Raw genomic sequence first — 56,654 nt, forward strand, 5'->3', positions numbered from 1 at the left:
GCGGAGGAGCCCCCGACCGCGCACCCCCGCGCGGCGGTGAGACCGTCGAGATCGGTGGCGTGCCGGACCGCGTAGGGCGCGTGGTCGCCGATGGGCAGACGTCGGAGGTCCCGCTCCTCCGGGCCCGGCCACCGCCCGGGTCCCCGCTCGAGCAGCACGACGTTCCGCCCGGGTTCCCGCGACAACCTCTCCGCGAGGACGCAACCGGCGCTCCCCGCACCGACGATGACGACGTCGGCAATCATCACATCTGCGCTCATGACACCTCGCTCATGACATGAGGGATCAGATGCGCATTGCGGGGCAATGTCATCGGGAGATGACCGGGCGCAACGCCTCCGCGTCTCGGTGGGTGATGACGCCCTGCCACAGACCCGCGCCATAGGCGAGGTCGTCGAGGCGGCGCATCATCAGGTAGCGGAACGGTCCCAGGGCCGGCGGGGTCGTCGGGTCGGCGAGGAGGTCCCGGAACCAGGACACCACCCCCTCGACGATCGCCACCTGGATCGCGAGCGTGCGGAACCGTCTCGACACGAGGGCCATCAGCAGGGCCACCGGCCAGTAGTGCCGGCAGATCGCATCAGCCGCCTGGAGCAGTCCGAAGCCCGCGGCCCGGCCGGTGAGTTGCGCCGAGACGAGCGGCGCCGACGGCAGGTCGCCCAGCCGCTTGCGAAGCCGGGTCGCGAGATGGGTCAGGATCAGCATCGCCAGCGCGGCGCCGAAGCGGGTGCGGGTCAACAGGGCGGCGACGGCCGCGGCCATCGGCACCGACATCACCAGCGGGGCGGCACGGTTTCCGTGGCGTGCGGCGAGGTGGGCCGCTCCGGTCCCGTAGAAGCATCGCCGGGACAGCACCGACCGCATGTCGGTGCGATGGTCGTGTGCCACCCGCGCGACCGGGTCGTACCGTATACGCCACCCTGCAGCGTGCATACGCCAGCATGCATCCACATCCTCGGCGACCCTGAGCGACTCGTCGAATCCGCAGAATGCACTGCGCCGCACGACAATTGCCGCACTGGGAACATAGGGGACCCGGGTGGACGGCAGGACCGCGGACTCCTCGGGACCCATGTCCAGCGAGGACCAGCCGTTCTCGTAGCGCTCGGCCAGCGAGGACGACCGGTCGGCGGACCGGAGTCCGACGATCCGCGGGGCCACGATCCCCACCGTGGGGTCGGAGAAGTGGGTGAGCAGAACCGTCAGCCAGTCCGGGTCGGGCACGACGTCGGAATCGAGGAAGGCCACGAAATCCGTGGTGGCAGCGGCCGCTCCGGCGTTCCGGGCCGCAGCAGGGCCACGGTTCTCGTCGAATCGGATGACGCTCACGCCCGGTCGGTCGGCGCCGATCGGGACGTCCGACCCGTCGTCGACGACGACGACGGTCAGACCGTCGAGTGCATCGAGGAGGCGGTCGACGCCGGCCTGATTGTCCTTGACCGGGATCACCACGGTGACGTCGGCAGGTTTCGGACCGAACATCGGACGCGGGTTGGCGACCCCGGCATCCAGGAGAGCGCGCGCGAGACGACGGGTCACGTTGTCGCACACCTCGATTCGGCCGTCGTCGGAGGTCATCCCCAGCGCGGTGTCGGACATGCGCATCAGCCGCGTCGGCGAGCCTCCGACCAGGTATCGAAGGTCACCGCCGCGCGCAGACCGCAGGTCGATCTGGACCTGGAAACCATCCGGGAGGTCGGTGCGGTTCTCCGAGGACGCCGCGTCCGCGGTGTCGGCATCGCCACCCGGACTGTCCTCCGAAACCGTCTGTGCACCAACCGTTTCGCCGTCGGCGATGGCTTCGCTGCCGAGCGTGTCCTCATCGGCCGGGTTCCTGTCGGTCACGTCCCTGCCCTCGGTCGCGTCGTCGCCACTGATGCCCTGGGCCGAACCACTGCCGCGAGGGGCCGAATCGTCGAGCGCGGTCATCCGAGTCGCCCCTGGTCGTCGACCTGCCAGGAGACGAGCGCCGCACCGAGGCGATCGGTCACCTCGGCCACCAGGCGCCGGCCCTCGTCGGCGGAGGCCTCGGTGGGATCGCCCAGCACGCCGTTGGGGCTGACCGCCCCGACACCGCCCTCACGCATGGCACCGAGAAGCGCGCCGACCGGCTCACGATTACCGGCGACCGCCCGCGACGTGTCGACCGATGACGGCGAGACATGTAGCAGCACCGAGGTTTCCGTGAAACCGGCATGTGCGTCCGCGCCCGGGAAGGCGCACGGGAACCAGGCGGCATCCCGCCCCTCGTACCGGAGGCGGGTCACCGCGTCGATCAGGGTCCGGGTGTTGCCGCCGTGTCCGTTCACGAACACGATGCGCCGCGCCCACCGGCAGGCACTGCGTCCGTACTCGATGAGCATCCCGCGCAGTGCGTCGTGACCGATGGAGATCGTCCCGGCAAAGCCCTCGTGTTCGCCGCTCGCGCCGTAATTGAGGTCGGGCGCACGGAGGATGTCGGAATCCCCGAGGCGCTCACAGACGGCGTCGGCCACTGCCGTGGCGATACGCGTGTCGGTGTCCAGAGGCAGGTGCGGACCGTGCTGCTCGACAGAACCGAGAGGTACCACGAGAGTGATCACCTTTCCATCGAGGTCCGGCCAGCTGCACTGCCCCAGCGTCGACGGTCCTGTCATCTGACCAATGCTAGCCATCGCGCTCCCAAGCTTCTGCCCCTCGGCCCAAAAACAGCGAGAAAAACGGGCCGAAAACGTCGTGCCGACCACATTGACGAGCGTTCGATCGGTTATGGAATGCTATTGCGTGACACGTGACGCCTGACACAGTGGCGGTACAACGACCGGAGGACGACACATGAGCAGTACGACACCCCACAACAGCGGAAAACCCGGCCCACTCAGCTCCATCCGGGTCATCGAGTTCGCAGGTATCGGCCCGGGACCCCACGCGGCCATGCTGCTCGCCGACCTCGGTGCCGATGTGGTCCGTGTCCAGCGCCCCGGCACGCTCCCCAAGCCCGGCGTGAACGCTGATGCGCTGCTGCGCGGCCGTCGCGTCGTCGAGGCCAATCTGAAGGACGAGACCGATCGCGCGACGATCCTCGATCTCGTCGCCAAGGCTGACGTCATCATCGAGGGTTTCCGCCCCGGCGTCATGGAACGTCTCGGTTTCGGCCCCGATGACCTCACCGAGGTCAATCCCGGCCTCGTGTACGGCCGTATGACCGGCTGGGGACAGGAAGGCCCCCGTGCCAACCTCGCCGGCCACGACATCAACTACATCTCGCTGACCGGCCTGCTCCACGCAATCGGACGCAAGGACGATCGTCCGGTGCCGCCGCTCAACCTCGCCGGCGACTTCGGCGGCGGATCGATGTTCCTCGTCGTGGGCGTGCTCGCCGCTCTGCTCGAGCGCGGCATCTCCGGCAAGGGACAGGTCGTCGACGCCGCCATGGTCGACGGCGCTTCCGTTCTGGGACAGATGATGTGGGCGTTCCGCGGCACCGGCCTGTGGAGCGACACCCGCGGCACCAACATGCTCGACACCGGCGCCCCCTACTACGAGGTCTACGAGACCTCGGACGGCAAGTACATGGCCGTCGGCGCCATCGAGCCGCAGTTCTACGCCGAGCTGCTCAAGGGCCTGGGCCTGGCCGACGCCGACCTGCCGGCACAGAACGACATCGCGAACTGGGGCAAGCTGAAGGAGATCTTCACCGAGACCTTCAAGTCCCGCACCCGTGACGAGTGGGCCAAGGTCTTCGACGGCACCGACGCCTGCACCTCGCCGGTGCTGACCTTCGCCGAGGCGCCCGCCGATCCGCACATGGCCGCGCGCGCCAACCTGATCGACATCGACGGCGTCACCCAGGCACAGGTCGCCCCGCGCTTCTCGCGCACCCAGCCGGAGACCCCGGCCGGCCCGTCGACCGAGGCCGTCGACCCGAAGACCCTCTGGGCCTGATCCGTCACCGGATACGAAGATCGCCACCTCCGTGAGGGAGGTGGCGATTTTCGTGTCCGAGGGGTCGGCGTCTAGACCTTCGAGTGCCCCATGTCGATCTGGAACTCGGCGCCCGTGATGCCCTTGGCGCTGTCGGAGGACAGGTACAGGACGGCGTCGGAGATCTCGTCGCACGCCGCGACCGGGTGGTAATCCAGCATCGACACGAAATGCGGGGTGACCCACGGCTTTTCGAAGAGTCGATGGGCTTCGGTGTCGGCGACTCCCATCGGGGTGTCGACCGCGTAGGGGTGCACGCTGTTGACGCGGATCCGGTGGTGACCGAGTTCCTTGGCCGCGGTCTGCGCCAGGCCGACGAGGCCGTGCTTGGACGCCGAGTACGACGCCTGCATCGGCATCGCCTTCAGTCCTGCGACCGAGCTGATGATGGTGATCGAGCCGCCGTTGCCGGCCTCGAGCATCGCCGGGACCGTGGCCTTGAGCGTCTTCCAGGCGCCGACGAGGTTGATGTCGACGACGTCGGTGAACTGCTCCTCGGTCAGCTCCCAGACCGATCCCCAGGTGAGCACGCCGGCGTTGGCGATGACGTGATCAAGCCGGCCGAACTGCTCCACCGCATCCGCGACCAGTTGCTGCTGGAACGCGAGGTCCCGCGTATCCCCCTGCCGCGCAAGGATCTTGCCGCCAACGCCCTCGACGAGCCGGATCGTCTCTTCGAGATCCTCGGCCGTGGCGGGCGGGTAGGTTGCGTGGTCGATGATCGGACCCGCGATGTCGAGACCCACGATCGCGGCGCCCTCACGGGCGAACCTGACCGCGTGATTACGGCCCTGACCACGGGCGATGCCGGTGATGTAGACGACCTTGCCGTCGAACTGTCCCATGGCCGAACTGTAACACGTTCTAGTTCTGTCGCGGGAGGTGTTTCGCACGGGTTCCACCGGAGAACGGGGACCGAGACACCCCCGCCCGCCGACCGGATCTCCGGCGGCGGGCGGGGTGTGTGTTCGTTCGGATCAGACGTGGCCGAAGGACCGCTTGAAGTCGTCCGGGATGATCAGATCGTCGGCGGAGAGATCGTCGACGCTCTTGTGCCCCAGTCCCATCAGCGCGCCGTCGAGTCCCATACGCATCAGATCGAGGACGTTCTCGACGCCTGCCTGGCCGTTGGCGGCGAGACCCCACAGGTAGGCGCGGCCGATCATCACGGCGCGGGCGCCGAGGGCCAGGGCCTTGGCGACGTCGCTGCCGCGGCGGATGCCACCGTCGAGGAGGACCTCGATGTCGTTGCCGACCGCATCGGCGATGTCGGGCAGCAGACGGATCGTCGCCGGGGTGCCGTCGAGGTTGTTGCCGCCGTGGTTGGACACCGAGATCGCCGTCGCGCCGATGTCGACGGCGCGCTTGGCGTCATCCAGGCGGGTGATGCCCTTGACCATGAACGGTCCGCCCCACTGCTCACGCAGCCACTGCAGGTCCTCCCAGGTGGGCGGCGGTGTGCCCATCCACTCGCCGTAGGCGCCGAAGAACGTCGGGCCGGGGACACCCTGCGGGGTGAGGTTCGGCGCGGTGAGGTCGGGGATGGTGATCTTGCCGCCCTTGACCCAGTCCAGCGCATACCGCGGCTTGACCGCGATCTCCGGGCCGAGACGCACCAGCGCCTTCAGGTTCACCTTCTCGGGGATCTCCGGGCTGCCCCAGTCGCGGCCGACGTTGAACACCCAGTCGGTCGTGACGATGAGACCCTTCGCGCCGGCGGCCCGTGCGCGCTCGGCGCGGCGGAGGATGTCCTCGCGGCTGCCGAGCCAGTAGATCTGGAAGAACACCTTGTCGTTGACGGCGGTGACCTCTTCGACGGCGTGCGAGGCGAAGCTCGACAGGCCCATCGCGGTACCACGCGCTGCCGCGGCACGTGCGACGGCGACCTCACCCTCGGGGTCGACGGCCTGCACACCGGTGGGCGAGATCATCACCGGGAAGGACAGCTCCTGCCCCATCACCGAGGTGGTCATCTCGCGCTCCGGCTGTGCGCCGACAACGTGTGGCGCCCAACCCAGTTCGTTGAAGGCCTGCACATTGTCGTCGACGGTCACACCGGCCTGCGTGCCGGCGACCAGCGACGAGTAGACCGACTTCGGCAGTCGCTTCTTCGCCCGGCGCTGGGCCTCGGTCACCGTTTCGAACCAGGGGTTTTTCGCCCAGGGGTTGAGAGCCATTTCTCCTACTCACTCACTTCTCGGATGCGTGCCATCGCCCGGGGTACCCGTGTACCCCGGGGAGGACTCGACACTGTTGGGCCGCGGGCGGATTACCGCGCAGCAGGGGTGAACCCGGCGAGCGGGTTCTCATCACAGGACTTGGTGGGCCGACCGATCGGGGTGAGGTCCCCGTCGGGTCGACGGGTCATCAGCGTCAGCGGGGTTCCGCGCGAATGATCCTTGTTCGCCGTCGGTTTGGTGCGTTCGCCGGCGAGCAGTTCCTCGCCGTAACCCTGCACGCACTCGGGATCCGGTCCGGCCAGCGGCAGACCGGTGAAGAACTTGGCGGCCATGCAGCCACCGCGGCAGGCGTCGAAGTGCGCACACTTGGTGCAGGCACCGGCATTCTGCGGTTCACGCAGTTCGGTGAACAGATCCGAACGCTGCCAGATCTCCTGGAACCCGCCGTCCGAGAGGATGTTCCCGGCCAGGAAGTTCTCGTGGATCGCGAACGGGCAGGCGTACACGTCGCCGACCGGGTCGATGAGGCACACGACGCGCCCCGCACCGCAGAGGTTGAGGCCGGGCAGACCGCCACCGGAGTCCCCGCCGAAGGCCGACAGGTGGAAGAACGAGTCTCCGGTCAGCACGCGATCACCGTGTGCGACAAGCCAATCGTAGAGTTCACGCTGCTGCTCGGGCAGCGGGTGCAGGTCGTCCCACACGTCGGCGCCACGGCCCGACGGACGCAGGCGGGTGATGCGCAGGGTGGCGTCGTACCGATCGGCCAGCGCCTTGAACTCGTCGAGCTGCGCGACGTTCTGCCGCGTCATGACGACGCTGATCTTGGCGTCCTTGAAGCCGGCCTCGGCCAGGTTCTCGAGTGCCCGGACCGCCATGTCGAAGGAACCGGGGCCGCGCACGGCGTCGTTGACCTCCGCGGTCGCGCCGTCGAGGGAGATCTGGACGTCGACGTAGTCCGACGCGGCCAGGCGTGCGGCGACCTTCTTGTCAATGCGCAAACCGTTGGTGGAGAACTTGACTCCCACCTGATGGCTGGTGGCGTAGTCGACGAGCTCCCAGAAGTCGGGGCGCACCGTCGGCTCACCGCCGCCGATGTTCACGTAGAAGACCTGCATGCGCTGCAGTTCGTCGATGATCGCCTTGCACTGTTCGGTCGACAGCTCGCGCGGGTCGCGCTTGCCCGACGAGGACAGGCAGTGCACGCATGCCAGGTTGCAGGCGTAGGTGAGTTCCCACGTCAGGCAGATCGGCGCGTCGAGGCCGCGCTCGAACTGGTCGACGAGGCGGCCGACCTTGGGCACCTGGTCGGCGGGCGCGCTCGCCCGCTGGGAGGTCACGAGTTCGGCTGCGGTGGGCGGCATCTCGATGGTCGTCATCGTGTCGGTCCTAGGGTCGGGGCGGAAGCGGGGTACCGATCGGGGGCTGTCGATCGGCGGTGGTGGTCGGTCAGGCCGCGCGAGGCGTGATCATCGCGCTGTCGGCCAGCGCGGTGAGCGCCTGCACGTACAGAGGCCGCTGTGCGGGCGTGACACCCGCGGCGAGGAGGGCTGCCTCGGCGGAGTCGTGATCGGCGAGCGACGAGACGATCCCGACCACGGTGAGGTTCTTGAGGAACGAGAGCTTACGGGTACCGAAGTGGTAGAGCAGGGCGCCGAACGGCTCGGGGCGCAGCGCCACCTTCGGGTTGAGCTCCCACGCGGCGAACGTGTCGAAGCCGGCGGGGGCATCGGGGGCTGGGGTGTCGAACCGGACCCCGGCGACCGCAGAACGGTCGCCGGAGGTCGGATTCGATGTCGGGGCTGACATCAGTAGACCCCGCACATCCCATCGATCGACACCTCTTCGACGAGCGACTCGGCGATGAGTTCGGTCTCGTTCGAGTTTGCAGCGGTAACGGCGGACTGGTCGGCCATGATCCATACCTCCTGATCTTCTAAGTGACTCGGATCACGAAGGACTATAGTGGCACTCGGTGCAGATTTCTACCGGTAGAGCAAAACTGCCCGTTCGGACAGGTGATTCGGGCACGTTCAACCGCTGCGCGAGGGCGCATCCCATATGGTGAGGTCTCGATGACCCAGACAACACCGCAGGACACGAGCCCTGGGCGGACACCCGGGCGACGCCCGATCTCTTCGCGCGCCCGGATCAGCGCGCTCGCGATCGGCCTGTTCACCACCCGGGGTTTCGAGGAGACCAGCGTCGACGACATCGCCGAGGCCGCGGGCATCGCGCGTCGCACGCTCTTCCGGTACTACTCGTCGAAGAACGAGATCCCCTGGGGAGAGTTCGACGACCACCTGGGCGAGCTACGCGGGCTCCTGGCCCAGATCCCCACCGACATCCCCATGGCCGATGCCCTCGTGGATGCCCTGGTGGTGTTCAACCGGGTGCCGCCGGAGGAGCTCGAGAACCACCGACGACGCATGTCGCTGCTACTGGGAGTTCCGGCGCTCCAAGCACATTCGATGATCATGTACGCCGACTGGCGGCACGTCATCGCCGAGTTCTGCGCGGCCCGACTCGGCCTGGACGAGAACGATCACCTGCCTCAGACCATCGGGTGGTTGTGCCTGGGTGCCGCGCTCGCCGCCTACGAGCAGTGGCTGGCGGACCCCGACGCCGACCTCGAGCAACTGATCACCGACGGCGCGCGGACCGTCGCGAACGGTGTCGCATCGCTGGCCCGCGTGCCATGATCGGCACCGCGACCACGTCGGCCTCGAGAGGGCCTCGTGGCGCACCCACCGATTGGGCTATCCTGAAGTAGAACGTGTTCTAATTCGGTCCGGTTCGCCCCGGTCCTCGACGTCGGAGAGCTGCCACATGTCTGACCTGACCCCTCACGGCTCACGAAGCGTGATCCTCACGGTGGCCGAGGTGATCGATGAGACGTCCGATGCCAAGTCCATTGCCTTCGAGGTTCCCGAGACGTCGTCGTCCGCATTCACCGATTACAAGCCGGGACAGTTCCTCACGCTGCGCATCCCGAGCGAGCAGACCGGTTCGGTCGCGCGCTGCTACTCGCTGGCATCGTCGCCGTACACCGACGCCCGCCCCAAGGTGACCGTCAAGCGCACCGTCGACGGATACGGCAGCAACTGGGTCTGCGACAACCTGGCCCCCGGCTCCCAGGTCGAGGTGCTGCCACCGTCGGGCGTCTTCACCCCCAAGTCCTACGATGACCCGCTGCTCCTGATCGCCGCGGGCAGCGGCGTGACGCCGGTGATGTCGATCCTCAAGGCGGCGCTGAAGAAGAGCAGCGCATCGATCGTCTTCTTCTACGCGAACCGCACCGAGAGCGACGTGATCTTCGCCGCCGAGCTGCGCGACCTCCTCCACGCCCACGCCGACCGGCTCACCGTCGTGCACTGGCTGGAGAGTCTGCAGGGGCTGCCCAGCGCAGCAGCTCTGGCTTCGGTGTTCGCGCCGTACTCGACCACCCACACCGCCTACATGTGCGGTCCCGGTCCCTTCATGGATGCCGTCCACAAAGCCTTGGCGCAGGCCGACTTCCCGCACCACCACGTCCACACCGAGGTGTACAACTCGCTGTCCGGCGACCCGTTCGCCGACGTCGAGCTCGAGGAGGTCAGCGAGGAGGACCAGGCGTCCGCCGCCACGGTCGAGGTCGAACTCGACGGCGAGACCCACACCCTGAGCTGGCCGCGCAAGCGGACACTCATCGACGTGATGCTGGCCGCCGGGCTCGACGCCCCGTACTCGTGCCAGGAAGGCGAATGCGGTTCGTGCGCCTGCACTCTCACCGAGGGCTCGGTCGACATGGACAACGCCGGCGCGCTCGACCCCGAAGACATCGAGGACGGGTACATCCTGGGTTGCCAGGCCCACCCGACCTCGGACTCGCTCAAGATCGAGTTCTGACCGGAAGCCCCGAACAACCCGAAGGAGCACGACGACGTGGCCACCATCCGGAAGTCTCGGCTGAACCCGCTCCAACTCGCGCGCGGTCTGGCGGTGATGCTCCTCGGCATCGGAGTGCTCCATTTCGTCGCACCCAAGCCTTTCGACGAGATCATCCCGGAGGAGATCCCCGGCGATCCGCGCACACTGACCTACCTGTCCGGTGTCGCCGAGATCGGCTTGGGCGCCGGACTTCTCGTGCCGCGGACCCGCCGCCTGTCCGGGGCGCTGTCGGCACTGTTGTTCCTCGCCGTCTACCCCGCCAACCTCAACATGGTGCGACTCTGGCGGGACAAGCCGCTGCCCTACCGGATCGTCGCCCTGGCACGCCTGCCGTTCCAGTTCCCGATGATCTGGGCGGCCATCCGCGTGGCGCGCGAGGGCTGACTCACCTCAGCCCGCGGAAGTATGCGCGCTCCTCCGGGCTGCGGTGCTCGATCGCGTAACCCAGTGCGGTGCGGCCCATCCGGGCGGCGTTCTCCTCGAGGTACGTCAGGAGTGTCTTCTCGTCGACGCGCTTGCCCGTCTCCCGGAGCATCCATCCGAACGCTTTCTGGATGAGGTCCCGACGATCGTCGCGGACAAGGGACGCAACCGCCAGAAGTACCGATGCGTCACCGTGTTTGATGTGGGCGAAGGTCGCGATGATCCCCACACGGCGCCGCCACAGGTCGTCATCGGCGGCATGTTCGACGATGACGTCGGAAGCGTTGCGCAGGCGGCAGGACTCACCGAGTACGGGATCGGCCGAGGAGTCCACGAGATCCCAGTTGTTCACCCGGCCCCGATGCACCGCGTCGAGGTACAGCTCGACCCACTTCGCGGCCTCGTCCCGGTCCGGGCCGGATCGCCGCCGCAGGGCTTGTTCGAACTCGCCGCGGAGCAGGGCTAGCGCGATGAACCGATGTTCGTGGACCGGCGAATCCAGGAGGAAGACAACCTCGCCGGCGTCGATGCCGCGGAAGCGTTTGGCGATCGCCCGCTGCTGCGGCACACGTAGGCCGATGAACTCGTCGCCCTCGCCGTAACCGCCTGGGCGGACCTGGAAGAACCTGGCCAGGTCGACGGCACGCTGCGGGTCGGCGAGCTCGGCAGCGGCAGCGCACACCGCCGCAGCCGTCAACTCGGCACCCACCGGCGCTAGAGCAGGTCGGCGATGGGTGTCGGCGTCTGCAGTTTCGGCCGTGTCTTCATCACCGCACCGACCTTGCCCGCGCCGACGACGCCGGTGAGGATGCCGTCCCGGCTGTAATAGGCAACGAACTTCTTGCCGTCGTCGGAGACGATGTGCACGGTGTCGTCGGCGCGAGGCGTACCGAGCACCTGGATCTTCACATCGAACTGGTCGCTCCAGAAGTACGAGACCGCCGCGGTCACGGCGTCACCGCCGGTGATCTGGTGCGCGACGACCGAGGCCTGATCGACCGTGTGATTCCAGTGTTCGACGCGCTGCGGGGTGCCGTCGTCGTCGCGCCAGTTGGCGACGTCGCCGAGGGCGTAGACGTTCTCGGCGCTGGCGTGTCCGGTTGCATCGCAAGCGATTCCGCCGCCCACCTCGCGCGGCGCCAGTTCGATCCCGGAGCCTTCCAGATAGCCGGTGACGGGCGTGGAACCGATGCCGACGACCACGAGGTCAGCGGGGAGTTCGGTACCGTCGGCGAGCTTCACCGCGGTGACCTTCGGCCCGTTCGCACCGTCGGTGACGACGATCTCGGTCACACCGACCCCGGTGCGCAGATCCACGCCGTTGTCGATGTGGAGTCGGGAGACCAGCTTGCCGATCTCCTCGCCGAGCGCCACCGCCAGCGGGGTGGGGGCGGGTTCGACGAGGCTGACGCTCAGCCCGCGCGAGGTGAGGCTCGCGGCCACCTCGCAGCCGATGAAACCGGCGCCGATGACCACGGCGGTCGAGGCGGAATCGATCTCACCGCGCAGCGCGACCGCGTCGTCGTAGGTGCGGATCATGTGTACCCCCGCGACGGCGTCGGCGATGCCCGGGAACGGCCGCGGATCGAGACCGGTGGCCAGCACCAGGGTTTCGTAGGCGAGCGTGTCGCCGGACGCCAGAGTGACGGTTTTGTCCGCCGGCGACACCGATGTCACCGCGGAGCCCAGACGCAGGGTGATGTCGGATTCGCTGTAGAACTCCGCCGGTTTGAGGTCGACGCGATCGTCCTTGCCCAGGAGCACCGACTTCGACAGTGGCGGACGATCGTAGGGCGGATGGTCCTCAGCCCCCACCAGGGTGATCGGATCGGCGAACCCGTTGTTGCGCAGGTTCTCCGCGACCCTGATGCCGCCCAGGCCCGCCCCGACGATCACGACGCCCGCGCCTGATCCACTCATCTTTCGTCCCCTCTCATCCCGCGGTCACCGTTCCCCTCGGGATGCCCGATGGCACCCCGGCGACGGCGCCTCAGCGGGTCACGTCTCCGACCGGTTGCAGGTCGGACAACAGCCAATTCCCGTCGACCTTACGCATAAGTGCCCACCTCGCGGTAGGGGTCGTTTCACCCTCCGCGTCGGCTGGTTCCCCAGAGCCCGTGGATTTTTCGACGTCGCCGACCGACACTGTCTGGTCCACGAACACGAGGACCCTCGCGCGTTCGGCGGAGCTGTCGTTCAGACCGGTACCGACGACTCGTCCGACCATCGACACCGAGGCGGCCCGCGCTCCCGGGACCACCACGTCGACGCCGCGATTGCGGTACTCGAGTCGCAACGGATCGGCGAGCAAGGCGTCTGTTCGTCGACGCTGGTCGGGTGGGTCGTCCGGCCCGAACGTCATGAGTGCGGCGACCGCCCCGCCCGCCGCGGCCAGGATCGCGGCGCGCTCGTCCTCTCCGGGCTCCGGGTCCGATCGCAGTACCCCGATCCACGCGACCAGCGCGACGACGAGCGCCACCACCGTGACGGCGGCCAGGATGGCGAACCGGCGACGTTGCCGGCGAGTGGGGCGCGGTTCCAGCAGGTCACTCACGGCTGACGCGCCCCCGCGATCTTCCAGCCGTCACCGGTGCGTTCCATGGTGATCAGCGCGGTGATCCGTTCGGCGGTCGTGTCGACGGAAGCGGCCTGCTCATCCGTTCCATCGGAACCCAGCAGCAGCGGATTGGTGGCGTCGGCGACGACGAGTACATCCACGGTGGTGCCCGCATCGTCCGACGGCGGATCGGTCACCAATCCGGCCGAGACCACTTGTCCGACACTGCGCCCGGTCTGTGTACGCACCTCGGTGATCAGCGCGTCACGCGCGCTCTCGATGCGGTCGCGCTGCGCGCCGGTGCTCGCCGCGAGTACGCCGTCCACGAAACCCACCGGATCGGCCGGGTCGGCGGTCAGCATGGCCGCGACGCCCGCTCGCGCGGAATCGAGCACCTCCGTCTGGCGTTCGACCTCGGCCCCCTGACCGCGGATCTGCCATCCCAGGACCGCACCCACGATCACGAGGATCGCGACGGCGACCGCCGCGGCGATGAGGACCGTCCGTAGAAGTCGGGTCCGTCGCACGGCACGTGCCCGGAGAGCGGGTGCGGCGGCAATCCGGGTCGCGCGCGCTTCCCGTCGAGCCTCGTCGACCCGATCCCGGGCGAGCTGCACACGCGCCGTGACCGCCGAGTCGGTTGTCGTCGAATCCGTTCTCACAGCATCGGTTCCAGTGGTATCGGTTCCTGCGGCATTGTTTCCTGGGGCATCGTTTCCTGGGGCATCGGTTCTCCCGGCATCGGTCACCGCCATCACCCGACCACATCGGCCGCGGCGAGGAGCCACTCGTCGTCGGCACGGATGAAGCGGGCCAGCACCGATCGGCGGATCGTCGTCGCAGCGGCGTCGGTTCGGGCGGGGGCGTCCGGCCGTACGGTCACCGCCACCCGGAGGAGCGCCTGCCCTTCGGTGGCGTCGGCGTCGACCACGCTGACGATCTCGGGCCGCCACACCACGGCGGCCGTCCCCTGCTCCGGGGGCCGGGTGAGCTGTGCACCGTAGCTGTCGAGGAAGTCGCGGGCGACGAGCGCACGAGCCCGTGACCGATCCTGCTGCCACCGTGAGGAATCCACCGAGAAGACGTCGGCGACGATCGTTCCCGCGCGTTCACGTAATTGCTCGCGGCTCTGCTGGAGAGCATCGCCCGCCGCGTGTGCACGCCACGCGAATCCCACGGCGACGAGCGCCGCGGCCAGCACCACCGCTGCCACCAGCAGCCGGAGAGCTCCGGCGCGCGCCGAGATGTATCCGGATGGGGTCATGGAAGGTATTGCACCGCCCCGAGTTTCAGTGCGCCGTCGTCCGGGGTCACGAGCACACGAAGCCGGAACCGGCGTGCCTGCCCTTCCCCGGTCTCGCCGGCGGCGTCGAACACGACGGTCGCGGCGACGAGAACCGTGGCACTGTCTCCGTCGCGGGCGGAGACCCCGGTGCCGTCCACCGAGGACTTCGACACCGATCCGTTGGCCTGCACGAAAGCGCTGTAACTGTCGGCGGACTGGGCGAATTCGTCGTAAAAGGTACCGGTGGCACCGGCGAGGATCTTGCGCGCGCGACTCGGATCGCGATGGTCCGGTCCGATCAGCACCGCGACGCGGTCGGCCGCCGCGCGCTCGAAGTCGTCGTCGGTCGGGGCATTCCGCGCGTCGGACCACGCCACCACCGCGACACCGGCGAGCACGACGGCGACGACCGCCGCCAGCGTCGCCAGAATCCACCGGCGCTGCGGCACCCGCCGACGCAGGCCGGCGTCGACCTCGCGCGCGTGCAACTCTTCGACCGCCTCGCGCAGATCACGCCGGGCGCTACGTTCCGCGGCGATCTCCGCGCCGCCCGACCGCGCCTCTCCCCTCAACGACTCGCTCTCTCTACGACGACAGGCGCGTGTTCGGCTTGTTCTCGATCTTCTCCCCGCGGATCCGACTCGCATAGGCGGCGCGCGCCTCCTGGTCGGGGCGCAGGAAGATCGAGTCCAGCTTGGTGAGCTTGCGGGTGAACCGCTTCATCGCTTGCGGGAACAGCGGACTGGAGTCGGCCCAGCGCATCGACCGCGGAGCGTACACGCGGGTCACCGGGCGGGCGATGGTCTCGACCACGATCGCCGCGACCTCCTCGGGCGCGACGGTCTGGATGAACTTGTTGGTCTGCAGGCCGGAGATCAGGGCGGTGCGGGTGAAGGTCGGGAGGACGGCGCTGACGGTGACACCCTCCGGCTCCAGCTCCGCGCCGAGGGCCTCGGAGAACTCGATCACCGCGGCCTTCGCGCCGTTGTAGATGGTCAGACCCGGGGTCGGGATGCGGCCGGCCGTCGACGCGATGTTGACGATGTGGCCGGTACGACGCGGGGCCATCCGGCGGGCCGCTTCCTGACAGCCGATGATGACGCCGAGGACGTCGATGTCGTAGGTGCGTCGGATGATCGTGTCGTCGTAGGACAGGAACGGGCCGACCGGCATGATGCCGGCGTTGTTCACGAGGACGTCGATCGGTCCGAGCCGGGATTCGACCTCGGAGAGGAAGGCGTCGAAGGACTCCCGCTTCGTGACATCGACCTCGATGCCCTCGATGCCCAGGTCGGCGGCGGCCTTGCCCACCGCCTCGCCGTCGACGTCACCGATGGCGACCTTCGCACCCGCCTGGAACAGCTGCGTCGCGGTCTCGAATCCGATTCCGCGTGCACCACCGGTCACCACGACGACCTTGCCCTTCAGCGCCGTTCGGATGGCGTCGTGATCAGGCTTCCGGGACAGCTTGTCGCGCAGGCTCATTGGTTCCCCCTCGGGTGGTTGTCGTTGAATCGAAAGCGAGCGACGGCGCCACGGCCGTCGAGAGTCAGGTGCCGATCACCAGATCATCGGGGCGAGGAATTTCGTGGCGAATACACGGGCCTGCTGCGGATCGGTACGGGCCGGGTCCGACGGCGGGGTCTCCAGGAGCGAGATCACCAGGCGCACATGAATTTCGACGGCCTCGAGCAGGTCCTCCACCGGCATCTGCGCACCCTCGTCGCGCAGCGTGGCGGCAACCCGGTCGGTGACCATGTCGATGAACAGCGACGTCATCTTCGCGGTGACGCTCTTGATCTCGGAGTCGGTGAGGACGATCCGACTCAACAACGGATCGGACTTGACCAGCTCGGCGCCCACCGCGAAGGCCTCGACCAGGGCGTCCTTGGGGCCCATGCCCTTGACCGATTCCTCGAGCTTCTTCATGCCGCGCTCATAGGCGTCGTTGGCGACGGCGTAGAGGAGGGCCTCCTTGTTGGGGAAGCGTCGGTAGAGAGTGCTGCGGCTGACGCCTGCACGGGCCGCGACCTCGTCGATGTTGGCGCGCCGCACCCCGACCTCGGCGAACTCCGAACCCGCGGCGGCGAGGATCGCCGCCTCCTGGTCGGCCGGGCTGGCGGTGTTGCGCACCTTGCGGTTGGACGAGCGAGCGCCCTTTCCCTTTGCAGCGCTGTTCACGGTGTCCTTCACGAGATTGTCCGACACGTGACTCACCGACGCCGGAGGGTCACGGGGAGCTTGTCCTTGGGCACGGGCAGCGCGCTGTAGTCCATGGGCAGCACGTAGTCGGCCGGTACCGACCACTCGTACCCGCGGAGCAGGTGATGCATGATCGTCTTGATCTCCATCTGGCCAAAATACAGGCCGATACATTTGTGAACGCCACCACCAAATGGCATCCAGGCGAACCGGTGGGACTTGTCCTCGGCGCGTTCGGGACCGAACCTCTCCGGGTCGAACATGTCAGGGTTGGTGAAGAACTCCGGATCCCGGTGGCTGGACAGAGATGACGTGGTGACGATGGTCCCCTCGGGCACATAGAAGCCCTCGATCGAGGTGTCCTTGACCGCCATGCGGGGCTGCGCCGGGACCGGCGGGCACAGTCGGAGCGACTCCTTCATCACCAGGTCCAGGGCGGTCATGCCGGCGAGAGCGTCGTAGCCGAGTTCCGGTCCGAGTTCGAGAGACTCGGCGCGGGCGCGGTCCTGCCATTCGGGATGCTTGGCCATGTTGTAGGCCATCTGGGTCATCGTGATGGTCGAGGTGTCGTGCGCGGCCATGAGCACGAAGATCATGTGGTTGACCACGTCCTCGTCGGAGAAGCTGTGCCCCTCATCGCTTTCCGCGTGACACAGGACCGAGAAGAGATCCGGTGTCTCCCGTGCACGCTTGGCCGCGATGTTGGCGTAGAAGAACTCCTCGAGGACCTTGCGAGAACGTAGACCCTTCCACCAGCGTCCACCGGGTACGGGTTTGCGCACGTAGGCAACGCCTGCGCGGACGGTGTCGATGAACGCCTTGTTGATCCGGTCCGCCTCGTCCCTGGGCAGGTTCAGCCCCAGGAAGACCTCGAGCGCAAGGTCGAGCGTGAGCGCCTTGAACTGCTCGAACAGCTTCACCGAACCGACCGGGAACTCCGCGACGCGCTCGGCGATCATCGGCTGCATCTCCTGCATGTAGCCCTTGAGCGCCGTGGTGCTGAACGCCTGCTGCAGTATCTGCCGGTGATGACGGTGCTCGTCGAAGTCGAGCAGCATGACGCCGCGGTTGAAGAAGGGGCCGATGAAGTAGCTCCACGCCGGACCGTTGGCGAAGGCCCGGTCCTTGTTCATCAGGAGCTCCTGGGCGGCGCGCGGATTACCGGTCATGACCATCTGCACACCGAAGGCGTTCAGTCCGGAGACGCTGCCGTACTGCGCCCGGCGACGGTCGGCGAAGGCGAACGGGTCACGCCGCATCGACATGATCTCGAGGAAGCTGTTGCGGTCGGAGCACGGAATGGCCTGGAGGTCGCTACCCGCCGGCGGGGTTGCCAGTACCGATGCCATGACCGTCTCCTTCCGAACGGAGTCCTACGCAATGTGATCCACATCGCATACTAGACCATATTGAGACGATTTGGGAAAAGCGTTCCTAACTCATCCCTCGGCGAGCAGGCGATGACATCGACGCAGCCGATTCACCCACCACTGCTTCCGGTCCTCCGGGGCGGCATGGGCAGCGGCGTCGACTTCGGTACCGGGCCCGATCCACCGCGGTTCGACGACGCCGTCGCGCATCAGGAACGACGGTGCGACGTCGGCAGTGAAGAGCGAGCCGGTGCCGAGTCCGCACGCGAGGTCGAGTCGAGGCAGTGCCGCGGCCGCGGCGACCCCCGCCGCGATACCGACCGCAGAATCGAGGGCGCTCGAGACCACGACCTGGAGGCCGAGGGTGTCGGCCAGTTCGAGCGTGGCTCGCATCCCCCCGAGGGGCGCAACCTTGACGACCGCGACATCGGCCGCATCCGCCGCCACCACGCGCAAAGGGTCGTCGGCCTTGCGGATGGATTCATCGGCAGCGATCGGAACGTCGACCGCACGCCGCACCTGCGCCAGTTCTTCGACCGTGCGGCAGGGCTGTTCGGCGTACTCGACGTCGCCGATCGCGCGCAGGGCGGAGATCGCCTCGCCCACCGACCAGCCGCCGTTGGCGTCGACCCGCACCCGCCCGATCACCTCACGCGTCGCCGCGACCCGCGCGACGTCGTCGTCGAGGGTCTGCCCCGGTTCGGCGACCTTCACCTTCGCGGTCCCCGCGCCGGGATACCGCTTCAACAGGTCCGCCACCTCGTCGGCCGGGATCGCGGGCACCGTCGCGTTGACCGGCACGGTGTCCCGGGCCGCGGGCGGCGGACCGAGGTAGGCGGCCTCGATGCCTGCGCGTAGCCAGGCGGACGCCTCCGCGTCGTCGTATTCGACGAACGGACCGAACTCGCCCCAACCGGCCGGGCCGGCGAAGACCATCGTCTCGCGGGAGGTCAGCCCGCGAAACCTGGTCCTCATCGGAAGGCGGACCACCACGGCCGCCGCGAGCAGGTCCTCCACGTCCGGGATCTCCCACTCGCCTGTCATCGCTTCCTCCTGCGTCACTCGCGTCAACTTTGAACGAGGGTTATGTGAATTCGATGGAACAACCTTTTCAGTTTGTTCCAAGTCCGCTACCCTCGCTCTCATGTCAGTCAACCAGGGATTCGATGCCGGTATCCGCGAGGCGGAACCGATGATCGTCGACGACACCCCGGACACCGCCGGCGAGATCGTGCGGCCGCGGCTCGGAGCCGACTCACTCGTGTGGAAGTTCTACGGCGACTCGCGGGGCATCCTCGGCTTCCAGCGCCTGGCCGGCACCGAGAACTGCATCGAGCAGCTCGGGCAGGCCGTCCTCGACCACTCGGTGATCTTCAGCGACTTCCTCGGCCGCGCGAAGCGCACCGGGCCGCCGGTGATGAAGACCGTGTACAGCACCGAACCCGAGAAGTGGGGCCGCACGGTGCGCGACTTCCATCGCGACATCAAGGGCACCATCAGCGACGGCTCGCGCTATCACGCGCTGAACCCGGAGCTCTTCTACTGGGCCCACGCGACCTTCGTCGACCAGGTCCTCTACATCACCGACACGTTCATCCGCCGCCTCAGCTACGCCGAGAAGGTCCAGATCTTCGAGGAGAGCAAGGTCTGGTATCAGCTCTACGGCGTGAGCGACCGCGGTCAGCCCCAGACGTACGAGGAGTTCGTCGCCTACTGGGAGGACATGCTCAACCGCTTCGTCCCCCACAAGACGATCGTCTACGCGACCGGCTACATCCGCCAGGGGCTGCCACGGCCGAAGAAGATCCCGGCCCCGGTCTGGAAGGTCCTGTCGGCTCCGCTCAACGCGTTCATCCGCACGGTCATCGTGGGGACGCTCCCCCAACAGATGCGCGATGTCTGCGACCTGGAGTGGAACGACAAGAAGGAGAAGAACTTCCAGCGCTTCGCCGCATTCATGCGCGCGATCAACCCGCTGGTCAACCGGCTCCCGCTCAAGTACCTCTACGTCCCCTGGGCCTACGAGGCCTGGCAGAAGGTCGGCATCGATCCCCGACCGTTGCACAACAAGCCCGCGGCCTAACGCCCCAGGAACTCCTCGACGTGCCGGATGAACTCCGCACGGCGGTCGCGGTGCACACTGTGCCCGGCGTCGAGGGTGACGAAGCGTGAGTCGGGCAGGGCCTCGCTGACGGTCCGTAGATGGTGGGGCGGCAGGAAGCTGCGCTCACCACCCGAGATGACCATCGTCGAGGCAGTGACCCGCGGCAGCTCCGACCACCACTCCGGGGCGCAGACGTCGAACTCGGCGACGATCTCGTCGCCCATCCGGCCGTCGAATCGGATGACCGGCCACGGGTTGCGTGCGAGCGCGACGAAACCGCGGATCTGCTCACCGAGCGTCGCCTTCATGGCGATGCCCTCGGACAGATCGGCCTCGTCCCGCGGCATCGGCGGGACCTCCTCGAGGACCATCCGACGCACGCGGGACGGTTCGTACATCGCCAGACGCAGCGCGGTGTGGGCACCGAGTGAATGACCGACAACGTCGGCCACGTGGATACCGAGGTTGTCGAGCACGTAGACGAGGTCGTCGCGGAAGTCGTCGAGCCGATACGGGCCCTCCGGCCGGCCGCTGCGGCCGTGACCGCGCAGGTCGACGCTGACCACACCGCGACCCTGCCGGCGCAACGACGCGGCGAGCGGCCGCCAGGTCGAATGATCCGACGCCATCCCGTGGACGAGCACCACCGGCACGCCACGGTCGGGTTCACCGGCCACCCGGACCGCCAGGTCGGGTTCGGCACGTCGACTGAGCACACGCATGGAGACGAGCCTACGAAAGGCTCCCGGGCGGACCGCGTCACACTCGGGATATGCCCGGTTCAGAGTTGATCGACTATCCGTTCACGGGCACGTCGGTACTCGTCATCGGTGAGCGCACCGCTTTGATGCAGGTCGTCCAGAGACGACAGTCGGTCGGCGACCGTACGGGACCCACTCGATGCCATCCCGGGCGACGGAATCGGACCGACCATCGATTGCGTTGCGTCCCAGTCGATCTCGAAACTCTGGTTGACGGGGTCGACCAGCACGACCAGCCTGCGCTGATACAACGCCGGCTGCCGGAAGATCGGGGCCACCTTTCGGGTGTTCACCTCGAAGGGCACCAGACCCGGTGCGGAGATCCGCAGTCCCAATGACATGAGCGGCTGGTTGTTGATCTCGACGCCGGTCTGCTCGACCGACGTCACCTCGGCGACACCCCGGACGCCGGTGGCACGGAGCTGCTCGGAACGGACTCCGCCGGTGTACGTCACCGTGGCGACGACGATACCGAACAGGACATCGAGCAGAGTGATCCCGATGCCGGTCCACAGCATCCATTCGGTGCCCGGGAGGTCGAAGAGGAAGTAGCAGACGAGAAAGAGCGGCCCGACTATCCCGCACAGCATGACGAACAGGAAGCTGCCCACCGCACGCAGGAGAGGCGCCGAGGCCTGGGGCCCCGCCCCCGATTCGCCGAACATCGTCATGCGGGCACTGTAGTCGCCAGCAGCCCGCTGAGCAGGGCAATAAGCTGCAGGGCACTGCTCTCGACAACGCGGCCGGCAGACCTCCCGGAATGACAAAGGCGCCCCAGCCGCTCTCGCAGCTGGGGCGCCTTTCGACTCAGAGAGTCAGTGCGTCAAAGCAAGAATCACTTGGTGATCTTGGTGACTCGACCCGCACCAACGGTGCGGCCACCCTCGCGGATGGCGAAGCGCAGGCCCTCGTCCATGGCGACCGGCTGGATGAGCTTGACGCTCATCTCGGTGTTGTCGCCCGGCATGACCATCTCGGTGCCCTCGGGGAGGGTCACGACGCCGGTCACGTCCGTGGTACGGAAGTAGAACTGCGGACGGTAGTTGTTGAAGAACGGGGTGTGACGGCCGCCCTCGTCCTTGGACAGGATGTATGCCTGGCCCTCGAACTCGGTGTGCGGGGTCGTGGTGCCCGGCTTCACGATGACCTGACCGCGCTCGACGTCCTCACGCTTGAGGCCGCGGAGCAGCAGACCGGCGTTGTCGCCTGCCTGTGCGGAATCGAGGAGCTTGTGGAACATCTCGATACCGGTGACGGTGGTCTTGGTGCTCTTCTCGCGGATGCCGACGATCTCGACTTCCTCGTTCACGTTGACCTCGCCGCGCTCCACACGACCGGTGACCACGGTGCCGCGGCCGGTGATGGTGAAGACGTCCTCGACGGGCATGAGGAACGGCTTCTCGGTCTCGCGAACCGGATCCGGGATCGACTCGTCGACGGCAGCCATGAGCTCCTCGACCGACTTGGCCCACTCGGGGTCACCCTCGAGAGCCTTGAGAGCCGAGACCTTGACGACCGGAGCTTCCTCGTCGAAGTCCTGGGCGGCCAGCAGTTCGCGGACCTCCATCTCGACGAGCTCGATGATCTCGTCGTCATCGACCATGTCGGCCTTGTTCAGGGCGACGAGGATGTAGGGCACACCGACCTGGCGGGCCAGCAGCACGTGCTCGCGGGTCTGCGGCATCGGACCGTCGGTGGCGGCAACCACGAGGATCGCGCCGTCCATCTGAGCCGCACCGGTGATCATGTTCTTGATGTAGTCGGCGTGACCCGGGGCGTCGACGTGAGCGTAGTGACGCTTCTCGGTCTCGTACTCAACATGCGAGATGTTGATCGTGATACCGCGCGCCTTCTCCTCAGGAGCCTTGTCGATCTGGTCGAACGCGAAGCTCTTGTTCAGCTCCGGGTACTTGTCGTGCAGCACCTTGGTGATCGCCGCGGTCAGGGTGGTCTTGCCGTGGTCGACGTGACCGATGGTGCCGATGTTCACGTGCGGCTTGGTCCGCTCGAACTTCGCCTTCGCCACTTGATTGTCCTCCTGGACTGTCATTCTCTACTGGGCGGATCCCAGCAGGGGTTTTCATTTACGTTGTTGCGCCCGCTTGTCGGCCAGCGCGTGTCGCCAGGGCGACCGGGGAATTACTCTCCGGTGGCCTTCGCGATGATTTCCTTCGACACGTTCGCGGGAACTTCCGCGTAGGAGTCGAACACCATGGAGTAGTTTGCACGGCCCTGGGTCTTCGACCGAAGGTCTCCGATGTAGCCGAACATCTCCGACAGCGGAACCTGTGCCTTCACGACACGAGCACCACTGCGCTCCTCCATGGCCTGGATCTGGCCACGGCGGGAGTTCAGGTCGCCGATGACATCGCCCATGTAATCCTCGGGAGTCGTGACCTCGACGGCCATGATCGGCTCCAGGATGACGGGGCTGGCCATCCTCGCGGCTTCCTTGAGGGCCTGCGAGCCGGCGATCTTGAAGGCCATTTCCGACGAGTCGACGTCGTGGTACTGACCGTCGAGCAGGGTGACCTTCAGGTTGACCAGCGGGTAACCGGCGAGGACACCGTACTGCATGGCGTCCTGGGCACCGGCATCCACCGACGGGATGTACTCGCGCGGGACTCGACCACCGGTGACGGCGTTGTCGAACTCGTAGGTCGCACCGTCCTCGGCGTCCACGAGGGGCTCGAGCTTGATGATGACCTTCGCGAACTGGCCCGAACCACCGGTCTGCTTCTTGTGGGTGTACTCGTGCTTCTCGACCGTCTTGCGGATGGTCTCGCGGTATGCCACCTGCGGCTTGCCGACGTTGGCCTCGACCTTGAACTCCCGCTTCATGCGGTCGACCAGGATGTCGAGGTGGAGCTCGCCCATGCCGCCGATGACGGTCTGGCCGGTCTCCTCGTCGAGCTGGACCGAGAAGGTCGGGTCCTCTTCGGCGAGCTTCTGGATCGCGGTGCCGAGCTTCTCCTGGTCGGACTTGGTCTTCGGCTCGATCGAGACGTTGATGACCGGGTCCGGGAAGCTCATCGACTCGAGCACGATGGGAGCGCTCGCGTCACACAGGGTGTCGCCGGTGGTGGTGTCCTTGAGGCCGATCATCGCGTAGATGTGGCCCGCGGTGGCGTCCTCGACCGGGTTTTCCTTGTTGGCATGCATCTGGAAGAGCTTGCCGATGCGCTCCTTCTTGCCCTTGGTGGCGTTGAGCACCTGGGTGCCGGCGTTGATCCGGCCCGAGTACACGCGCACGAAGGTGAGCTTGCCGAAGAAGGGGTGAGCAGCGATCTTGAACGCGAGAGCCGAGAACGGCTCGTCGGCGGACGGCTTGCGCGAGAGGATCTCCTCCTCGTCGCCCACGGCGTGGCCCTCGACCGACGGCACGTCCAGCGGGGACGGCAGGTAGTCGATGACCGCGTCCAGCATCGGCTGGACACCCTTGTTCTTGAACGCGGAGCCGCACAGCACCGGGTAGAGCTCGCGGGAGACGGTCAGCTTGCGGATCGCAGCCTTGATCTCCTCGACGGTGAGCTCTTCGCCGCCGAAGTACTTCTCCATGAGGGCTTCGTCGGACTCGGCGACGGTCTCGAGGAGCTGCTCGCGGTATTCCGCGGCCTTCTCGACGAGGTCGGCCGGGATCTCCTCGATGGTCGGCTCGGCACCGGTCGGCACGACGCCGCGCCAGGTGATGGCCTTCTGCTCGATGAGGTCGACGACGCCGTCGAAGTTGTCCTCGGCACCGATCGGGAGCTGCAGGACCAGCGGCTTGGCGCCGAGGCGGTCCTTGATGGTCTGAACGGTGAAGTAGAAGTCCGCGCCCAGCTTGTCCATCTTGTTGACGAAGCAGATACGGGGAACTTCGTACTTCTCGGCCTGACGCCACACCTGCTCGGACTGCGGCTCGACGCCTTCCTTGCCGTCGAAGACCGCAACTGCGCCGTCGAGGACGCGGAGGCTGCGCTCCACCTCGACGGTGAAGTCGACGTGTCCGGGGGTGTCGATGATGTTGATCTGGTTCTTGTTCCAGAAACAGGTCACGGCCGCGGAGGTGATGGTGATACCACGCTCCTTCTCCTGCTCCATCCAGTCGGTGGTCGAGGCACCGTCGTGGGTTTCACCGATCTTGTAGTTCACACCGGTGTAGAAGAGGATTCGCTCGGTCGTGGTGGTCTTGCCGGCATCGATGTGGGCCATGATGCCGATGTTGCGAACCTTGTTCAGGTCGCTGAGCACTTCCTGTGCCACTTAATCGCCTCGCAATTTCGCTAGAGAGCTGTTGGGTCTGAGGTGGGTCCGGCCGCGGCGACCCGTAGGCCGCCGCGGCCGGCAGTGATCACCAGCGGTAGTGCGCGAACGCCCGGTTGGCCTCGGCCATCTTGTGGGTGTCCTCGCGGCGCTTCACCGAAGCACCCAGGCCGTTGGAGGCGTCGAGCAGCTCGTTGGCCAGACGCTCGACCATCGTCTTCTCGCGACGCTGACGGCTGAAAGTGACGAGCCAGCGGAGCGCCAGGGTGTTGGCGCGGCCCGGCTTGACCTCGATCGGCACCTGGTAGGTGGCGCCACCGACGCGGCGGCTCTTCACCTCGAGGGTGGGCTTGACGTTGTCGAGCGCACGCTTGAGGGTGACGACCGGATCGGTGCCGGTCTTCTCGCGGGCCTGCTCGAGCGCGCCGTAGACGATGCGCTCGGCGGTCGACTTCTTGCCGTCCAGCAGGATCTTGTTGACCAGCTGGGTGACCAGCGGCGAACCGTAGACCGGGTCGTTGATCAGGGGGCGCTTGGGTGCGGGTCCTTTACGTGGCATGACTTATCAGTTCCCCTTCTTCGCGCCGTAGCGGCTACGTGCCTGCTTGCGGTCCTTGACACCCTGGGTGTCGAGCGAGCCGCGGATGATCTTGTAGCGCACACCCGGGAGGTCCTTCACACGACCGCCGCGGACGAGCACCATCGAGTGCTCCTGCAGGTTGTGGCCTTCGCCGGGGATGTAGGCGGTGACCTCGACCGAGCTGGTCAGACGCACGCGGGCGACCTTACGCAGCGCGGAGTTCGGCTTCTTGGGGGTGGTGGTGTACACGCGGGTGCACACGCCACGACGCTGCGGGCTGCCCTTGAGGGCCGCGGTCTTGGTCTTCGCAGCCTTGTCATGACGGCCCTTGCGGACCAGCTGATTGATGGTTGGCACTAGGTGTTCATTCCTCTTTGTTGTCTGTTGTGGTTGGTGCTCCGGGCAAACACGGTGAATTCGGTTTCTCAACCGACTTCCGGCGCGCTTCCACAACTCGCCCCACCAGCGCATTCACGCTGGTCAGTACATTTTCGCTACCCCGGGGTCGGGCGTGTCATACACTCGACAGCGGATTCGCTTGTCAGCCCACGGGCCGCCCGTGCCCCGAGTTCACTCGATCTCAGGGCCGACTCGAGAGCCGTTGGCCGGGCATGCGGACTGGCCCAGCATGGGCCGGGCACCGACGATCCACTCTACCGATCGGGTTTGCACAGGTCAAAAAACGGATCCTCCGCGCGACCTGCAGGGGAACAGGTCGTGTGCGCTGGGGTCCGGCGACGCTGAGACATGGCATTACCTTGTCCACTCTTACACCCCGGAACCCGGCGCGTCGAGACTTCGGCGAACCGCAGCCCGGCCGGTACCCGCCGGTGCCCCGTCATGGGCCCGGACCTGCGCGATCGATGTCGCGAACGGACTGTCCGGATCCATCGGCCGTCCGGTCGGCGAAGTCTGGCCGCCGAACCACCGGTCGACGATCGTCGCCTGGCGTTCGAGGTTGTGGTCGGCCCAGGCGTGGCGAGCATCACCCGACCCTCGGATGCCGTAGACGTCCTCACCGAGTTCGTGCCGCGCCTGGACCGCGAGCGCCTCGGCCAGGAACGACGCCGGAGAACGGGCTCCGACGATCTGCCGGGCGTGGACGAGTTCGTGGACCAGTAGCTGGCCGGGCACCGGATAGACCCCTGGACCGGGCCCGAGGGGCGCGTCGAACGTCGCGCCGAGATTGCAGAGGATGCGTCCGTCGACCGCGGGGACGGTGAACGCGCGTCCCCCGCGTCCGGCGAGATCGGTGAGGATCACGTCGTCGAGCCATCCGGCGGGCCCGAAGACCTGTTCGACGGTTCGTCGTTCGTCGTCCGACAGGGGGCGGTGCCGAATCCCGACGCGGGCGACGAGCCCGGCACCGACGGCGGCCACCCCGGCGGCCGCGAGACCGAGGGGCCCGAACCAGACCGTGACGATCGCGACGTGCGCGGCCACCAGCACCCCGACCGTCGACGCCGGACCCGCGGGCCACAACCGGCCGGCACGCCGGGCGACCGACACCACGACGCCGAGGAACCGCCCATAGCCTCGGGCCGCTGCGATCAGGAGTCGGTTCGGCACGAGTGTCCTCAGTCCTTGGCCGCCATGACGACCAGCCCCGGGCCGACGTGCTCGTCGGCGGGCAGTCGGAGTTCGGCGACCGGGCGCAGACCGGCCAGTTCGATCAGGCCCACGTACCTCTCCGGCGACCACTGGTGGGTCGTCCACTCCACCGGGCCGCCGTAGGCCTCGGTGCGTCGCACGTCCTCGTCACCGACGTGCGTGCCGGTGATGAGGTGGCCGCCTGGCCTCAGCGCACGAGCGAACGACCCGAGCACCTGTGGGAGGACGTCGCGGGGGAGGTTGAACAACGACCACCAGGCCACGATCCCGCCCAGCGACGCGTCGGCGAGATCGAGCTCGGTCGCGGAGCCGACCTCGAACCGGCAGGACGGGTACAACCGCCTCGCGTTCTCGACCATGCGCGGCGAGAGATCCACACCGGTCACGTCGAGCCCGGCCTCGGCGAGATATGCGGTCACTGTTCCGGGCCCGCACCCGACGTCGAGCACCGGGCCGAGGTCCCGCACGGTGTCGACGAATGCATCGACCGATGCCTTCAGCCACGGGCGAGTCCGGACGTCACCGATCCCCGTCTCCACCACCATGCGGACGTAGTTGTCGGCGATCCGGTCGTAGGACTGTCGGACCGCGTCGAGATCTCCCGGGCGATCGATGGGGTCGGCTCGCATGCGCCCACGATAGGACCCGGATACGACACCGCCCCCGGTCCGGAGAACCGGACAGGGGGCAGATCGTGGAGATCCGAGCGACTACGGGGTGTTGAACCAGGCGACGACCGACGGCCACGCCTTCGGGTTCGACTCGCCGTAGCCGATGTAGGCGCCGATGAACGCGCCCACGCCCGCACCGATCCAACCGAAGACGATGAAGCCGATGAGGCCACCGATCAGCGTGTACAAGGGCGTGTTCCCCCGCCAGCCCTTGTTCAGTTCCGCCCACATGATGTCGTAGCGCTGCGCTTTGGTGATCCGCTTGGCGACGTCCTTTCTGGCCACGCCATCGAGGAGCGCACGATGGTCCGGGCTGACGGTCGGGGTCAGAGTGGCCTGCGATCGGTCAGCGCTGACCGCGGCACGCAACGGAACAGTGAACCCGTCGATCTGCCCCGACAGCGGCATCGATGTGGCTGTGCGACCGCGCCCGTCGAGGATCTGGAGCACACCCGCCGGGGTGACCGCGAGGCTTCCGCCGCGCACGTCGACGATCAGGCTCTTGTGGTCGCCGGCGATCGCCGCGGACGCCGTCGGGAGCCCCACCGTCGCCGGTGCTGCATGTGCCGTCGCCACGGGGACGGCTATGAGTACTGCACCCATCATGGCCAGCGCCATGATCCCTGCCCTGAGGTGCTTCATGTGTGAATTCTCTTTCTCACGAGGAACTTCGGCCCGTGCTCGGGCCGCGGTGATCATATCGGAGAAGAGACATGCGCCCGCAATCGTCTCAACAGGCGAATCCTGTGCCGCATGCTGCTGAATCACATTGCAGCACAGATCAATTGAATATAGTGAGCGGGATCACTCCGGGGTCTGGGGCAGCTTGACCTTCGCGGCACCGGGTTTCGCCGGGTTCGACGGGGGCGGGACCACCGGCCCGATGTCTCCGTCGGGTGCCTCGTCGAGGTCGACGATGACCGGGGCGTGATCGCTGGGCTTGCTGCCCTTGCGCGCCTTCCGGTCGATCCACGCTGCTTCGACCCGGCCGGCGGCGAACTCCCCCGCCAGGATCAGGTCGATCCGCATGCCCAGGTCCTTGTGGAACATTCCGGCACGGTAGTCCCAGTAACTGAAGACCCGGTCGTCCGGCCAACGGTCGCGGACGACGTCGCGCAGCCCCAGGGCCGCGAACTCGGCGAGCGCGGCGCGCTCCGGAGGGGTGACGTGCGTGTGCCCGGCGAAGGCGTCGGGATCGAACAGGTCTGCGTCGGCGGGGGCGATGTTCATGTCGCCGCAGAGGAGCGTCGTCGACGGGTCGGCGACCGCCTTCGCGAGAGCGGCGAGCCATTCGAGCTTGTATGTGTAGTGATCGGAGTCGGGGCTGCGACCGTTCGGGACGTAGAGCGAGTGGATGCGCAGACCGCCGCACACCGCGGACACCGCACGGGCCTCGAGCGTCTCCGGCGTCGGATAGCCGGGCATGCCGTCGAAACCGACGCGCACGTCCTCGAGCCCGACCCGTGAGAGCAGCGCGACACCGTTCCACTGGCCCTGCCCCGCGTGCGCAATCTCGTAACCGCGTTCGGCGAGATCGGCGCCGAGAACCTCGTGGAAGGCGTCGTCGGAGAGCTTGGTCTCCTGCAGGCAGACGACGTCTGGGAGTCGTTCGTCGAGCCATGGGAGAAGTCGCGGAATCCGCTGTTTCACCGAGTTCACGTTCCAGGTCGCGACGCGCATGGGCCCACGGTAGTACGACGCACCGACGCCGATCCGACGCGGCATCCGGGCTTTCCTTCGCCGGTGATGTGTGTCACGTTGGTCTCATCGACACTCTCCCGTCCCGTCCCGATCGCACGCCGCATCGCCCTGTCATCGAGCACTCCTGGCGTCGATCCGCGCTGTCCGGGGTACGACCGGAGGACAACACCCCCGCGCGTCTGCACGACATCGGTTCCGCCGACCCTCTGCTCGACGCGGCGCGTCCCGTCCTCGACGACGCGGCGGCCCGTCTCGCCGACACCGATGTGTCCCTGCTCCTCGTCGACCACGAGTGCCGCATGGTGACGCGGGTGGCGTTCGGGACGACCGTCGAACGCAGCCTCGACGCGATCGGCGCGGCGCCCGGGGTGCCGTTCGGCGAGGACATGGTCGGGACCACCGCGCTCGGGACACCCGCGGAAACGCGCGGCGGGGTGATCGTCAACAGTTCCGAGCACTACCTCGAGCAGTTCCGGTCGATCAGCTGCTTCGGGCAGCCGATCATCCATCCCGCGACGCGACGTCTGGCCGGGATCATCTGCATGTCCGAGATCGCCGATCGCATCAACCCGCTCGCGGTGCCGGTCGTCAACGGCATCGTGGCGGACATCGCCGACCGTCTGCTCGACCGGTCGCGGGCGCATCAGCGTCGCGTGCTCGACGCCTTCCAACGCGCCGCCCCGCGCCGGGACGTCGCGGTGGCCGCGATCGGCGACGACCTGCAGCTCACCAATGCCCTGGCCGCCGAACTGCTCTCCCCCACCGACATCGGCGCGCTCCGGGCGATCGCCACCGACCCGGCGCTGCGTGCGACGACGCTGCCGTTGACGCTCGTCTCGGGTGCGGAGGCCGAGATCGCCGTCGAACCGGTGGCCGGCACCCGCGGGGCCGCGCTGTTCCGCTTCCGCCCCCTCCTCACGCCGACACCGACCCGCTCGGCCCCGGTTCGGACGTCGTCGACGACCATCGCCGTGTCCGGTGAGCCCGGTACCGGACGCACGACGCTGGCCCTCGAGCTGGCGGCAGAGACCTCGGACCCCGAGGCGGTCGACACCGAGGCAGTCGACACCGAGTGCGCAGCAGTCGTGGTCGACGTCGCCGACCAGCTGATCAACGGCCGGCAGGTGGACGTCATCGCCGACCTCGGGCGGGCCAGATCGTCGGGCGTCCCACTGGTTGTCGACGGCGTGGACCTGCTCGACGACCGGTCGATCGCGCTGCTCACCCGCGCCACCGCGTCGACGCCGGCGGCGTCTCCCCTGATCCTCGTCAGCGGTCCTCGCGCGCAGGCGTCACCCGCGGTCGCCGCCCTGCTCGGTCGCTGCGCGAGACGCGTCGATCCCGCGCCCCTTCGCCACCGCAGCTCGGAACTCGCGGCCATCACGAGCGGCGCCCTCGGTGATGTCGATCCGGAACTCACCCTGTCCGGACCGGCGACCGACGCCCTGCTCAGCCAGGACTGGCCGGGCAACTTCACCGAGCTGATCGCGGTCCTGCGTGACGCCGCGGCTGCGTGCCGGACTCGGACGGCACGCGTGATCGAGGCGGCCGATCTGCCGTCCGGTTACCGCACGACCAGTCGGGCAGCCCATCTCTCGGGACGGGAGCAGGCCGAGCGCGCCGCCATCGTCGATGCTCTCGACCGAGCCGGCGGCAACAAGGTCCACGCCGCACGGGACCTCGGGATCAGTCGCACCACGCTGTACGCACGGATGCGAGCACTCGGCATCTAGGCGACGGCCGAACGTCAGTCGACGAGCGGGTCGGCCAGGGTCTGCCGGGCGAGCGCGGCGATGAGGTCGGTCTGCGTGACGATGCCGACCAACAGGTCCCCGTCGAGCACGGGCACGGCGTCGCAATCGCTGCCGGCGAGCATCGGGAGCACCGCGGTCACCGGAGCGTCCGGCGACGCGATCGGCAAGGTCGTGTCCATGACGTCGGCTGCGGTGAGAACGCTGCCGTCCCGGCGCAGCAACCGACCGAACATCCGGTCCGGACCGCGTCGTGCCGCACCCCCGCGTAGCCGGGAGACGAGATGGATCTGGAAGACGACCCCCAGGAACCGGCCGCCGCGCGTCACCACGGGTAGCGAGGTGAACCGGTGGGTGTCGAACATCTGGGCCAGTTCGGTGAGGGTCGAGTCCGGGCCCACCGTCACGAGGTCCCGGGACATGACGTCACCGGCGACGAGCGGGTCGGCGCGATGTCCGGCGACCTGCAGTTCGGCAGCCCCGATGAGACGCGCGAGGTCGGCGACCCCGAGGTTGAGGGACTGGCTGTACCGGTCGAGGATGTCGGTCAACTCGGCCTCGTCCAGCCCGATCCGCGCGGTGGCCGAGGACTCGTCGTCGAACCGGCGAGCCGGGTACCGGCGCCCGGTCAGGCGTGCGTACACCGCCGCGAGCGCAACCAGCGCGATCGTCCCGACGGCAACGGGAGCCAGGGCGAACCGGAACCCGAGGGCGTGGACCAGGTCCGGGCTGAGTCCGGCGGTCATCGCGACCGCACCTCCGGGTGGATGCACTGCGCGACAGAGCACCATGGCCAGCACCGCCGCACCGACCGCGAGCGGGACCCGCAGCTGACTCGGCGAGACCAGCAGGGTCACCGCGACGCCGGCGAACGCCGACACGGTGTTGCCGACCACTGCCGACCACGGTTGGGCCAGCGGACTGTTGGGCGCAGCGAAGAGCAGGACCGCCGACGCCCCGAACGGCGCAATCAGGAAAAGGCCCGTCGTCAGGTCGACTCCGGACGTGGCGAGCACGAGGCCGACCAGTCCGAGGCCCAGGGCCGAACCGACCCCGGCACGCACCGCCTCGCGGGGCGACACCGACGCCCCCGACGGACCCCACGCCTGCAGCACACCGCGGAGACGATCGGCCATGCGCGCTGCCATCGGGTCCCTCTCTGCGTGAACGGGCGGCCATCGCCGCCCCCGGACACGCTAGCGACGTCGCGCCGCGCACTTTCCTCGACCTCCTGTTCACGGCAGCCGTTCAGGACAAACCGGAGGTGTTCAGTTTCTGGACACGGCAACCACCCCGATAGGTGGCAGAAATGAGTCAGGTCACAGCTATGACCCAGATCACGCCTGACCGTCTCATCTCGATCCGCTCGATCCGCCCCCGACGTCGAGCGCTTCACCAGGAGGTTTTCATGACCGCAGTCGCCACCGAACTGCTACCGAAGGTCCGCGACTTCATCGGCTCCGACCGTCCGATGCTGATCGGCGGTGAGTGGGTGTGGTCGGCGTCGGGCCGCACGTTCGAGACCCTCGACCCCGCGACCGCCCGTCCCCTCACCTCGGTCGCCCACGGCGACGCCACCGACATCGACCGCGCGGTCCGCGCCGCCCGCGAGGCCTTCGACTCCGGCCCGTGGACGCGGGTGAAGCCGAACGAACGCGAACGGCTGTTGTGGCGCGTCGGCGATCTGCTCACCGAACGGGCAGCCGAGTTCGGTCAGCTCGAAGCACTCGACAACGGCAAGGCCGCGACCATCGCCGCTGCCGTGGACACCGCCTGGTCCGCCGACATCTTCCGCTACAACGCCGGCCTCGCCACCAAGATCACCGGTTCGACGGTCGACGTCTCGATGCCGTTCGTGCCGGGCGGCGAGTTCCACGCCTACACCCTCCGCGAGCCGGTCGGGGTGTGCGGGCTGATCGTCCCGTGGAACTTCCCGCTGCTGATGGCCGCCTTCAAGCTGGCACCGGCGCTGGCCGCGGGCAACACCGTCATCCTCAAGCCCGCCGAGCAGACACCGCTCACCGCACTGTTGCTCGGTGAGATCTTCGACGAGGCCGGGTTCCCGCCGGGCGTGGTCAACATCGTCACCGGTTACGGCGAGGCCGGCGCCGCCCTCGCCGCCCACGACGACGTCGACAAGATCGCCTTCACCGGCTCCACCGAGGTCGGCAAGAAGATCGTCGAGGCGGCCAAGGGCAACCTCAAGAAGGTGTCGCTCGAACTCGGCGGCAAGAGCCCCAACATCGTCTTCGCCGACGCCGACTTCGAGAAGGCCGTCGCCGGCTCGGTGGCCGCCTGGATGTTCAACCACGGCCAGTGCTGCGTCGCCGGCACCCGACTCTTCGTCGAACGCCCCATCTTCGACGACTTCACCGCGGCGGTCGCCGAAGCGGCATCCCAGGCGAAGATCGGGCCGGGCCTCGATCCCGCCACCGAACTCGGTCCGCTGGTCAGTCAGGAACAGTTCGACCGCGTGTCCGGCTATCTCGCGGCCGGTATCGCCGACGGAGCCCGTGCGCTGACCGGCGGAAAGCGTTGGGGCGACGAGGGATTCTTCATCGAACCGACGGTGTTCGTCGACGTCGAGCCGGACTTCTCCATCGTGCGGGAGGAGATCTTCGGACCGGTCGTCGCCGCACTGCCCTTCGACGCCGACACCGGGGTCGCGGCCGCCGCGAACGACTCCATCTACGGCCTCGCCGCGGGCATCTGGACCACCGACTTGTCGAAGGCCCATCGGACCGCCCGGCAGATCAAGGCCGGTTCGGTCTGGGTCAACCAGTACAACGGCTTCGACACCGCGATGCCCTTCGGCGGTTACAAGCAGTCGGGCTGGGGCCGCGAACTCGGTTCCTCGGCCATCGACCTCTACACGCAGACGAAGGCCGTGAACATCGCGCTGTGACCGGCCGTCCCGCTTACCTCCAGAGTTTCCCCCAAGTGCAAAGGAGCACAACATGACACTGACCACCAAGGCCGCTGTTCTCACCGCCCCCGGAAAGCCCTTCGAGATCGTCGAACTCGACCTCGACGAGCCCCGCGAGGGTGAGGTTCTGATCAAGTACACCGCTGCCGGTCTGTGCCACTCCGACCTCCACCTCACCGACGGCGACCTGCCGCCGCGCTATCCGATCGTGGGTGGTCACGAGGGCTCCGGGATCATCGAGGCCGTCGGCCCCGGCGTGACCAAGGTGCAGCCGGGCGACCACGTCGTGTGCAGCTTCATCCCCAACTGCGGCACCTGCCGGTACTGCTCGACGGGACGACAGAACCTGTGCGACATGGGCGCGACCATCCTCGAGGGATCGATGCCCGACGGCACCTTCCGATTCCATTCGGGCAAGGACGATTTCGGTGCGATGTGCATGCTGGGCACCTTCTCCGAGCGGGCCACCATCTCCCAGCACTCGGTGGTGAAGGTCGACGACTGGCTGCCGCTGGACAAGGCCGTGCTCGTCGGCTGCGGTGTGCCGTCCGGCTGGGGCACCTCGGTGTACGCCGGCGGTGTGCGTGCCGGTGACACCGTGGTGATCTACGGCATCGGTGGTCTCGGCATCAACGCCGTCCAGGGCGCGGTGTCGGCGGGTGCCAAGTTCGTCGTGGTCGTCGATCCGGTCGCCATGAAGCGCGACGCCGCACTGAAGTTCGGTGCGACACATGCTTTTGCCGACGCGCAGGAGGCGGCCGCCAAGGTCAACGAGCTCACCTGGGGACAGGGCGCCGACCAGGCACTCATCCTGGTGGGCACGGTCGACGAGGAGGTCGTGTCGAACGCGACGGCCGTCGTCGGCAAGGGTGGCACGGTGGTCATCACCGGGCTCGCCGATCCCGCCAAGCTCACCGTGCACGTGTCGGGCACCGACCTGACGCTGAACCAGAAGACGATCAAGGGCAGCCTGTTCGGCTCGGCCAACCCGCAGTACGACATCGTCAAGCTGCTGCGTCTCTACGATCAGGGTCAGCTCAAGCTCGACGAGTTGGTCACCACGACCTACACCCTCGACCAGGTCAACGAGGGCTACCAGGACCTCCGTGACGGAAAGAACCTGCGCGGGGTCATCATCCACGGCGAATGAGCCGATGACCGGAACACGCGAACAGCTCGTCGGCGGGTCACTCGCCGGCGAGCTGTTCGTCTGTACGAGAAGTGCCGGCGGGCCCGGCGATCGCCTCGCGCATGCGCTGCACCGATGCGATGGTCCGTCGGGCCTGCCGGGCCGGTGAGACGTCGGCGGGCTCCGTCGCATGGACGGTGTTCTCGACCTTGACGTCTTTCGTCAGCTTGCCGATCGTCGACGCCCCGGCACCGCCGTGTTCGATCGCCGACACCGTCGCGTCGGCGGCACCCCGGAGTTCGTCGACGAGATCCTGTTCGCTCTCCGGGTCGACTCGATCGCTGCTCCCGGTGTGGTCGGCGGACCGCGTCAGACCGATCGCCGACCACGCGAGTCCCCTTGCCTCGCGTGTCGTCTCGTGGAGGTGCGGCCGCAGACGACGCAACATCGATCGGTGGAACCGGCTGAGCGAGAACACCGCAGACGTCGCGGTGTCGAGCATCGCGGCCTCGGCCCCGTCGAGCACCCGTACGGCGGCCAGCGCCGCGTCGGAATCGGCCTCCCCCGGCCGGTTCTCGCCTCTGCGCAACGCGACGGAGGCCATCTCGACGAGGGCGTCGAAGTACGCCCGGAGCTTGGTGTCGAGGACGGGTGAGGTCGGCGTGCTCAAGATGAGGAAGGCCGCGGCCGCGCCGACCAGGGCACCGCAGAGGGTCTCCTCGATACGCCACTCGAGGACATGGCGGTTCAGGACACCGAGCAGGTCGTAGCTGTTGGTGAGGACGATCGTGATGAAGAGGATCGTCCAGGTGTAGGAGATCGCACCGAGATAGAAGGCGAAGAAGACCGCGCAGACCACGATCACGTACTGCACGACGGGGTGTTCGCCGATCATCAGCACGGCGGCGACGCCGATCACCAGCCCGACCGCGGTGCCTTGCACGCGTTTGACGGCCTTGGTGAGAATGGCTCCGCGAGTGGCCATCCCGTTGAAGACCATGAAGGCGCTGAGCACCGCCCAATACCAGCGGCTCGCCGAGATGAGCTCGCCGACGGCGAGTGCCACCGAGCAGGCGACCATGACCTGGAGTGCGAATCGGGTGGTGTCGGGTCTGGGTGCCTTCGTCGTCGGCGTCGGCGCCTCACCGGTCGATGCCGCCCCGGTCGATGTCCGGGGCGTGGTCGACTTCCGGTGTCCGACGGCGATGGAGCGCAGATCGGTCGTCGCCGACACGACGATGCGCAACGTCTCGATGGTCGGGTCCGGTCCGGCGGGCACCTGGGCGGCAGCGTCACCCGGCGACCTCAGTGCGTCTCGAACGTGCGACACCGCCTGGGCGACGGCGGGCTCCGCGCGGTGGTCGGCCACTCGGAAGGCTGCCTGTTCGCTCGACAGATGCAGCATCGAGACCCGGCGCGACAGGGTCGTGTCATCCAGGTCCGTGTAGTGCGCGGCGTCGTAGTTCTTCTGCCATCCGGCGACCGCGCTCGTCGCGGCCGACAGTCGTGTCACCGCCGCCGCCACCCGCTGCGGCCCGGTCTCCGGTTCACTCGCGACCCGGAGCAGGTCGTCGGCGCAGATCTCCACGCTCCGCAGGAGGCGCCCGAGTTCCTCGCCGGGCCGGTCGGGGATCAGCACCAGGCGCACGAAGAGTGCGGTCGCCACGGCGATGACGACGAGGCCGCACAGGACCGGCAACGTGTGCAGGTCGGCCCCCATCACCACGGCGAAGAAGAAGGCGAAGAACCCGAAGAAGCCGAGCGCACTCCCCCGCGGCCCGTAGCGCGTCGTCCAGGCGGCGAGACCGGCGATCGCGACGAAGGCGACCGCCCGTGCGGCGGGCCACGGATGCAACAGGGACGCGAGGAGTGCCGCCGCGAAGCCGGGGACGAGCAGCGCGACGGTCGTGACGATCCGGGCCCGCGCGGTCGTGTCCTTGACCGCACCGACCGTTGCCCACAGCGACAGGAAGCCGGCCGACAGTTCCGCCGCGACCGGGATACTCACCACCGACCGGATCGCGAGGACCACCAGTGCACCGATGGCGACGGCCGACGCACCGCGCGCGGCCTTGACCAACCTCGCCGCACCCGGATCGTGCGTCGTCAGCAGTGCGGTCAGTGCGAAGGGCGGCGCCATGAGAGGAATCTTCTCATCGCCGCGTGGGATCGCAGGACGGCGGCGACGCATGTTCGTGCCACCGACGGCGGGGTGCACGCGCGGCGCGTGATCCCGGTGCTTCAATCAGCGTGTGACAGCGACCTGGTGGATTCGTGTTCTCCGCATCGTCTTCGCGGCTCTCGGTGCCGCCGCCCTGATCTATCAGGTCGCGGTGCGGTGGGGCGATGCCGACTTCTCGCTCGGGAACTTCTTCGGCTACTTCACGGTGCTCAGCAACATCGCCGCCGCGGTGGTCCTGCTCGTCGGCGGACTGCTCGCCCCGACCGGGCCGGTGTGGGAGTGGGTGCGCGGGGCGGTGACCACCTGCATGGTGATCACCGGCATCGTCTACGCGCTGCTGCTCAGCGGGGTCGACGTCGACGTCACCTACAGCTGGGTGAACGACGTGCTCCACCGCATCATCCCGCTCGTGATGCTGGTGGACTGGGCTCTGGTGCGCGCCAAGCGGCTTCCCGAACGCAGTTGGCTGACCTGGCTGGCCATCCCGCTGGTGTACGGCATCTACTCGCTGATCCGCGGCCCCATCGTCGACTGGTACCCGTACCCGTTCCTCGACCCGCGCGAGCAGGGTTATGTCTCGATGACCATCTCGCTGGTGGTCGTGTTCGTCGGTATGACGCTCATGTCCTTCGGCGTCTACTGGGTCGGGACACGCGGACGGTCACGGGAGGAGACACCGACCTGACCGCCCCCCTCGCCCCCTGAGGTGCGACGAGCGTAGCGAGGAGCCACGAGGGCCTGATGAGACAACGCCCCCGCTCTTCGAGTCAGGCCGTCCCGTCCGCACCCAATGCGACGGCTATCTGTTCGCACCAGGTGTCGACGACCTGCGCACGACGCGCCGAATCGTCGGTCAGGGTGTCGGCCAGGCCGAGTCCGCGCGCGAAGTCGAGGGTCGCCTGGACGAGACGATGCCCCTTTTCGTCGGCCGGCGAGACCCCCATCGCCGCCATCGTGCGCTGATGGGCCGCCCGGGCGAACTTCGCCTCCAGCGGCAGGATCAGGGTGCGCAGAGCGGGGTCGGAGGCGGCGGCCGCCCACACCTGCAGGGCCGCCTTGAATTCCGTTCCGGTGTAGACGTCGACCACGCGTTGGACGGCAGCCAGCACCCGCGCCGGGGTGATCTCCTCGTCCGGCGCGGCTGCCACCCCGAACTTGCTGTCCGCGGCCGTCGTGAGGTCGTCGAAGACCTGCTCGAGTGCAGCGGTGATGAGCGACTCCCGCGTCGGGAAGTGGTGCTGCGCAGCGCCTCGTGAGACGCCGGCGCGTTCGGCGACCGCGGCGACGGTGGCCGCCGCCCAGCCGTCCGCCGCGAGCGCGTCGATCGTCGCCCGCAGCAGACGCTCACGCGTCAGGCGTGAGCGTTCCTGCTGCGGTTCACGACGATTCGACGACACTCGCGCGGACACCATCGGTGCTACCTCAGTACGACTTCGGGAGGCCGAGGCTGGCCTGCGCGACGAAGTTGAGGATCATCTCGCGGCTCACCGGTGCCACGCGGGCGATGCGGACGAGGCTCAGCATCGGCGCGATGCCGTATTCGGTGGTCAGCCCGTTGCCGCCCATCGAGTGCACGGCCTGGTCGACGAGCTTCACCGCGGCCTCGGCGGCGGCGTACTTCGCCATGTTCGCCGGTTCGGCGGCACCCCAGTCGTCGCCCGCGTCGTACATCGTCGCGGCCTTCTGCATCATGAGCTTGGCCATCTCGAGCTCGATCTTGCCCTGCGCCAACGGATGTGCGATGGCCTGGTGCGCGCCGATCGGCGCCTTCCACACGGTGCGCTCCTTGACGTACGACACGGCCTTGTCGAGCGCGAAGCGTGCCATGCCGACGGCCGACGCCGCGGCCATGATCCGTTCCGGGTTCAGGCCGGCGAACAGCTGGCTGAGTGCCGCGTCCTCGTCTCCGACGAGCGCGTCGGCGGGCAGCCGGACGTCGTCGAGGAAGAGCTGGAACTGCTTCTCCGGGTTCTGCAGTTCCATGTCGATCATGGTGTAGGAGAAGTTCTCCGCGTCGGTCGGCACGATGAACAGCGCCGGCTTCAGCTTGCCGGTCTTGGCGTCTTCGGTGCGGGCCACGATGAGGACGGCCTGCGCCTGGTCGACGCCGGAGATGTAGACCTTCTGACCGGACAGCAGCCAGTCCGAACCGTCACGACGGGCGGTGGTGGTGATGTTGTGCGAGTTCGATCCGGCGTCGGGTTCGGTGATGCCGAACGCCATGGTGATCGAGCCGTCCGCGAGGCCCGGCAGCCACCGCTGCTTCTGCTCGTCGGTACCGAAACGTGCGATCACGTTGCCGCAGATGGCCGGCGAGACCACCAGCATCAGCAGGCCGGTACCGGAGGCGGCGATCTCCTCCATGACGATCGCGAGCTCGTACATGCCGGCACCGCCGCCGCCGTATTCCTCGGGGAGGTTGACGCCGATGAAGCCGAGCTTGCCCGCCTCCTGCCAGAGCTCATCGGTCTTGCGTCCCTCACGGGCGCATTCCCGGAAGTACTCCTGGCCGTACTTCGCGGCCAGACCGGCGACCGCGGAACGCAGTGCGGCGCGCTCCGGGGTCTCGACGAACGGGTTCTCCAAGGCTGTCATCGCGTCTTTTCCTCTGTGTCGGTTCGGGTTCGGATGTTGGCGTCGGCTCAGGCGTGGAAGCCGAGTCGCTTGGCCGCCAGACCGTTGAGAATCTCGGTGGTGCCGCCGCCGATGCCGATGATGCGCATGTCGCGGTACTGGCGCTCGACCTCGGTGCCGGTCATGTAACCGAGGCCACCGTGGAGTTGAACGGCCTTGTTGGCCACCCATTCTCCGGCTTCGACCGCGGTGTTCTTGGCGAAGCACACCTCGGCGATGAGGTCGTCGTGCGAGGTCACCTTCCGCTCGACCACGGCACGCGTGTAGACGCGGGCGATGTCGATACGACGCGCCATCTCGGTGAGGGTGTCCTGGACCGACTGACGCGCGATGATCGGCTTGCCGAAGGTCTCGCGGTCGCGGGCCCACTGCACGGTGAGGTCGAGGCATCGCTGGGCGCTGGCGTAGGCCTGGACGGCCAGACCTGAGCGCTCGGTCACGAAAGCCATGGCGATCTGGGCGAATCCGGAGTTCTCCGGGCCGACGAGGTTCTTCACCGGGACGCGTGCGTCGACGAAGGACAGCTCCGCGGTGTCCGAGCAACGCCAGCCCATCTTGTCGAGCTTGCGGGTGACGGTGAACCCGGGGGTGTCCTTGTCGATGACGAGGAGGGAGACGCCACCGGCGCCCGGTCCGCCGGTGCGGACGGCCGCGACGACGAAGTCGGCCCGGACAGCCGAGGTGATGTAGGTCTTCGAGCCGTTGACGACGAAGAAGTCGCCGTCGCGCTCGGCCTTGGTGGTCAGGTGGCCGACGTCGCTGCCGCCGCCGGGCTCGGTGATCGCGAGGGAGCCGATCTTCTCACCGGCGAGGGTCGGGCGGACCCAGCGGTCGATCTGCTCCGGATCGCCGGCGGCGATCAGGTGCGGCAGGGCGATGCCGTGGGTGAACAGGCCGGAGAAGATGCCGCCGGCCGCACCGGCGTAGTGCAGTTCCTCGGCGAGGATCGTCGTGTCGATGATGTCGCCGCCGGAACCGCCGACCTCCTCGGGGATCCCGAGGCCGAACAGGCCGAGCTTGGCGGCTTCGAGGTGCAGCGAACGCGGGATCTCGCCGTCGCGTTCCCAGTCGTCCTGGAAGGGCAGGATGTGCTTCTCGACGAACTTGCGGACCATCGAACGCAGTTCGAGACGTTCCGGCGTGTCCCAGACGTTGGGGCTGGCAATGGGCACCCGAGGCTCCTTAGGTGATGTGACGGTGAGAGGTGGTGTGGATCGAGCAGAGGGTTCGACGCGGTGTTCAGGCGCCGCGCGGTTCGCGGCCGGCTCCCGGAGGGCCGGCGAAACACTGTGCGATGCCGGACCATTCGAGCGCGTCGTGGCCGACGAACTCCAGGTCGAGGTCGGCGACGGCACGTCGCTGGGTGACGAGCTGGCAGAAGTCCAGTGCCGAGCCGCGCACGATGTTCGACGCGTCGTCGGGACCCCAGGTCCACAGCTCACCCGACGGCGAGGTGAGGGCGTAGTGGAACGGTTCGGCCGGCGGGACCTTGCCATTGACGATGTAGGCGAAATCGCGTGTGCGCACGCCGATGTGCGCGACGTGGCGGATGCGGTCGCTGGGCAGCACCGTCACCCCGAGGGCGTCGGCGACGTCGAGACCGTGCGCCCAGGTCTCCATCAGCCGCGCGGTCGCCATGGACGCCGCCGACATCGGCGGGCCGAACCACGGGATCTTCACGCCCTGGGGCACTTCCCGGAGCGCGTCCGCCAGCTTCGCTCGCGCGAGCCGCCAGCCGGCGAGGATCTCCTCCACCGGGGCACCCGCCCCGGCCTCGGCGGCATCGTCGACGTAGGTCTCGGGACTGTTCTGCAGGGCCTCGGTCACCAGCTCGGTGAAGCGGTCGGGATCGGTCGCCGCGATGGCGGCGACCTCGTCGGTCCACGCGAGGTGCGCGATCTGGTGGGCGATGGTCCACCCCGGGGCTGGTGTGGGCGTGGCCCATCCCGCGTCGTCGAGGTCGGCGACCAGCGCATCGAGCTGGTCGGACTCGGCTTCGAGGTCTGCCACGACGCCGTAAACGGCCGCTGCTCGATCGGTCATGCGCCATAGCGTCACACAGGACCGCAGAAGAATCAAGCGTGCTTGATTGTTTCTTCGTCGACGCACAGAAAACCGCCCCTGCGATCCACCCTCAGGAGCGGGTCCGCCGGCGATATGTCGACAGCCTCGCTACAGGGGGTGCAGCTCAGGGGCGGTTTCGGAACGGAGGTGCCCCGCCCTCAGTGGTAGTGGACGTCCAGCGTCGCGCGGCTCAGCAAGACGTCGTCGTATGAGGTCATGGTCGCCTCGAACGAGGAGATCCGACGCCCGGTCTTGATCGGCGTCACCTCGACGGTCACCTCGCTGCCGTCGACCGCCGGCGATCGGTAGAAGCCGATCGCCATGTCACCGATCGAGTACTCCTGCCCCGCCCCGGCATGCAGGTGCCCGGCGAAGGAGCCCGCCTGGCCGACGATCGTCGCGATGACGCCGCCGTGCATGGTGCCGAACATGTTGCCCATCCAGGGGTCGGTGGCGCTGCGGAACCGGATGCCGGCGTCGCGCTCGGCGGCCCCGTCGAGCACCTCCACCGTGCCGTTGAGCATCTCGACCAAAGGTCCGGGATCTCGCTGCTTGGTGGCGATCTCCTCGACCACCGCTCGCCCGGTCAGACCTGCGGGGATGGCGGCCGGGAGCGTCACGCCGTGGTCGTCGTCGCAGCTGGGCATCGCCATCCCGATCTCGGCGGACGGAGTCTGACCCGTCAGGGCACGCCCGACGCGAACATTGCGGGCGGTGCCCACACAACACAGTTGCCCTGCCCCGGAGCGGATCTCGACGTATGTCGAGCCCCAGCCGTCGTCGTGCGCCACCACCTCGGCACGCGCCGCGAGCAGGTCACCGATGTTCGCGCGACCGTGCGTCGACAACGACAACCGCGCCTGCAGCGTGGCGGCCGCCGGGTCGTCGTGGGTGCGATGGAACGGGATGCCGCCGCAGTGATCGAACAGAACGGCGAGCGCGGGCAGCTCGATCAGGCCGCGATGGTCGGCGAACTGCGAGCAGAGCAACTGAGCGGCGCGCACACCCTTACCCTCGACGGCGAGGTCGCCGAGATGGAAGGCGGACAGCGGGTCGTGCGGCCCCGGGTTCGGTGACTCGGCGGGATACGGATCGCTCATACGTCTTCTGTATCAGCAGAGTGCCGCCGACCTCACCTTGAGGAGTCCAACATCACTCCCGTACGCTGTGGATTCGAAGTGTCCAGAGTGACGGGAGATACACATGGGACGCAAGACCATTGCTGGACTCGGAGCCGTTGCGGCATTCGGTGCGATGACGCTGGGCGCTGCGACCGCGCAGGCCGCTCCGGGTGAGCAGGCGCTGAGCGTCGAACAGGTCCCGAACACGGGCATCACCGTCGGCTCGAACGGTGTCAGCGGAGGCTTCCTCGCCTCCATCCTCGCATCCGCGACCGAACCGGGTGTCACCCAGGTTGTACTGAACACGACCCCGACCGAGGCCTGCGCGACCAACCTCAAGGACGCACGCGTCGGCATCAGCTGGACCAACAAGTCCACCGGCCGGTCCGGCAGCGACGTCTTCGACGCCTGCACCGACGCACGCCCGTCGGACGGCGTGGCCCTCGCGACCGGCGCCGGCTCGATCGAGTTCACCACGACGATCATCGGCAAGAACGACCGCACGTTCACCGTCGTGCCCGGAAGCGGCTCGTTCAAGCGCTAGCCAGACAGCCACACCTCTTCGGTCGGGGACGCTTCGGCGTCCCCGACCGAGTTGTTTCCAGGCACCTCCGGCCGTGATGTCCGGGCGTCTCCGACTGTCATGTGCAGGCGTCTCCGACCGTGATGTGCAAGCGTCTCCGACGCGGCGCAGTAGACAATATTTCAGATCTGTACACGCACCTGGTGAACACGTTCTAGATTTGGCCGCATGGCCGAGACAGTGACCCAGCTCCTCCAGGCACGAGCCGACGACGACAACCTGGCGATCACCTACGAGGGACGCCGCTGGACGTGGCGCGAGTACGTCCGCGATGCGGAGAAGACCGCTGCCGCAATACTGTCCGTGGCCGACGCCTCTCGACCGATGCACATCGGCACCCTGCTGGGGAACACCCCGGACATGCTCATCGCCCTCGCGGCCGGAGCCCTCGGCGGCTACGTCACCGCCGGCATCAACAACACCCGACGCGGCGACGGCCTGGCCGCCGACATCCTGCGCGCCGACTGCCAGATCCTGATCACCGACGCCGAACACCGCCCCCTTCTCGAGGGCCTGGAACTCCCCGGCGTGACGGTCCTGGACACCTCGACCTCCCAGTGGACCGACCTCATCGCCGGGGCGGGTGACCTCACCCCGCACTCCGTGCCGGGAGCGATGGACACGTTCATGCTGATCTTCACCTCGGGCACCAGCGGCAACCCCAAGCCGGTTCAGTTCGCGCACATGATGATCCCGTTCGCCGGCCCCGTCCTCGCCGACAAGTACGACATCGGACCCGGCGACGTCTGCTACCTGTCGATGCCGCTGTTCCACAGCGCCGCGCTGATGGGTGGTTATTGCGTCGCACTGTGCGGCGGTGCCGCGATCGCACCGGCCAAGTTCTCCGCGTCGACCTTCCTCGACGACATCCGCCGCTACAACGCGACGTACATGAACTACGTCGGCAAGCCTCTCGCCTACATCCTCGCCACCGAGGAGAAGCCCGACGATGCCGACAATCCCCTGCGCGTCGCGTTCGGCAACGAGGCCACCGACCGGGACATCGACGAGTTCTCGCGCCGCTTCGGCTGCACGGTCTGGGACGGGTTCGGCTCCACCGAGCTCGCGATCATCATCACCCGCGAACCGGGCACCCCGCACGGTTCGATCGGCCGCGGCTTCCCCAACGTAGCGGTCTACGACTCCTCCACGATCACCGAGTGTCCCGCAGCCGAATTCGACGACACCGGAGCACTTCGCAACCCAGACGAGGCGATCGGTGAGCTGGTGAACGTCGAGGGCGGCGGGATGTTCATGGGGTACTACAACGACTCCGCTGCCACCAACGAGCGTCTGCGTCACGGGATGTACTGGTCCGGCGACCTCGCCTACAAGGACGCCGACGGGTGGATCTACCTGGCCGGCCGGACCGGCGACTGGATGCGGGTCGACGGCGAGAACCTCGCCGCCGGGCCGATCGAGCGAATACTTCTGCGGGTGCCCGAGATCAACCGCGTCGCGGTGTACGCGGTGCCCGACGAACACGTGGGTGACGCCGTGATGGCCGCCGTCGTACTCCAGGACGGCGTCGAACTGAGTCCGGAGTCCTTCGCCGAACAGCTTGCCGCGCAGGCGGACCTGTCCCCGAAGGCCTGGCCGCGGTACGTCCGGATCGCCGACGACCTGCCCACCACCGCCACCAACAAGATCCTCAAGCGCACCCTGAAGCAGGAAGGTGCGACCGCCGGCGACGGCACCCTCTGGGTGCGCGAGGCGCGGTCGCAGGAATACCGCGAGGCCGTCAGCGCGAGCGCCTGAGTACATGGATCAGCTCACCGAGCTCGGGTACTACGCACTGTCCCGCCACCCGGTCGCCCCGCGCGAGCTCGCCGGCGAGGCCCGGTTCGCCGACGAGATCGGACTCGGGACGGCCTTCGTGTCAGAACGGTTCAACGTCAAAGACGCGGCCACCCTGTGCGGCGCCCTCGCCGGAGCCACCGAGAACCTCGGGATCGCCACGGCGGCAACCAACCACAACACCCGGCACCCCATCGTCACCGCGACGATGGGCGCCACCCTGGCCGAGGTGTCCGGCGGCCGTTTCGCTCTCGGACTCGGACGCGGGATCACCCCGCAATGGCAGATCCTCGGCGTCCCGCTCGTCACCGGCGCGGCGCTACGCGGCATCACCGGGCTGCTCCGCAGGCTGTGGGCCGGCGAGATGGTCGTCGGCCACGACGGGCCCGTCGGCTCGTACCCGTTTCTCAGCCTCGGGGTGACCCTGGACTCCCCTCCGCCGATCCTGCTCGTGACGATGAGTCCGAGGACACTCGAGCTGGCCGGCGAGATCGCCGACGGCGTGGTGCTGCACACGTACTTCAGCGCCGACGCCACCCGGCGGGCCGTCGCGCATGTGCGCGATGCAGCCGAACGTGCCGGCCGCGATCCGGCGTCGATCCGGATCTGGTCGGTGGTGGCGACGGTGTCCGACGATCTGGACCCGGCCGACCGGATGCGCCGCTTGTACGGGCGCCTCGCGACCTACCTGCAGGGTTACCCCGATCAGCTCATGGGCGCCAACCAGTGGGACCCCGCAGACCTCGAACGCGTTCGCGCGACAACCGCTTTCACCGGTGCTCGCGGGCCGATCGATGCCACCGCCACCGACGACGAACTCGCCGAGCTGGCCGAGACCATCCCCGAGGCGTGGGTCGCCGACTCCGCGACCGGGTCGCCGTCGGACTGCGCGAAGACGATCGCCGAACAGTTCGACCTCGGCGTCGACTCGGTGATCCTGCATGGCGCGACGCCGACCGAACTGGCGCCGGTGGTCGCGGCGTACCGCGACATTCGCCCCGACCGCGCGGTCGGACTACCGGTCAACCCCGGAAGGATGCCCTCGTGACGGAAACCCTCGAGATACCCACGAGCGTCGAACAACTCACGGCGACGTGGCTGACGGATTTCCTCGGCGAGAACGGCCACGACGCGTCGATCACCGCGGTCACCGCCGAGGCCGTCGGGACCGGGCAGATGGCCGGCTCGTATCGGCTGACACTCGAACACTCCGGCCCGGCGGACCTGCCCGGCACCATGGTCGCGAAGCTGGCCACCGGTGCGCCCGAGCAGCGGGAGTTCGGGTCGGGGGTGTTCCGCAACGAGGTCCGGTTCTACCGTGACCTCGCGTCCGGCTTCACAGTCCCGATGCCGCGGTGTTACGCCGCCACGATCTCCGACCCCGGCACCGAGTTCGTACTCCTGCTCGAGGACATGGGCGAGGCCGTCCAGGGCGATCAGATCCTCGGATGCACACCCGCGCAGGCGGAATCGGTCGCCGTGGCGGCTGCCGGTCTGCACGCACCGCGCTGGAACGACGCCGCGCTGCTGGAGGAGATGCCGCTGCCCGGTGCCGCCGAACGCGAGATGATGGAGTCGATCCTCGAGCCGATGGCCGATGTCTACCGCGACCGCTTCTCCCCCGACGCGCAGAGTTCGGCGGCCATCGACTGGCTCGTCCGGGAAGCCGGCGACTGGCTCGTCGCACCGCTGCGGAACACCGCACTCATCCACGGCGACCTCCGTGTGGACAACGTGCTGTTCGGCCCGTCCGGCGAGGTGACGGTGATCGACTGGCAGACCATCACCACCGGTAACCCCTTGCGCGACATCGCCTTTCTGCTCAGTACCAGCTTGACCACCGAGGATCGTCGTAAACACGAGCGTGGCATCGTCGCGTCGTATCACCGTGCGGTGATCACCGAGGGCGTGACCGATTACACGCTCGACGAATGCTGGGCCGACTACGTAGCCAACCTGATCCAGGCGCCGCTGATCATCGTCTTCGGTTCGGCCGCCGCGCAACCCACCGAGCGCGGCACGGCGATGTTCGACGCGATGCTGTCCCGCAGCGCAGCCGCGATCGAGGACCTCGTACCGGGCGGTCTGGCCGGGCGATGAAGCTCGTCATCGGCGGCAACGGTTTCCTCGGTTCGCGACTGGTTCAGCAGCTCGTCGAGAACGGCGACGATGTTCGCGTCCTCACGCGCGAGACCAGCGATCTCCGCACCCTGTCCGGCCTCGACGTCGACCACGTCACCGGCGACCTCTTCGACGCCGCCTCGGTGCGCACGGCGATGAACGGTTGTGACGTGGTGTTCCACTGCGCCGTCGATACCCGTGCGTGGCTGCGGGACGCGGCACCGCTGTACCGCACCAACGTCGACGCCCTGCGGGCGGTGCTCGACGTCGCCGCCGGTCAGCCGTTGCGCAAGTTCGTGTTCACCAGCACCGCCGCCACCATCGGGCGGGTGCGGGGGCGCCGGGCCACCGAGGACGACGCCTTCAACTGGTCGGACCACGCACCCGAGTACGTGAAGAGCCGTGTCGCCGCCGAGGACCTACTGCTCGACCGCGCCCGCAACGGGGTGGTGCCGGGGGTCGCGATGTGCGTCGCCAACACATACGGTCCCGGCGACTGGCAACCCACTCCCCATGGTTCCTTCGTCGCCGGTGCGGCACTCGGCAGGCTGCCGTTCACCATTCGCGGCTGCCGAGCCGAGTCGGTGGGCATCGACGACGCGGCGCGCGCACTCGTCCTGGCGGCCGAGCGGGGTGAGGTGGGCGAGCGCTACATCGTCGCCGAGCGGTCCATCGACACCGGCGAGATCGTGGAGATCGCCGCCCGCACCGCCGGCCGGGAACCTCCCCGGCTCGTACTCAACCGGGCGGCGCTCTACGCAGCCGGTGCGGTCGGCTCGGCGCGGGCCGCCATCACCCGCAAGCCTGTCCAGCTGACCGTGCCGTCGGTGCGGCTGATGCACTTCATGTCCGAGATGGACCACGGCAAGGCCGAGCGCGATCTGGGCTGGCACCCGCGGCCCGTCACCGAGGCGGTCGCCGAAGGTGCACGGTTCTGGCTGGAGCGTAAGCGACCTGCACCTTCTGCTGGTTGAGTAGGTCCGAGCCGCCAGGCGAGGACCGTATCGAAACCAGTTGCCGAAGATCTTCTGCGCGCCAGTTGGTTTCGATACGCCTCGTCGCAAGCTCCTCGGCTACTCGACCAGCAGGATACTCAGCCGAGCAACTCCGCCAGCTCGCCGAGGCTGTACGGCGAGGTGTCCTGGTGATCCCGGTAGGCGATGAAACTCGCCTGCTGTTCCTCGTACCGGCCGATGAAACCGCCTGCGGCAGAGAAGATGTTGCCGGTGAGGTGGTCGGCGGCGTCACTGGCGAGGAACACGTACAGCGGGGCCACGTACTCGGGCGGCGCCGGGTCCAATGCGGCCTCTCGGGTCAGGTCGTCGAGAATTCCCCGACGATGCAGGGCCTCGATGTGGGCGACGTAATCCGCTCCGGTCGACAGTCGCGACTTGGCGCCGGGCATCACGACGTTGACCCGGACGCGGTGTTCGGCGAGGTCCGCGGCGGCGGCGAGGGCCAGCGCGTTGACGCCACCCTTCGCTGCGGGATAGCCACTGCCGCCGAACATCCCGAGCGATGCGGCCGAGCCGGTGAGCACGATCGACCCCGAACCCTGCTCGACGAAGACCCGTCCCGCGGCCTGGAGCAGGTGGAACGCCGACATGAGGTGTGCGTCCAGCTGCGTCCGGAACTCGTCAGGGGTGATGCTGAGCACCGTCGACCCGGCGGGTTCGGCGATGCCGGCGCAGTTGACGGCGATGTCGAGTGCGCCGAACTCGGCGAGGGCGGCATCGACCATCTGCTGGGCGACGCCGTCGTCGCCGGCCGAGCCCCGGATGCCGACGGCCTGTCCCCCGCCGCCGCGGATCTCCGCGACGGTCTCCTCGAGCGCATCTGCATCGCGCCCGTTGACGACGACCGAAACCCCCTGACCTACCAGCGCATACGCCACCGCGAGGCCGATGCCGCGGGTGGCGCCCGCGATCACGGCGACCCGGCCGCCCAGTCCGGCAGCCCCGGGGGACCAGCCGCCGTTCGGATTCACGCCGAGCTGCCGACCGGCGTGATCGGGATCGAACGGCCTCGGTCGACGAACTCGAAACTCGCGCCGCCGCTGAACCGGGCGACGGCCACCTCGCCGCTCTCCTTCTGCGCGGTGTCCGACGTGACGATGCGGATCTCGAGCGCATCGTCGGTCTCGACGGCACCCTCCACGCTCAGGTACTGGCTGACTCCGGTGGCGGCAGCCTGCAGCGGTTCCAAGTGGTCCGGTGTGAGGATCGACAGCCACCCGCCGTCGGTCATCGCGTCGGACTCACGGGGCAACCGTACGACGACGGTGTCGCCGTCGGCCGTTGCGGTCAGACCGGTGTACTGCGCCGGCCCGAAGCACGGATGCAGGGCCAGGACCTGCGCCAGGCCTTCGGCGTCGGTGGACAGATCGAGGGCAGCGCGAATACGGTCCGCCGCGAGTCCGGCGATCCCGATCAGCTGCTTACGGAAGATCTCGACGACCTGCTCTTCGCTCTCGGCATACCGCCGCAGGCTGATCAGGAAGCCGAGAGACAGCAGCTGATGTTGCAGCGCAACCTCTTCGGCGATCCGCACCAGTGCCGACGTCGACCACTCCGCGAACTGCAGATCCTCGACGAGTGGGCCTCGGTAGTCGACCCAGCCGTCGGTCGCCGACGCGTCGATCGCGGACAGTTCGATCTGGCCGGCGCGCGTCCCGAACATCTCCTCCGCGTCCGGCGGAAGCGGCAGCTCCTCGCGGTCCGGTTCGATGGTGACCGTCCACTCGCAGTGCGGTGTCCGATCGACGGGGCGTCGAGGCGGCCGATGTACCGGTCGGATTCGCGCTCGGCGGTTGGTCGCGATGGCGGTCGCGTCGAAGGTCGGGTCCTCGATGTCATGGCACATCGTCGTGACGTAGTCGTCACCGAGCGGTTCGACGTCGAGCAGGGCGCCGCAATGATCGAGGACGAACGAGCCGTGGTACTTGTCGTCGACCCGGTACCGGAAGTCCATGAACTGCGGCGGTGCACCGATGTCGAGCTGGAGACACTTGAACATGTCCTCGACTCCGTCGCCGTCGACGCCGAACACGGTCCGGACGCGGCTCGTGTAGACCGGGCTCGCGGCCATCCATTCCTCGATCGCGATCCGGCCCATGACGTCCCGCCCGAAAGCGCTGATGAGGTGCGCCATTCCGCTGCGGTCGATCATCTGACCGGACAGCAGGAGTTCGGGGACCAGGACGGCGAGCTGTTCCTGACCCAGACCTGGATACGTGGGGGCTGTGGTTGTCATGTCAGGTCACCAGAACGCGACCGGCGCCTTACCGAAGTCGTACCACCCCGGCAGGTTGCCCGGCGCCGCCTTCTCCACCCGCTTGAGCATGCCCGCGCTCATGGCGTTGTTCTGCATCATCTCGATGAACAGTGCAGAGACGTTGCCGTAGTCGAAGAAGTCACGCTGCCAGGAGAACTGGAAGTTGCCACCGTATTTGAACCAGCTGCCCTGGATGCCCTCCAGCGCATAGTGGCTGCCGTCCTCACGGGTGCCCTCGTAGATCTGCTTCCAGAGCCCGATCATGTCGCCGGTCTTCTCGTCGATGACCCATGCCTGATACGGGTACTCCCAGCCCTCGAGACCTTCCATCTCCTGGCCGAGGGCGAGTTCGCGGATCTCCTCGCGACCCACGGCCATGAAGTCCTTCTTCGGGCCGTAGTTCCAGCCGTAGGTGGCATCCTCGGTGTAGAACTCGGCGAGCGGCTTCCAGTCCCCCGCCTTCTCCGCCTCGATGTTGGCGGCGAGCCACCGCTCCTTCATCTCTTCCAGTTCCGCACGGTCAAAAGACATGTGTTCCACCTTCACTCGTCATCTTCGATGAGACGCAACGCTTGCGTCGGGCAGTACTGCACGGCGGCCTCGACCTCGGCTCGCCGGGATTCGTCGGGGTTGGCGTCGAGGATCTCCACGTGGTCCGTCTTCGCGGCGAAGACCTCGGGGGCCTCCAGCTCACACATGCCGTGCCCCTGGCACAGATCCAGATCGACCTCGATGCGCATCAGCGATCCTGACGCTTACGGTAGGCAACGCGGCACGGCTGCTGCAGCTGAACGACCATCTTGGAGTGGTCGTTCCGGTAGGTTTCCGAGGGCTGCAGCATCTCGAACTCGTAGTTCTGGAACAGGACCGAGAAGATCGCCTTGAGCTGCATGATCGCGAACTGCGCACCGACACAACGATGACGACCCGCACCGAACGGAATCCAGGTCCAGCGGTTGACCAGGTCCTCCTGCCGCGGCTTGTCGTACCGGTCGGGGTCGAAGGCACCCGCGTCCGGGAAGTCCTCGGGCAGACGGTTCGAGATCGCCGGCGACACCGCGATCGACTGACCGGCGGCGACCTCGTAGTCCTCGACGTGGAAGTTCTTCTGCACCACGCGCATCAGGATGATCAGCGGCGGGTGGAGTCGAAGTGCCTCTTTGAGCGCGTTCTCGAGCTGCGGCATCTGTCGGGTGTGCGCGAACGTGTACTCAGGACGCTCCCCGTCCGGGGTGTCGCCGTAGATCTCGTCGAGTTCGTCGTAGACCCGCTTCATGTACTCCGGGTTGCGCAGCAACTCGATGAGCGTCCACGCCGCGGTGCCCGACGTCGTGTGGTGGCCGGCGAACATCATCGAGATGAACATGCCGGTGATCGTGTTCGCGTCGAAGCCGACCTGGACCAGGACGTCCATCAGGTCGCGATCTTCCTTGTCCTCGGTCGGATTCGCGATCCGCTCGTCCATCACACCCTGGATGAACTCGACCAGCTCGGCCCGTGCCTCGTCGCGCTTGCGGAAGCTCTCGATGTCGGCGTTGTAGTCGACGTAGGCGATCGGGTCGGTGCCCTTCTCCAGGTCGTGGAAGAGATGGGCGATGTGCCCGTTGAGCCGCTCGCGGAACTTGCGCCCGATGAGGCACGCCGACGAGGTGTACAGCGTGAGTTCGGAGAAGAAGTCGAGGAGATCGATCTCCCCCTCGTCGCCCCACTCGGCGATGATGCGTTCCGCCTCGTTGGGGATCGTCACCGCATGCTGCTTCATGTGGGCGCCCTTGAGGGCGGAGTTGTGGATCGCCTTGGAGCGTTCCTCGGGACTCGCGTCGAACACGACGCCCTCACCGAACACCGGGGTCATGAACGGGTAGGCGGCCGCCTGGTCGAGGTCCTCCTCCGGTGCCCGGAAGAACTCCTCGTTGGCCGCGGCCCCGGACACCAGCACCACCTCGCGGTCGGCGAGCTGGAACAGGCCGACGTCGCCGCATTCCTCGCGGACGCGCCAGAACAGCGAAATCGGGTCGGAGGCGAGTTCGTCGAGATGTCCGTGTTCGCCCTCGCCGCCGGAAACGCGAGGCGGCTTCTTCAGGCCTGATTCGGTGATGGCGGTCATCGATCGGTCCCCTTGTCCTTCGTCGACTGTGGGTCTGCTGTCTTGCCGGAACTCCGGTCGCGGGGGACGGCCCCTTCGGCCTCCACCTCGACCGCGCGCATGTGGGCACCGCGCGGCATGGTGACCATGGCTGCGACGGCGAGCGCGATGTGGTGCGGTTCGAGGAAGTTGCCGTGACGCGCCAGACCGTGCTTGATCCAGTCGTTGAGCATGTCCTCGGTTGTCTTCGGATCGAGGTTCATGCCCATGCCGGTCAGGGTCTGTCCCGGCCGGACCACGCCCGCACGCACGCCGGTGCCCTCGAGTTCGAGCTGGATGGTCGCGACCAGGCCGTCGATGCCCGACTTCGCGGCCACGTAGGCCGACGACCAGGGTCGCGGATGAAGCACCACATCGGAGCCGATGAAGACGAAATCGCCGCGCGCACGGTCGATCATGCCGCCGATGACCGCGCGGTAGATGCGGTAGGCGCCGGTGAGGTGGATGTTGACCTGGTCGGCGAAATGCTCCGGGCTCGTCTCGTAGGAGAGCCCGACCGCGAGGTCTCCGGCGCCGGCGACCACGATCTCGAGTTCACCGAGGGCGGCCTCCGCCTTCGCGACGCAGTCGACGACCGACTGCTCGTCGGTCACGTCGAGCGGCACCGCGACCGCTTCGCCACCCGCCGCGATGATCTTGTCGGCCAGCTCCTGGAGCTTCTCGACGCGTCGGGCTGCGAGGGCAACCGGATGGCCGGCGGCGGCGAGGTGTTCGGCGGTTGCCGCGCCGATACCCGAGGACGCTCCTGCTACGAGGACCGGTCGACGCTCGGGGTGGGGACGAAAAGCCATCAGCGCACCGTCACTTTCACGGGGAGTTCGGCGAAACCGCGCACGTTGACCGAGTGCACCCGGACCGCCCTGTCGATGTCGATGTCGACCGCGCGGATCGACCGGATCACCTCGCCGAGACCGATGTTGGCCTCGAGACGGGCGAGGTGGGCTCCGAGGCAGAAGTGCGCACCGAGGCCGAAGCTCATCAGTGCCTGCCCGTTGTCGCGTCCGATGTCGTACTTGTCGGCGTCCGGACCGAAGACCTCTTCGTCGCGGTTCGCCGAGCCGACGAGGAGGAGCACGCGGTCGCCGGCCGGGATCACGTGATCACCGTAGGGAGCGTCCTCGAGCACGCGACGCACGACGATCTGCGTCGAATTGTCGTAGCGGAGCGTCTCCTCGGTCCACTGCGGGACGGCGAGCTCGGGGTCGGCGAACACCTTGGCCAGCTCGTCGGGATTGCGCCAGCCCCAATACAGGGCGTTGGCAAGGAGTTTGGTGGTCGTCTCGTTGCCCGCGACCACCATCAGCACCATGAAGCCGACGATCTCGTCCTCGGTGAGCTTGATCCTCTCACCGGTCTCGTCGTCGTCGATCTCGGCCTCGATCAGTGCCGAGACCAGATCCTCGCCGGGGTTCTTCCGCCGGTCGGCGATGAGTTCCGAATAGTACTTGTGCAGTTCGATGTACGCGTAGATCGCGGCCTCGGGGATGTCGAGGACGCCGTCCTCGCGGTGGAGTAGCAGATCGGACTGGTGACGCAGGTGTGTGCGGTCGGCCTCGGGGACGCCCAGCAACTCGGAGACCACATCCATCGGCAGGAGCGCGGCGAAGTCGTGGACGTAGTCGAACTCGCCCATGTCGAGGCACTTGCTCCAGTGCTGGTGGGTCAGCGCCGTGATCCGGCCGGTGAGGTCGTTGACCCGGCGCGGCGTGAACCCCTTCGACACCAGCTTGCGGATCCGCATGTGCTTCGGGTCGTCCATGGCGAGGAAGGACATCGACTTGTGGGCGTCGGGTCCGTACGCCGACGGGTCCATCGACACGCCCCAGCTGTTCGAGAACCGTTGCACGTCACGGAATCCCGCGCGGACGTCGGCATGGTTGGCCAGCGCCCAGAAATTCATCTCGGCGTTGTAGTAGACCGGCGACTCCCGGCGGAGCCGCGCGTAGGTCGGATACGGATCCTCGTGAAAGTCGTAGGCATACGGGTCGAAGGGGAGCGCTCGCTCCATCCCCGGCACCGATGTCGTTTCGGTCATCACTTCTCCATCAGTAGATGTGCTGCGGCAACAAGTCTTTCGGAGGTCTGCTCGTAGGTCATGTGGCCCATGCCGGCGTAGACGAGGCCGCCGGAGTAGATCATCTCCAGGGCGTCGAGCAGCGGTCCGGGATTCTCCGGGTCCACCTCCAGCGCGGCTGCGAGGCGTCGGCGGATGAACACACCGATGCGCACGCGGAGGTGCTCGACGTCGGGATCGGTACCCAACAGCGCGACGGTGACCGCGCCACCGAGTTGCCCCTCGCCGGCGACGACCAGCGCGACCTCGCGGAGCACCTGGGCGACCCGCTCCGCGGGCGTCGCAGCGGGGTCGGGTTCGGACACGCCCGCGGACAGCCGACGCCAGAACACCTCGGCCACAAGGTGACTCTTCGACGAGAAGTAGGTGTACGCCGTGGCGGGCGCGACCCCCGCGAGCTTGGCCACCGAGCGCACGGTGAGCCCGTCGAACCCCTCGGCGTTCAACACGTCCACCGCCGCATCCGTGAGTCGCGCGACCGTCTCGGCTTGCTGCTGTGTCAGGCGGCGACGTGTGGATTCCTGGGACACGGGGCTGGACATGTGAGCCACGCTACACTAGGTTTGAACGCGAGTCCAGACACCTGTCCAGATGGAGTTCCAGCTCATGCCCCTTCGCCCCGAATCCGCGTCGGACCTGTTGATCGACGGCAAACTCACCCCCGGAAGCGGTGGTGTCTTCGACGTCGTCAATCCGGCGACCGAGGAGGTCATCGGGCAGGCCGCCGAGGCCACCGCGGCCGACATGGACGCCGCGATCGCCGCCGCCCGCACCGCTTTCGACACCACCGACTGGTCGCGCGACCACGCCTTCCGCGCCCGCTGCCTCCGCCAGCTCCGCGACGCCCTGCTCGCCCATGCCGACGAGTTCCGGGAGCTGACGATCGCCGAGGTCGGTTGTCCGTCGTTCCTCACCCACGGTCCGCAGTTCGAGGGTCCTGTCACCGACCTCGGTTACTTCGCCGACCTCGCCGAGAGTTACGAGTGGACCCGCGATCTCGGCACGGCCAAGCCGATGGGCATCAAGAACCATCGCGAGCTGCGGTCGGAGGCGGTCGGCGTCGTCGGCGCGATCACCCCGTGGAACTTCCCGCACCAGATCAACTTCGCCAAGATCGGGCCTGCCCTCGCCGCCGGATGCACCGTCGTCCTCAAGCCCGCGCCCGACACCCCGTGGTGCGCGGCGCTGGTCGGCAAGGTCGTCGCCGAGGAGACCGACTTCCCGCCCGGCGTGCTCAACATCGTCACCTCGACCGATCACCGGCTCGGTG

58 protein-coding genes (1 of these 58 running past the window's edge) are annotated in these 56,654 nt (G+C 67.7%); 15 read left to right on the top strand and 43 right to left on the bottom strand.

Going from position 1 to position 56,654, the window contains the following annotated elements; all coding sequences use genetic code 11:
- The 3 genes from OK17_RS04065 to mftE form a co-directional block, all read right to left on the bottom strand.
- On the bottom strand, window positions 1–260 hold a 260-nt coding region (locus OK17_RS04065), incomplete at its 3' end, for a lycopene cyclase family protein (protein ID WP_461416742.1).
- A gap of 49 nt (window positions 261–309) precedes the next feature.
- Entirely contained in the window at window positions 310–1,929 is a 1,620-nt protein-coding gene (mftF, locus tag OK17_RS04070) for a mycofactocin biosynthesis glycosyltransferase MftF (RefSeq protein WP_461416743.1), read from the bottom strand.
- Window positions 1,926–2,636 carry a mycofactocin biosynthesis peptidyl-dipeptidase MftE gene (gene mftE / locus OK17_RS04075; protein ID WP_232718301.1) on the bottom strand — a complete coding sequence of 237 codons (711 nt, stop codon included), beginning with the start codon at window positions 2,634–2,636 and terminating at the stop codon, window positions 1,926–1,928. Before mftE ends, mftF begins: the two co-directional genes overlap by 4 nt.
- Before the next feature lie 178 nt (window positions 2,637–2,814).
- Between mftE and OK17_RS04080 the strand changes: the two genes are divergently transcribed.
- Window positions 2,815–3,924 carry a CaiB/BaiF CoA transferase family protein gene (locus tag OK17_RS04080; protein ID WP_232718300.1) on the top strand — a complete coding sequence of 370 codons (1,110 nt, stop codon included), beginning with the start codon at window positions 2,815–2,817 and terminating at the stop codon, window positions 3,922–3,924.
- A gap of 71 nt (window positions 3,925–3,995) precedes the next feature.
- Here the strand turns inward: OK17_RS04080 and OK17_RS04085 are convergent, their stop codons facing one another.
- The 5 genes from OK17_RS04085 to mftA all read right to left on the bottom strand — a co-directional run bounded on the left by OK17_RS04085 (window position 3,996) and on the right by mftA (window position 8,059).
- Window positions 3,996–4,808, bottom strand: a complete 813-nt coding sequence (locus OK17_RS04085) for a mycofactocin-coupled SDR family oxidoreductase (RefSeq protein ID WP_006866089.1) — start codon at window positions 4,806–4,808, stop codon at window positions 3,996–3,998.
- 132 nt (window positions 4,809–4,940) lie between these two features.
- Entirely contained in the window at window positions 4,941–6,140 is a 1,200-nt protein-coding gene (gene mftD / locus OK17_RS04090; protein ID WP_461416744.1) for a pre-mycofactocin synthase MftD, read from the bottom strand.
- A gap of 92 nt (window positions 6,141–6,232) precedes the next feature.
- Complete coding sequence (mftC, locus tag OK17_RS04095; RefSeq protein WP_006866091.1) at window positions 6,233–7,522, bottom strand: mycofactocin radical SAM maturase; 1,290 nt, start codon at window positions 7,520–7,522, stop codon at window positions 6,233–6,235.
- A 70-nt stretch (window positions 7,523–7,592) separates the two neighbouring features.
- Complete coding sequence (gene mftB / locus OK17_RS04100) at window positions 7,593–7,952, bottom strand: mycofactocin biosynthesis chaperone MftB (RefSeq protein ID WP_232718298.1); 360 nt, start codon at window positions 7,950–7,952, stop codon at window positions 7,593–7,595.
- Window positions 7,952–8,059 carry a mycofactocin precursor MftA gene (mftA, locus tag OK17_RS04105; protein WP_035753529.1) on the bottom strand — a complete coding sequence of 36 codons (108 nt, stop codon included), beginning with the start codon at window positions 8,057–8,059 and terminating at the stop codon, window positions 7,952–7,954. Before mftA ends, mftB begins: the two co-directional genes overlap by 1 nt.
- Before the next feature lie 159 nt (window positions 8,060–8,218).
- On the opposite strand from mftA, the gene mftR reads away from it, so the two are divergent.
- The 3 genes from mftR (at window position 8,219) to OK17_RS04120 (ending at window position 10,457) form a co-directional block, all read left to right on the top strand.
- Window positions 8,219–8,845, top strand: a complete 627-nt coding sequence (gene mftR, locus OK17_RS04110; RefSeq protein ID WP_461416745.1) for a mycofactocin system transcriptional regulator — start codon at window positions 8,219–8,221, stop codon at window positions 8,843–8,845.
- 127 nt (window positions 8,846–8,972) lie between these two features.
- A complete protein-coding gene (locus OK17_RS04115; RefSeq protein WP_461416746.1) occupies window positions 8,973–10,031 on the top strand; it encodes a 2Fe-2S iron-sulfur cluster-binding protein in 1,059 nt (352 codons plus the stop codon).
- A 96-nt stretch (window positions 10,032–10,127) separates the two neighbouring features.
- The gene (locus OK17_RS04120; protein WP_461416796.1) at window positions 10,128–10,457 is read left to right on the top strand and encodes a DoxX family protein; all 330 of its coding nucleotides are present in this window, start codon (window positions 10,128–10,130) and stop codon (window positions 10,455–10,457) included.
- 1 nt (window position 10,458) lies between these two features.
- Here OK17_RS04120 and OK17_RS04125 read toward each other — a convergent pair whose 3' ends face one another.
- The 10 genes from OK17_RS04125 to OK17_RS04170 form a co-directional block, all read right to left on the bottom strand.
- The gene (locus tag OK17_RS04125; protein ID WP_461416747.1) at window positions 10,459–11,205 is read right to left on the bottom strand and encodes a DNA alkylation repair protein; all 747 of its coding nucleotides are present in this window, start codon (window positions 11,203–11,205) and stop codon (window positions 10,459–10,461) included.
- A gap of 5 nt (window positions 11,206–11,210) precedes the next feature.
- Window positions 11,211–12,416, bottom strand: coding sequence for an NAD(P)/FAD-dependent oxidoreductase (locus OK17_RS04130; protein WP_461416748.1), 1,206 nt, complete (start codon window positions 12,414–12,416; stop codon window positions 11,211–11,213).
- Between the two features lie 70 nt (window positions 12,417–12,486).
- A complete protein-coding gene (locus OK17_RS04135; protein ID WP_461416749.1) occupies window positions 12,487–13,050 on the bottom strand; it encodes a hypothetical protein in 564 nt (187 codons plus the stop codon).
- The gene (locus OK17_RS04140; protein ID WP_232718291.1) at window positions 13,047–13,715 is read right to left on the bottom strand and encodes a hypothetical protein; all 669 of its coding nucleotides are present in this window, start codon (window positions 13,713–13,715) and stop codon (window positions 13,047–13,049) included. Before OK17_RS04140 ends, OK17_RS04135 begins: the two co-directional genes overlap by 4 nt.
- Window positions 13,716–13,807: 92 nt before the next feature.
- Window positions 13,808–14,317: a hypothetical protein gene (locus OK17_RS04145; RefSeq protein ID WP_232718290.1), complete on the bottom strand. Its 510-nt coding sequence runs from the start codon at window positions 14,315–14,317 to the stop codon at window positions 13,808–13,810.
- Window positions 14,314–14,910, bottom strand: coding sequence for a hypothetical protein (locus OK17_RS04150; protein ID WP_232718289.1), 597 nt, complete (start codon window positions 14,908–14,910; stop codon window positions 14,314–14,316). Before OK17_RS04150 ends, OK17_RS04145 begins: the two co-directional genes overlap by 4 nt.
- Window positions 14,911–14,923: 13 nt before the next feature.
- Entirely contained in the window at window positions 14,924–15,823 is a 900-nt protein-coding gene (locus tag OK17_RS04155) for an SDR family oxidoreductase (protein WP_232718288.1), read from the bottom strand.
- Between the two features lie 75 nt (window positions 15,824–15,898).
- Window positions 15,899–16,546 carry a TetR/AcrR family transcriptional regulator gene (locus tag OK17_RS04160; protein ID WP_232718287.1) on the bottom strand — a complete coding sequence of 216 codons (648 nt, stop codon included), beginning with the start codon at window positions 16,544–16,546 and terminating at the stop codon, window positions 15,899–15,901.
- 5 nt (window positions 16,547–16,551) lie between these two features.
- A complete protein-coding gene (locus OK17_RS04165; RefSeq protein ID WP_232718286.1) occupies window positions 16,552–17,889 on the bottom strand; it encodes a cytochrome P450 in 1,338 nt (445 codons plus the stop codon).
- A 90-nt stretch (window positions 17,890–17,979) separates the two neighbouring features.
- Complete coding sequence (locus OK17_RS04170; protein ID WP_232718285.1) at window positions 17,980–18,954, bottom strand: o-succinylbenzoate synthase; 975 nt, start codon at window positions 18,952–18,954, stop codon at window positions 17,980–17,982.
- A gap of 100 nt (window positions 18,955–19,054) precedes the next feature.
- Here OK17_RS04170 and OK17_RS04175 point away from each other — a divergent pair, with 100 nt between their 5' ends.
- Complete coding sequence (locus tag OK17_RS04175; protein WP_232718284.1) at window positions 19,055–19,993, top strand: oxygenase MpaB family protein; 939 nt, start codon at window positions 19,055–19,057, stop codon at window positions 19,991–19,993.
- On the opposite strand, the gene OK17_RS04180 is transcribed toward OK17_RS04175, so the two are convergent.
- The 10 genes from OK17_RS04180 to OK17_RS04225 all read right to left on the bottom strand — a co-directional run bounded on the left by OK17_RS04180 (window position 19,990) and on the right by OK17_RS04225 (window position 29,607).
- Entirely contained in the window at window positions 19,990–20,736 is a 747-nt protein-coding gene (locus OK17_RS04180; RefSeq protein WP_232718283.1) for an alpha/beta fold hydrolase, read from the bottom strand. The two genes, OK17_RS04175 and OK17_RS04180, sit on opposite strands and share 4 nt — an antisense overlap.
- A 59-nt stretch (window positions 20,737–20,795) precedes the next feature.
- The gene (locus tag OK17_RS04185) at window positions 20,796–21,446 is read right to left on the bottom strand and encodes an SHOCT domain-containing protein (protein WP_461416751.1); all 651 of its coding nucleotides are present in this window, start codon (window positions 21,444–21,446) and stop codon (window positions 20,796–20,798) included.
- 164 nt (window positions 21,447–21,610) lie between these two features.
- Window positions 21,611–22,801: an elongation factor Tu gene (gene tuf, locus OK17_RS04190; protein WP_005199938.1), complete on the bottom strand. Its 1,191-nt coding sequence runs from the start codon at window positions 22,799–22,801 to the stop codon at window positions 21,611–21,613.
- A 113-nt stretch (window positions 22,802–22,914) separates the two neighbouring features.
- On the bottom strand, window positions 22,915–25,020 hold the full coding sequence (gene fusA, locus OK17_RS04195) for an elongation factor G (RefSeq protein ID WP_232718280.1): 2,106 nt from the start codon (window positions 25,018–25,020) through the stop codon (window positions 22,915–22,917).
- Between the two features lie 88 nt (window positions 25,021–25,108).
- Complete coding sequence (gene rpsG / locus OK17_RS04200) at window positions 25,109–25,579, bottom strand: 30S ribosomal protein S7 (RefSeq protein ID WP_006434721.1); 471 nt, start codon at window positions 25,577–25,579, stop codon at window positions 25,109–25,111.
- 6 nt (window positions 25,580–25,585) lie between these two features.
- A complete protein-coding gene (rpsL, locus tag OK17_RS04205) occupies window positions 25,586–25,957 on the bottom strand; it encodes a 30S ribosomal protein S12 (RefSeq protein ID WP_004020596.1) in 372 nt (123 codons plus the stop codon).
- Window positions 25,958–26,368: 411 nt separating this feature from the next.
- A complete protein-coding gene (locus OK17_RS04210) occupies window positions 26,369–27,169 on the bottom strand; it encodes a hypothetical protein (protein ID WP_461416753.1) in 801 nt (266 codons plus the stop codon).
- An 8-nt stretch (window positions 27,170–27,177) separates the two neighbouring features.
- A complete protein-coding gene (locus OK17_RS04215; protein ID WP_461416754.1) occupies window positions 27,178–27,840 on the bottom strand; it encodes a class I SAM-dependent methyltransferase in 663 nt (220 codons plus the stop codon).
- Window positions 27,841–27,921: 81 nt separating this feature from the next.
- Entirely contained in the window at window positions 27,922–28,524 is a 603-nt protein-coding gene (locus OK17_RS04220; RefSeq protein WP_461416755.1) for a hypothetical protein, read from the bottom strand.
- A gap of 162 nt (window positions 28,525–28,686) precedes the next feature.
- Entirely contained in the window at window positions 28,687–29,607 is a 921-nt protein-coding gene (locus tag OK17_RS04225) for an exodeoxyribonuclease III (protein ID WP_461416756.1), read from the bottom strand.
- A 23-nt stretch (window positions 29,608–29,630) separates the two neighbouring features.
- On the opposite strand from OK17_RS04225, the gene OK17_RS04230 reads away from it, so the two are divergent.
- Window positions 29,631–31,316: a sigma-54-dependent Fis family transcriptional regulator gene (locus tag OK17_RS04230; protein ID WP_461416758.1), complete on the top strand. Its 1,686-nt coding sequence runs from the start codon at window positions 29,631–29,633 to the stop codon at window positions 31,314–31,316.
- A gap of 14 nt (window positions 31,317–31,330) precedes the next feature.
- Here OK17_RS04230 and OK17_RS04235 read toward each other — a convergent pair whose 3' ends face one another.
- Entirely contained in the window at window positions 31,331–32,482 is a 1,152-nt protein-coding gene (locus OK17_RS04235; protein WP_461416759.1) for an HPP family protein, read from the bottom strand.
- A 260-nt stretch (window positions 32,483–32,742) separates the two neighbouring features.
- Here OK17_RS04235 and OK17_RS04240 point away from each other — a divergent pair, with 260 nt between their 5' ends.
- Together OK17_RS04240 and OK17_RS04245 are read left to right on the top strand one after the other, a co-directional pair.
- On the top strand, window positions 32,743–34,239 hold the full coding sequence (locus OK17_RS04240) for an aldehyde dehydrogenase family protein (RefSeq protein ID WP_461416760.1): 1,497 nt from the start codon (window positions 32,743–32,745) through the stop codon (window positions 34,237–34,239).
- A 52-nt stretch (window positions 34,240–34,291) separates the two neighbouring features.
- The gene (locus OK17_RS04245) at window positions 34,292–35,410 is read left to right on the top strand and encodes an NDMA-dependent alcohol dehydrogenase (RefSeq protein ID WP_232718273.1); all 1,119 of its coding nucleotides are present in this window, start codon (window positions 34,292–34,294) and stop codon (window positions 35,408–35,410) included.
- A gap of 37 nt (window positions 35,411–35,447) precedes the next feature.
- Here OK17_RS04245 and OK17_RS04250 read toward each other — a convergent pair whose 3' ends face one another.
- Window positions 35,448–37,529 carry an FUSC family protein gene (locus OK17_RS04250; protein WP_461416761.1) on the bottom strand — a complete coding sequence of 694 codons (2,082 nt, stop codon included), beginning with the start codon at window positions 37,527–37,529 and terminating at the stop codon, window positions 35,448–35,450.
- A 112-nt stretch (window positions 37,530–37,641) separates the two neighbouring features.
- On the opposite strand from OK17_RS04250, the gene OK17_RS04255 reads away from it, so the two are divergent.
- Entirely contained in the window at window positions 37,642–38,256 is a 615-nt protein-coding gene (locus OK17_RS04255) for a Pr6Pr family membrane protein (RefSeq protein WP_461416762.1), read from the top strand.
- Between the two features lie 82 nt (window positions 38,257–38,338).
- On the opposite strand, the gene OK17_RS04260 is transcribed toward OK17_RS04255, so the two are convergent.
- The 5 genes from OK17_RS04260 to OK17_RS04280 form a co-directional block, all read right to left on the bottom strand.
- Window positions 38,339–38,983, bottom strand: coding sequence for a TetR/AcrR family transcriptional regulator (locus tag OK17_RS04260; protein WP_461416763.1), 645 nt, complete (start codon window positions 38,981–38,983; stop codon window positions 38,339–38,341).
- A 10-nt stretch (window positions 38,984–38,993) separates the two neighbouring features.
- Window positions 38,994–40,166 (bottom strand): acyl-CoA dehydrogenase family protein, encoded by a 1,173-nt coding sequence (locus tag OK17_RS04265; protein ID WP_461416764.1) that lies wholly within the window; start codon window positions 40,164–40,166, stop codon window positions 38,994–38,996.
- 47 nt (window positions 40,167–40,213) lie between these two features.
- A complete protein-coding gene (locus OK17_RS04270; protein ID WP_006866119.1) occupies window positions 40,214–41,377 on the bottom strand; it encodes an acyl-CoA dehydrogenase family protein in 1,164 nt (387 codons plus the stop codon).
- Between the two features lie 67 nt (window positions 41,378–41,444).
- A complete protein-coding gene (locus OK17_RS04275; protein ID WP_461416765.1) occupies window positions 41,445–42,248 on the bottom strand; it encodes a TIGR03084 family metal-binding protein in 804 nt (267 codons plus the stop codon).
- A 179-nt stretch (window positions 42,249–42,427) separates the two neighbouring features.
- Window positions 42,428–43,369, bottom strand: a complete 942-nt coding sequence (locus OK17_RS04280) for a PaaI family thioesterase (RefSeq protein WP_461416766.1) — start codon at window positions 43,367–43,369, stop codon at window positions 42,428–42,430.
- Window positions 43,370–43,472: 103 nt separating this feature from the next.
- Between OK17_RS04280 and OK17_RS04285 the strand changes: the two genes are divergently transcribed.
- The 5 genes from OK17_RS04285 (at window position 43,473) to OK17_RS04305 (ending at window position 48,865) form a co-directional block, all read left to right on the top strand.
- Window positions 43,473–43,934, top strand: coding sequence for a hypothetical protein (locus tag OK17_RS04285; RefSeq protein WP_461416767.1), 462 nt, complete (start codon window positions 43,473–43,475; stop codon window positions 43,932–43,934).
- Window positions 43,935–44,141: 207 nt separating this feature from the next.
- Window positions 44,142–45,731: a fatty-acid--CoA ligase FadD1 gene (gene fadD1 / locus OK17_RS04290; protein ID WP_461416768.1), complete on the top strand. Its 1,590-nt coding sequence runs from the start codon at window positions 44,142–44,144 to the stop codon at window positions 45,729–45,731.
- 4 nt (window positions 45,732–45,735) lie between these two features.
- Window positions 45,736–46,818, top strand: a complete 1,083-nt coding sequence (locus tag OK17_RS04295; protein ID WP_461416769.1) for a TIGR03857 family LLM class F420-dependent oxidoreductase — start codon at window positions 45,736–45,738, stop codon at window positions 46,816–46,818.
- A complete protein-coding gene (locus OK17_RS04300; protein ID WP_461416770.1) occupies window positions 46,815–47,870 on the top strand; it encodes a phosphotransferase family protein in 1,056 nt (351 codons plus the stop codon). The genes OK17_RS04295 and OK17_RS04300 overlap by 4 nt, the downstream gene beginning before the upstream one ends.
- On the top strand, window positions 47,867–48,865 hold the full coding sequence (locus OK17_RS04305; protein WP_461416772.1) for an NAD-dependent epimerase/dehydratase family protein: 999 nt from the start codon (window positions 47,867–47,869) through the stop codon (window positions 48,863–48,865). The genes OK17_RS04300 and OK17_RS04305 overlap by 4 nt, the downstream gene beginning before the upstream one ends.
- 119 nt (window positions 48,866–48,984) lie before the next feature.
- Here OK17_RS04305 and OK17_RS04310 read toward each other — a convergent pair whose 3' ends face one another.
- From OK17_RS04310 to OK17_RS04345, 8 genes are read right to left on the bottom strand one after another with little or no spacing between them, the layout of a single operon-like run.
- Entirely contained in the window at window positions 48,985–49,878 is an 894-nt protein-coding gene (locus OK17_RS04310) for an SDR family NAD(P)-dependent oxidoreductase (protein WP_232718261.1), read from the bottom strand.
- Entirely contained in the window at window positions 49,875–51,143 is a 1,269-nt protein-coding gene (locus OK17_RS04315) for a hypothetical protein (RefSeq protein ID WP_232718260.1), read from the bottom strand. The genes OK17_RS04310 and OK17_RS04315 overlap by 4 nt, the downstream gene beginning before the upstream one ends.
- A 6-nt stretch (window positions 51,144–51,149) precedes the next feature.
- Window positions 51,150–51,695, bottom strand: a complete 546-nt coding sequence (locus tag OK17_RS04320) for a Cif family virulence factor (RefSeq protein ID WP_232718259.1) — start codon at window positions 51,693–51,695, stop codon at window positions 51,150–51,152.
- Between the two features lie 11 nt (window positions 51,696–51,706).
- Complete coding sequence (locus OK17_RS04325; RefSeq protein WP_232718258.1) at window positions 51,707–51,904, bottom strand: ferredoxin; 198 nt, start codon at window positions 51,902–51,904, stop codon at window positions 51,707–51,709.
- Window positions 51,904–53,271, bottom strand: a complete 1,368-nt coding sequence (locus OK17_RS04330; protein ID WP_232718257.1) for a cytochrome P450 — start codon at window positions 53,269–53,271, stop codon at window positions 51,904–51,906. Before OK17_RS04330 ends, OK17_RS04325 begins: the two co-directional genes overlap by 1 nt.
- A complete protein-coding gene (locus OK17_RS04335) occupies window positions 53,268–54,101 on the bottom strand; it encodes an SDR family oxidoreductase (protein WP_248657784.1) in 834 nt (277 codons plus the stop codon). The genes OK17_RS04330 and OK17_RS04335 overlap by 4 nt, the downstream gene beginning before the upstream one ends.
- Window positions 54,101–55,345 (bottom strand): cytochrome P450, encoded by a 1,245-nt coding sequence (locus OK17_RS04340; RefSeq protein ID WP_154882148.1) that lies wholly within the window; start codon window positions 55,343–55,345, stop codon window positions 54,101–54,103. Before OK17_RS04340 ends, OK17_RS04335 begins: the two co-directional genes overlap by 1 nt.
- Complete coding sequence (locus tag OK17_RS04345) at window positions 55,345–55,926, bottom strand: TetR/AcrR family transcriptional regulator (protein ID WP_005201400.1); 582 nt, start codon at window positions 55,924–55,926, stop codon at window positions 55,345–55,347. The genes OK17_RS04340 and OK17_RS04345 overlap by 1 nt, the downstream gene beginning before the upstream one ends.
- Window positions 55,927–55,990: 64 nt before the next feature.
- On the opposite strand from OK17_RS04345, the gene OK17_RS04350 reads away from it, so the two are divergent.
- Window positions 55,991–56,654 carry the 5' end (the start) of an aldehyde dehydrogenase gene (locus tag OK17_RS04350; protein ID WP_232718255.1) on the top strand. Its footprint extends 803 nt past the window's final position, so the window shows 664 of its 1,467 coding nt (coding positions 1–664); its start codon is at window positions 55,991–55,993; its stop codon lies beyond the right edge, outside the window.

The sequence above is a fragment of the Gordonia sp. GN26 genome (genome assembly GCF_054823965.1).

Excerpts from the sequence above, each read along its gene's own strand:
- mftF (WP_461416743.1), bottom strand. The coding sequence starts at position 1,929 with ATGACCGCGCTCGACGATTCGGCCCCTCGCGGCAGTGGTTCGGCCCAG.
- mftE (WP_232718301.1), bottom strand. The coding sequence starts at position 2,636 with ATGACAGGACCGTCGACGCTGGGGCAGTGCAGCTGGCCGGACCTCGAT.
- OK17_RS04080 (WP_232718300.1), top strand. The coding sequence starts at position 2,815 with ATGAGCAGTACGACACCCCACAACAGCGGAAAACCCGGCCCACTCAGC.
- OK17_RS04085 (WP_006866089.1), bottom strand. The coding sequence starts at position 4,808 with ATGGGACAGTTCGACGGCAAGGTCGTCTACATCACCGGCATCGCCCGT.
- mftD (WP_461416744.1), bottom strand. The coding sequence starts at position 6,140 with ATGGCTCTCAACCCCTGGGCGAAAAACCCCTGGTTCGAAACGGTGACC.
- mftC (WP_006866091.1), bottom strand. The coding sequence starts at position 7,522 with ATGACGACCATCGAGATGCCGCCCACCGCAGCCGAACTCGTGACCTCC.
- mftB (WP_232718298.1), bottom strand. The coding sequence starts at position 7,952 with ATGTCAGCCCCGACATCGAATCCGACCTCCGGCGACCGTTCTGCGGTC.
- mftA (WP_035753529.1), bottom strand. The coding sequence starts at position 8,059 with ATGGCCGACCAGTCCGCCGTTACCGCTGCAAACTCGAACGAGACCGAA.
- mftR (WP_461416745.1), top strand. The coding sequence starts at position 8,219 with ATGACCCAGACAACACCGCAGGACACGAGCCCTGGGCGGACACCCGGG.
- OK17_RS04115 (WP_461416746.1), top strand. The coding sequence starts at position 8,973 with ATGTCTGACCTGACCCCTCACGGCTCACGAAGCGTGATCCTCACGGTG.
- OK17_RS04120 (WP_461416796.1), top strand. The coding sequence starts at position 10,128 with ATGCTCCTCGGCATCGGAGTGCTCCATTTCGTCGCACCCAAGCCTTTC.
- OK17_RS04130 (WP_461416748.1), bottom strand. The coding sequence starts at position 12,416 with ATGAGTGGATCAGGCGCGGGCGTCGTGATCGTCGGGGCGGGCCTGGGC.
- OK17_RS04145 (WP_232718290.1), bottom strand. The coding sequence starts at position 14,317 with ATGACCCCATCCGGATACATCTCGGCGCGCGCCGGAGCTCTCCGGCTG.
- OK17_RS04155 (WP_232718288.1), bottom strand. The coding sequence starts at position 15,823 with ATGAGCCTGCGCGACAAGCTGTCCCGGAAGCCTGATCACGACGCCATC.
- OK17_RS04165 (WP_232718286.1), bottom strand. The coding sequence starts at position 17,889 with ATGGCATCGGTACTGGCAACCCCGCCGGCGGGTAGCGACCTCCAGGCC.
- OK17_RS04170 (WP_232718285.1), bottom strand. The coding sequence starts at position 18,954 with ATGACAGGCGAGTGGGAGATCCCGGACGTGGAGGACCTGCTCGCGGCG.
- OK17_RS04175 (WP_232718284.1), top strand. The coding sequence starts at position 19,055 with ATGTCAGTCAACCAGGGATTCGATGCCGGTATCCGCGAGGCGGAACCG.
- OK17_RS04180 (WP_232718283.1), bottom strand. The coding sequence starts at position 20,736 with ATGCGTGTGCTCAGTCGACGTGCCGAACCCGACCTGGCGGTCCGGGTG.
- OK17_RS04185 (WP_461416751.1), bottom strand. The coding sequence starts at position 21,446 with ATGACGATGTTCGGCGAATCGGGGGCGGGGCCCCAGGCCTCGGCGCCT.
- rpsG (WP_006434721.1), bottom strand. The coding sequence starts at position 25,579 with ATGCCACGTAAAGGACCCGCACCCAAGCGCCCCCTGATCAACGACCCG.
- OK17_RS04215 (WP_461416754.1), bottom strand. The coding sequence starts at position 27,840 with ATGCGAGCCGACCCCATCGATCGCCCGGGAGATCTCGACGCGGTCCGA.
- OK17_RS04220 (WP_461416755.1), bottom strand. The coding sequence starts at position 28,524 with ATGAAGCACCTCAGGGCAGGGATCATGGCGCTGGCCATGATGGGTGCA.
- OK17_RS04225 (WP_461416756.1), bottom strand. The coding sequence starts at position 29,607 with ATGCCGCGTCGGATCGGCGTCGGTGCGTCGTACTACCGTGGGCCCATG.
- OK17_RS04235 (WP_461416759.1), bottom strand. The coding sequence starts at position 32,482 with ATGGCAGCGCGCATGGCCGATCGTCTCCGCGGTGTGCTGCAGGCGTGG.
- OK17_RS04240 (WP_461416760.1), top strand. The coding sequence starts at position 32,743 with ATGACCGCAGTCGCCACCGAACTGCTACCGAAGGTCCGCGACTTCATC.
- OK17_RS04245 (WP_232718273.1), top strand. The coding sequence starts at position 34,292 with ATGACACTGACCACCAAGGCCGCTGTTCTCACCGCCCCCGGAAAGCCC.
- OK17_RS04250 (WP_461416761.1), bottom strand. The coding sequence starts at position 37,529 with ATGGCGCCGCCCTTCGCACTGACCGCACTGCTGACGACGCACGATCCG.
- OK17_RS04260 (WP_461416763.1), bottom strand. The coding sequence starts at position 38,983 with ATGGTGTCCGCGCGAGTGTCGTCGAATCGTCGTGAACCGCAGCAGGAA.
- OK17_RS04265 (WP_461416764.1), bottom strand. The coding sequence starts at position 40,166 with ATGACAGCCTTGGAGAACCCGTTCGTCGAGACCCCGGAGCGCGCCGCA.
- OK17_RS04275 (WP_461416765.1), bottom strand. The coding sequence starts at position 42,248 with ATGACCGATCGAGCAGCGGCCGTTTACGGCGTCGTGGCAGACCTCGAA.
- OK17_RS04280 (WP_461416766.1), bottom strand. The coding sequence starts at position 43,369 with ATGAGCGATCCGTATCCCGCCGAGTCACCGAACCCGGGGCCGCACGAC.
- OK17_RS04285 (WP_461416767.1), top strand. The coding sequence starts at position 43,473 with ATGGGACGCAAGACCATTGCTGGACTCGGAGCCGTTGCGGCATTCGGT.
- fadD1 (WP_461416768.1), top strand. The coding sequence starts at position 44,142 with ATGGCCGAGACAGTGACCCAGCTCCTCCAGGCACGAGCCGACGACGAC.
- OK17_RS04295 (WP_461416769.1), top strand. The coding sequence starts at position 45,736 with ATGGATCAGCTCACCGAGCTCGGGTACTACGCACTGTCCCGCCACCCG.
- OK17_RS04305 (WP_461416772.1), top strand. The coding sequence starts at position 47,867 with ATGAAGCTCGTCATCGGCGGCAACGGTTTCCTCGGTTCGCGACTGGTT.
- OK17_RS04315 (WP_232718260.1), bottom strand. The coding sequence starts at position 51,143 with ATGACAACCACAGCCCCCACGTATCCAGGTCTGGGTCAGGAACAGCTC.
- OK17_RS04320 (WP_232718259.1), bottom strand. The coding sequence starts at position 51,695 with ATGTCTTTTGACCGTGCGGAACTGGAAGAGATGAAGGAGCGGTGGCTC.
- OK17_RS04325 (WP_232718258.1), bottom strand. The coding sequence starts at position 51,904 with ATGCGCATCGAGGTCGATCTGGATCTGTGCCAGGGGCACGGCATGTGT.
- OK17_RS04330 (WP_232718257.1), bottom strand. The coding sequence starts at position 53,271 with ATGACCGCCATCACCGAATCAGGCCTGAAGAAGCCGCCTCGCGTTTCC.
- OK17_RS04335 (WP_248657784.1), bottom strand. The coding sequence starts at position 54,101 with ATGGCTTTTCGTCCCCACCCCGAGCGTCGACCGGTCCTCGTAGCAGGA.
- OK17_RS04340 (WP_154882148.1), bottom strand. The coding sequence starts at position 55,345 with ATGACCGAAACGACATCGGTGCCGGGGATGGAGCGAGCGCTCCCCTTC.
- OK17_RS04345 (WP_005201400.1), bottom strand. The coding sequence starts at position 55,926 with ATGTCCAGCCCCGTGTCCCAGGAATCCACACGTCGCCGCCTGACACAG.